Genomic DNA, 57,671 nt, shown 5'->3' with positions numbered 1-57,671 from the left:
TTTTGTCCTCTCCCCTCGCCGCTTTCCTGTACGGCTATCATTTGGCAAATCATGCCCTTAAACATTCACCACATGAATGACAAATCAAAAAAACGCACAAAATGTCAAATTTTTTAACCGATTGATTTTCTTTTATTTTTTAAATGACAGCGGCGAAAAACAGCAATTTTAATTCCATAACGTTATAAAAAATAAAATTTTTAATGTCTTTAAAAAGCAGAAACAATTAGCGTGGTATTAATTAGTTGCGTGATTAGTGTATACTTAATTTTGTGATGAGGGTCACGAAACAAAGACCCCAGTAAAGGAATTCGACGAGGTAAAAATCATGAAAATCAAAACCACTGTTGCAACATTAAGTATTCTGTCCGTTCTCTCTTTTGGCGCTTTCGCCGCAGAACCTATCAGCGCAGAGCAAGCGCAAAATCGTGAAGCAATCGGATCGGTTTCAGTCAGCGCTATCGGCTCATCGCCTATGGATATGAATGCCATGCTGAGCAAAAAAGCGGATGAACAAGGCGCTACGGCCTACCACATTACCGAAGCGCGTAGCGGCAGCAACTGGCACGCCACTGCCGAACTGTACAAATAAAATTCACCTGCCATCGCATATAACGTGTCATTGCTTCGCGGAGATATCGCATAAGAAAAGCCCATTAATCCGCGAGGTTGACCCTATAAAGGAATAAAAGACCATGAAAACGAAATACATTATCGCATCACTCGGCCTGGCCACTCTGCTCTCTTTCGGCGCAAATGCCGCAGTACATCAGGTCAACGCGGAACAGGCGCAGAATCTGCAACCGATGGGCACCATTTCCGTCTCGCAGATTGGCAGTACGCCAATGGATATGCGCCAGGAGATCGTCGCTAAAGCTGAAAAAGCAGGCGCTAATAGCTATCGCATCATCGAATTAAAAGAAGGTGATAACTGGCACGCCACCGCCGAGTTGTATAAGTAAACCCTCGTCGTCTAACCCGACGACTTGCCCCCGCCTGCCGGGGGCTTTTTTATGCTTTTTCAATGCCGGACATTAAACCGTAGCCGCCCCTCCAGCTCTTCTTCCGCTTCATCAAAGAGTAAAATCAGCGCCCCGTAGCGCCTGCGCAGTTTATCAGGCAGGTGAACGAACTCAATCTCTAGCGGTAGGGGTAAGATATCGCTCATTACCGCATCCCATAATGTATCAAGATCGCTTACTTTCTCACTGGCAAGACCAAACGTCTGCGTAAACTCGCGATAAAAATCGCTTTGGTTTTTAATATCATTAAAATCAAAAGTATAGACATTCATAGCCAGCCACCATCCCCGACAGACAATTGTCTGTTTTACTACTAAGCATCATTATGCAGAGGTTTCACTTCCAGAAACGCTTTTAGCCCCGGAGCACTCTTGCGCTGTTTTTGTATCTCAAATAAGTATAGTCATAAAAAAACCGACGCTTTTGGCATCGGTTCTTGTGGGTTAGCTATCGGTAAGCGCGTTCTGGTATTTATGTAACATGCCCGTCAGGCATTTAACCGGTTCCGTCACCTGCGGCGGCGCCTCCCAGATACGTAATTTCTCCTGATAGATATCCAGCTCATCCAGCAACTGACCAAAGTAGCGTCGCCGTTTATCATCGCTTCCGGCGGAAATAACATGGTCTGCGGTACGACGAAGCTGGCGGTGGAACACTGACAGGTCTTCATTAACCGGTATCGGCGCGTCGCGCAGACGTTGATGAGCAATGATCATCGTTAGCGCCAGGCGAAACTTCGGCAAATCGCCTGGGAATTTATTCATCAGCAAAAAGAGTTGCTGATATAACGCAGGCAGACGGTTTTCTTTACGACGTACCACGTTAGTCGTCATTGCCGAGACCGCAGCGGAAACAAACTGATTAAGCAGCACGCGACCGGTTCGATCTTTGGATTTATCACGCACCAGCAGGATGACGATAAACGCCAGCATACAGCCGACTATTTGCCCCAACGCGCTATCGAGGAACTGGCTGAAATGGAACGTCATCGGATTATCCAACACAATAATGTTAATCGTACTGGCCAGCGCCCCCATTGACCCCAGACGCCGTTTCTGGACCTCAATGCCGATAAAGAACCCCAATACCGCCAGGCTCAAACATAACAACAGCATACTTTGCTGCGTATTGGGAATAATCACCAGGAAATAGAGCAATCCCAGCGGCAACGCCGCCAGAGTGCCATAAATAAAATCAATGCAGACCATGCGCGGATTGGGTAAACGCATCGCCAGCGAGGTCACCACGGCAATCATCACCATCGCGCCATTACCCGATGTCCAGCCGGTCCATAGCCAGAATAATGTCCCCAGAATGCAGGAAAGCGTGGTGCGCCAGAAGTTCACCATCGCATGGTGGCGTTCAGCGGATTCCACTTTAACTACGGGCTCGCCTTGCAGGATCTCTTCTTCCGTCGCGCTGATTTTGGTGTTACTGATCACGCCGCGTTTAAGCAATAGATAGCGCGTCGCAGCGCCTACCCAGCTATAAAGCGTGACGGGCGTTTCGCGCTCGCCGGTCCAGACAATGACACGCCGCATCCGTTTTAACTGTCTGTGGACGTCCTGTACCGTTTCAACCGGCGTCTCGAACAGTTCCCGGAATGTATCGGTAATCAGTTCCGGCCGCGTGTTTTGAATAAGATAAGTTTCACAGGATTGCGTAATCAGCGTGAGCGAAAGCGTATTCAACGCTTTCAGGCGGCGGTTAGCGCGTACCCAGCGCGAAGATTCCATATTCAGATTACTTCGCATCCCCTCCAGCGCCGCCGTGCGTCGCACCAGATCGCCCCAGGCGTTGTCGACTTCTTCGCTGTCGCCATGCTTAATACAAAGTTGCATTAGCTGATATTGCGCTACCAGTAAACTGTCCAGTTCGCGATCAACCTCCTGCTTTATCGATCGCGGCGAGAAAAGCAGATCCGCTAAAATAGCGCAGCCAATGCCGATGACGATTTCGCTACAGCGTTCAAGCGCAAATTGCGGCGTGAGCAGCGGCTCCGTCTGAATGGTAATCACAATGATCAGCGCAGTATAACCTGACAGTCCCCACGCATAAGAGTTTTCGATCCGTACTAAAGAGGAGATCCAGGTACAAAAACCGGCCCAGACACAGCACACCAAAATCATCAATAGCGGCGCGCGGATCATAGAGATAATAATGATAAGCGCGGCGATACAGCCAATAAACGTCCCGATAATACGCAACATTCCGCGATAACGGATAGCGCCGGAATAGGGTTCCCCGCCGGCGGCAAATGCCGGGCCTGCCGCCACGATCGCGGCGGTCAGCACCGCCCAACGCGGCGTCTCCAGTTGAAAATGGAAGCCGATAAATAATGCCAGCACAATGGCGCACGCCAGCTTTACCGCAAAACGAATGTGCTGGTTGGCAATGGAGAAAATGCCCATGACGATTAACCGAATTCGCGCAGCCGGTGCGCCAGTTTACGGAAGAAGGAGTCCTGGCTTGCGTCACGATCCTGCTTACCGGTGATCACGACGGTTGCCGTCGTACCGGCAGGCCACAAATTCCCCTGCTGCTCGTCGAGCCGGATACGCACCGGGACACGCTGGGCCAGACGCACCCATTCGAGGTTAGAGTCTATCGTCGCCATCCCTTTCGCATCGCTGGTACTGCTGGCATTCGTTACCCCTGCCGCCACGCTATCGACAGTACCTTTTAATACCCGGTTGCTGCCAAGCGGCGTGATTTCGGCACGATATCCCGGACGCACGCCTTCCAGCTTGGTCTCTTCCATATAGGCTTGCACGTAAAAAGAGTTCTTTTTCACCAGGGCGACGGCCGTGGAACCGCGGGTAATAAATTCACCGGCATAAACATTGAGGTTAGTCACCCAGCCGTCGGCAGGCGCGCGAATGACGGTGCGCTCCAGATCGAGTTTAGCCAGATCGCGCGTCGCCTGGGCTTTAGCCAGTTGATGCAGTACAGTCTGCAAGACATTGTTCGCCTGATCGATCTCTTCCCGGGACATCGCCTGTACGCCGAGGCGATTACGGCGACTGGCTTCCTGGCGTTTTTCCTGCGCCAGGACCTGATAATAGGCTACATCAGCTTCCGCTTCCGCCAGCGCTTTTTGATAGCGTGGCTGATCGATGGTAAACAGGACCTGATCCTTTTTCACCAGTTGGTTATCATGCACGTTTACATGGGTAATCAGGCCCGCGACATCCGGGGCAATAGCGACGACATCGGCGCTAAAACGGGCATCGCGCGTCCAGGGAGATTCGGTGTAATACACCCAGGCGCGGAAAATGGCGATAAAGGCCAGAATAACCAGTACGAGGGTAATGGCCGTACGGGAGAGTTTTCTTGTTAGTGTTTTCACTTCAACCTCAAACGAACAGGCGCGATATTAAATAAAACAGACAACAATACAGCGCGGTATTGAACAAAGCCGGATGCCAGACAAAATCATAGATACCCGTCGGCACAAGCATCCGACGCACCAGCCAAAAAATAGCCAGTGACAAAAGCAATTCGAAAAATATCGGTGGGAAGGAAAGACCAAACACCACGATAACGGGAAACAGACTCATGTTGACCTTGATTTCTGAGAGAGAGCAGGCGATAGATTGTTAAGCTACATCGCCGCAGAGAAGGGCAAGAGACGCCAGGCGAGAGCGACATAGCTCTTATTCGAATAATAGTATATTAACGTAATTGTTATGCTGTTATCTATATTATGTGATCTAAATCACTTTTAAGCCAGAGTGAATAATGGAACGATTAAAACGAATGTCGGTATTCGCCAAAGTTGTCGAGTTTGGCTCTTTTACCGCCGCAGCCAGACAGCTGCAAATGAGCGTATCGTCCATCAGCCAGACTGTGGCGAAACTGGAAGATGAGCTTCAGGTTAAATTGCTCAACCGCAGCACACGCAGCATTGGGCTCACCGAAGCTGGAAAAATCTATTATCAGGGCTGTCGTCGTATGCTGCATGAAGTGCAGGATGTTCACGAGCAGCTTTACGCTTTTAATAACACGCCTATCGGTACATTGCGTATCGGCTGTTCTTCAACCATGGCGCAAAATGTGCTGGCCGGGCTTACCGCAAAATTATTAAAAGAGTATCCCGGTCTGGCGGTCAATCTGGTGACAGGAATTCCGGCCCCGGATTTAATTGCCGACGGGCTGGACGTGGTGATCCGCGTGGGCGCGCTGCAAGACTCCAGCCTGTTTTCCCGTCGACTCGGCGCGATGCCGATGGTTGTGTGCGCCGCCAAGCCGTACCTCGCTCAGTACGGCGTCCCGGAAAAACCCGCCGATCTCAGTAGCCATTCCTGGCTGGAATATAGCGTGCGCCCGGATAATGAGTTTGAACTTATCGCGCCGGAAGGAATTTCTACCCGACTGATTCCACAGGGGCGGTTCGTCACTAACGATCCGATGACGCTGGTACGCTGGCTGACCGCCGGAACCGGAATCGCCTATGTGCCGCTGATGTGGGTGATCGATGAGATCAATCGTGGCGATCTGGAGATCCTGCTGCCTCGCTATCAGTCCGATCCCCGTCCGGTGTACGCGCTGTACACCGAAAAAGATAAGCTGCCGCTTAAAGTGCAGGTAGTGATTAACGCGTTAACTGACTATTTTGTCGATGTCGCACACCTGTTTCAGGGGATGCACGGGCGAGGGAAAGAAAAATAAAAACACCGGGTAATTGCGGAAGACGATTGTAGGCCAGATGCCACCCGACGCAGACATTGCCTGGTGGCGCTGCGCTTATCAGGCCTGGGCGGCACACACCACAGGCCTGATAAGGCGGACAGTTATGCGGTGCCGCCAACCGTCAGGTTATCGACTTTCAGCGTCGGCTGGCCTACGCCTACCGGCAGACTTTGCCCCTCTTTACCGCAGACCCCCACCCCGTTATCCAGCTTAAGGTCATTGCCGACCATGGAGATCTGTTGCATCGTTTCAATGCCTGATCCAATCAACGTCGCGCCCTTCACCGGCGTCGTGACTTTGCCGTTTTCAATCAGATACGCTTCCGAGGTAGAAAACACAAACTTGCCGGAGGTGATATCTACCTGACCGCCGCCAAAGTTAGGCGCATAGATGCCGTACTCAACGGATTCGATAATTTCCTGCGGCGTTGACTGCCCCGCCAACATATAGGTATTCGTCATACGCGGCATCGGCAGATGCGCATAAGATTCGCGACGCCCGTTACCGGTCGGCGCAGCGCCCATCAGGCGCGCGTTCAGCTTGTCCTGCATGTATCCTTTCAGCACGCCATTTTCAATCAATACGTTGTACTGGCCTGGCGTACCTTCATCATCGATAGCAACGGAGCCGCGACGGTTCATCATTGTGCCGTCGTCCACTACGGTGCAAAGCGCGGAGGCAACCTGCTCGCCGATCTGACCGCTAAACACAGACGTCCCACGACGGTTAAAATCACCTTCCAGCCCGTGACCGACCGCTTCGTGCAGCAATACGCCCGGCCACCCGGCGCCCAGAACCACCGGTAACGTCCCCGCTGGCGCAGCGACCGCGGAGAGATTAACCAGCGCCATGCGTACCGCTTCTTTCGCCCACGCGTCGGCGCGAATCTCGCCGTCGAGATCGGCAAGAAAATACTCATAACCAAAGCGACCGCCGCCGCCGCTGGCGCCGCGCTCGCGTTTACCGTCTTCTTCCACCTGCACGCTAACGGACAACCGCACCAATGGACGGACATCCGCCGCCAGCGTCCCGTCGGTCGCCGCCACGAGGATTAATTCATATACGCCGGTCAGGCTGGCGTTAACTTCCTGCACGCGTTTATCGGCTTCTCGCGCCACTTTATCAACGCGTCTGAGGATATCCAGCTTCTCTTCGCGGCTCATACTTTGCAGCGGATCAAGGGTGGTGTAGAGCGGCTGATGCGCTACGGCGGCGAGCGTTTTTACCTTGCCTTCGCCGTTCTCGCGTACAATGGTTCGCGCTGCCTGCGCACTCTGCTCCAGCGCCAGGAGGCTTATCTGGTCAGCATAAGCAAAACCGGTTTTTTCGCCGCTAATGGCGCGAACGCCAACGCCCTGGTCGATATTATATGAACCATCTTTAATGATGCGGTCTTCTAAAACCCAGGATTCGTGATAGCTCGACTGAAAATAGAGGTCGCCATAATCAAGACGGCGTTCGGCCAGTTGGCCCAAAATAGCGAACAGATCCTGATGGTTCAGGCCATTCGCCGCTAGCAATTGTTCACTTACCAGGTTCAGACTCATCGTTTTTGCTACTCGTTGATTTCTGCCGGATGGCGGTTCACGCCTTATCCGGACTACGTTGTTAGATTGTACAAACCGGATAAACGCAGCGCCGTCCGGCATGATTATTTACTGAGAGTGGGGCAATTCCTCGCCCCCGTCAAATCATTGCTGGCTTTCTTTTATCGGTTGGCGCAGAACTTCGTTGATCTGCGGCGCATCGACCGGACCGGTAATGCGATATCGCAAAATGGAGACCTTGCTCCATAGCGGCCCCAACACTTTACTGGCGGCAAATACCGCCGCGCCGACAATCGGGTTAACGGCAAACGCGGCGGCGACGCCCACGGTGGCGGAAATTTCCGGCGCGACAACGGCCTCCATATCAAGACGACGACGCACCAGATCAACAGAACCTTTCATTGCAATATCCGCTTCCAGCCCATCCACCAGCGTATCGTCAGTATGCAGGATGCCATCTTTAATCCACGCGGTACTATGAATAGAGTCGAAATAGAAGCCCTCGCTAAAGGTATCTCTGAAGTCAAACCGCAGCTTACGCAGCAACGCATCAAAACTGAGCAGCCGCAGTAGCTGTCCGGCATGGCCGCTACTGAGATCAGTAAACTCGCCTTTACCCAGACGCGTGCGTAAAATCCCGTTGAGCGTGGCTTCATCAGGTTGCCAGGGCGGGTTTCGCCAGTGCAGATCGTAATCTACGTTAAAAGACGCGTTCTGGATTGGCGTCGAGATACCGAAGAACCCGGCAGCCGTGTCGAGGTTACTACCATGCAGACTACCTTTCAGCGAGGTTCGTTCATTACCCGGCGCATTCACCCACTCGCCGTTCGCTTTCAAACGGGCGAATCCGGTATCGATCAGGCCATTCGCCAGAGTCAGCGTATTGCCTTTGATGGCGAAATCGCCATCAATACGCCCATATTTTTGTCCCCACAGCCAGCACTCTTCGCAGCGAAGCTGTAAGTCCGGCCAGCCGCGGAAGCTAATCGTGTTCGCCGAAGCCAACGGCGATGTCGGCGTTGGTGACGAGGCGTGCGTTTTTGCGACGCCAGGGTTGTAATACAGGTACTTAATGTTCGCCAGCCACGGCGCATGGTTGCGCATGAGCAGCGTGGCGTTCACCTCACGGCCCTGCGCTTCAATTTTTGTTCCGTTCAGCGAGGGGGCTGAAACGACGCTCAAATTGTTCCACTGCTGGCCACCCAGCGATAGCGCGGGAGTACGCAACGTGACGCGTTGAGGAAACTCGGCCGAACTGCTCACGTTATCCGCCGCGCCTTTCTGGAATAACGCCAGCCACTGCGCGCCATCCAGCGCCGGCAGATTGAGCTCAACGCCTTGTTGAGCAGGTAATGGCGGAATCGTCCGGCTGTCCGTCGTCCAGATAGCCCGATCCAACGTCAGCTTCTGATTTAATAACCAGCGGCTGTTAAAGTGATTTTTACTCCCTGCGCTCCCCGTTAGCGCAAAACTTTTCAGGTTGCCGTCAGCCTGAATGTTCACCGGAATGGCTTCGCCTGCGGGTTTATTTAGCGGAGAAGGTAAGTGACTGCTCACATTTCTCAGATCGCCGTTCAGTTCGATGTGATAAGTGGTGTCAGCGTGATACGGAAGATCGATGCCGACTTTACCATTCCACGTCACGCTGCCGCTCAGGGCGTCATTCAGTTGCGGCGGTAAGACGCCCATACGCGTTGGTTGCCAGTTACCGTTCAGGTTGACGGCGACCTGATAGGCTTTTGCCCCTTCCGTCGTACTGAAATCCAGGTTAAGCGGCTGATTAAACCAGTTTGCCGTCAGCGGCCCGCTTTTTAGCGCGCCATTCACAAAGCTGAATTTACCGTTCAGATTTTTGAGCGTGCTGTTTAGCGGCTTAATAAACAGACTGTTATTACGCAACGAGACATCGCCCTCGGCGGTAACCTGTTCGCCATCCAGCGGAATATCAAGATGTAAGCGAGCATTCACATCGCCATCTAATTGGAGCTCCGCCAGCGTCGAGCCAAGCGAGTCTTTTAGCGGCGTCTCGTCAAAATAAGGCCCAACGGCTTTTCCCGGCCCGTTAATATCGGCATCAATGAGCAGTTTCTCTTTGGAATAATCCGGAATCGCCGCCGCGAGTTTGCTGGCCTTCACCCCGCCCAAATCGACGCTATCCGAACGCATCCACAGGCCGTCGTTCAGGAAATCCAGTTCAATGTTGAGATTTTTTAGCGCCGGCCAGTCGGGTTGAAAAGCAAACGTCGCATTGCGTAGCGGCACCAGCACTTCAAACTGACCTTCGTTATGCTTATAGGGAAAGAGGTGCGGGTTACCACCGTAAACCAACGTGGCGTTATCCGCCTCGCCGCCCTGAATCGCGCCGCTAAGGTAATCGACCAGCGCTTTGCCCATCAGGTTTTCCGGAAAATAGCGCCACGCCTGAGATCCATCGTCGGTACTGATTCCGGCCAGAATACCCAGCCACGGTTCGTCGCCCGTCGGTTGCAGATAGCGGAACCCGCCGCGCGCATGTACCGCCTTTGCTTTGACGTCAATGTCGCGGCCATCAAGCTGAAAGCCGTTCTCATTCTTCAACCAGCTAAGCGTCGCGACGCCATTTTCAATTTCCAGCGGCGCGCGAAAAACGGTTTCATAGGGCATCTTAGCCTGCTGCATCGCAACCTTCATCTGCCCGTCTTCTACGCTTCCCGCCAGCGTACCGGAAAAATGTTCCGCGCCGGGCAACAGCTTCCACTGTTTCCAGGCAAGATTTTCCCACGATGCCTGAAAACGCGTTTTTTCGGTCGCCTGTAGCGGAATATCCAGCGCCAGTGTGGCGATCTTTCCGCTCGGCTGCGTAGCCTGCCATATTTCGCCCAGCACAGGCGACAGTTTAGCCGCCAGCGGACGTAATGCTTCCAGCCCCGCCAGTTCAAGATTACTGGCGCGAATGCGTAGCTCATCGCTACGTGTGTGATTCTCGCCGCCGACGTCCTGCTGCGGGAGCCAGGCCACGGTTAAGGCTCCGCTCGGCCAGGGTTTACCATCAAGCGTAATCCGTGTGTCCGGAATATAAAACTGCCAGCCCGGCTGCTCGCGGCTAATCTGCGCCGTCAGATTATCGACAGACAGCGTATGCGTCGTGTTATCGCCCAGCCAGCTTGCGCCGCCCTGTTTCAGCCAGACGTCTCCTCCGGCGATTTCACCTTTACTGAGTGTCATCCAGCCTTCCAGACTGAAACGCGCCGTCTGGAGCGCCACATTATCCTGCATCCATTTGCCCAGCCACGGCTTGACGTCAATATCGTCGGCCTGTAACCAGACTCTGCCGTTATTCAGCAAACCGTCGTCATCGCGTAAATCCATCCGCACCTGCATCACGCCGTGCTGCCCGGTCAGGCTGGAGAGGCTGACCTCGCCTTCGGCGCGGTGCCGCTCTTTGCCGTTTAGCCAGGTAAGCTGTGGGATCGCCAGCTCCGCGCGTTGTCCGGAAAGCGTCAGAAAACTGATTTGGCTATCGCGCAGATCGAAATGATCGAACTGACGCAGGAAAAGATCGCTTAAACGGCTGGTTTCGATGCCTTCGCCGTCGCTGCTTTGAAGAGGCGTGTTGGTGCGGAAATTGAGTTGCCAGAAGGTCAGGTCGCGAAACTGCCAGCGCATATGCAACAGGCTTTGCCAGACGTCCAGCGCCAGCGTAACGCGTTTTATCGACAGTTCGCCGCCATCTTTCAGGGCGGCATGAATATTATGCGCTTCCAGCGTAGGGCCAAAATTTTGCCAGCTTGCGGAGAGTTGGCTGGCGGCCACCGGCACGCCGGTCACAGACTCAATTTTATTCAGGATAGCCGGACGCCAGGCGTCAAGATGAGGCAACGCCAGGCGCAGCCCGCTAACCAGCAGCGCTGCAATGACGATGAGCGCGGCTCCAGTGAGCAATAAAATCCCCGGCAATCGCCTCACGCGTCTCTCCTTGTCTGCCAAAAAATACGACTCACACCCCTTGAAGGTATATTGCCGGATGGCGGCGCTTGCGCCTTATCCGGCCTACATGCGCTGGTGCTACTACTCAATTACATCATTACGACGTCAAACTGCTCCTGGTTATAAAGCGGTTCGACCTGAACTTTAACCTGTTTGCCGACAAAGATTTCGACTTCCGCCAGCGCGTGTGATTCTTCGCCTTTCAGCGCTTCCGCCACCGCAGGAGAAGCATAAACCAGGAAGCGATCGGAGTCATAAGCGTGATGAACACGTACAATTTCACGCATGATCTCATAGCAGACGGTTTCCACCGTTTTTACCGTCCCGCGGCCATGACAGGTTGGACACTCGTTACAAAGCACATGTTCCACGCTTTCACGAGTCCGTTTACGGGTCATTTCCACCAGTCCCAGCGGCGAAAAACCGTTAATACTGGTTTTCACGCGATCCTTACTTAACGCCTGTTCCAGCGAATGCAGCACCCGGCGGCGATGATCTTCATTATTCATGTCGATAAAATCGATAATGATAATGCCGCCCAGATTACGCAGGCGTAGCTGGCGGGCAATGGCCTGAGTCGCTTCAATATTGGTATTAAAAATGGTGTCGTCGAGATTACGGTGTCCGACAAACGCGCCGGTATTGATATCTACCGTCGTCATCGCTTCGGTTTGGTCGATAATCAGATAACCGCCGGACTTGAGTTCAACCTTACGCTCCAGTGCGCGCTGGATCTCATTTTCCACGTCATAAAGATCGAAGATCGGCTGATGGCCACTGTAATGCTCCAGCTTACTGGTCATTTCCGGGATGTATTCTGCGGTAAACTCCAGCAGCGACTCATAGGTCAGACGTGAGTCAACGCGAATTCGGTCCAACTGCGCATCGGCGAAATCGCGCAGCACGCGCTGCGCCAGCGCCAGTTCGCCATACATCTGGTAGCGCGTTTGCGGACGCTTTTTGCGCTCCATGACTTTCGTCCAGACGCGCTTGAGATAGGCGGCGTCAGACGCAAGATCCTCTTCACACACGCCTTCCGCCGCGGTACGGATAATAAACCCGCCCTGTTCGTCGCAGTATTCCGCCACCACCTTTTTTAGGCGCTCGCGTTCACTTTCGCTTTCGATACGCTGGGAAACGCCAACGTGTGACGCGCCGGGCATAAAAACAAGGTAACGGGAGGGCAACGTGATGTCCGTGGTCAAACGCGCGCCTTTCGTGCCGAGCGGATCTTTCACTACCTGCACCATCAGATCCTGTCCCTGACGCACCAGTTCGGAGATATCGCGCACGGTAAACTGTTTTTGCTCGTCGCCTGCCACGCATTCGGTATGCGGCATAATATCGGAAGCGTGAAGAAATGCGGCTTTATCCAGCCCAATATCTACAAAAGCCGCCTGCATACCTGGAAGTACACGACTTACACGACCTTTGTAGATATTGCCTACGATTCCGCGTCGCGCTTCGCGCTCAATATGGATTTCCTGAAGAATACCGCCATCAATGTACGCCACGCGCGTTTCCGATGGCGTTACGTTTACCAACAATTCAGCCGTCATGTTTATCCCTTTTATCACGCAGTGCGTTAAAATGACTCAACAACTCATACGTTTCAACCAGCGGTAAGCCGACCACGGCGTGATAGCTGCCATTTATCTTCCTGACAAAACAGCCACCCCGCCCCTGAATACCGTATGCACCTGCTTTATCTAAAGGCTCGCCGCTGGCGACATAGCCAGTAATATCTTGCGCAGAAAGCGTGCGGAAAGTCACCTCCGTTACCACCAGACAATCCAGCGTCTGCTGCGAGTCCGCAAGCGCAACAGCAGTCATCACCTGATGCGTATTTCCGGAAAGCAAACGCAGCATTTCTGCGGCATGAGCGGCGTCGCGCGGCTTTTCCAGCACCTCGCCGTTTAACACGACTATCGTATCCGCGCCCAACACCGGCAGATCACGGGGAACCAGCGCCACGCCAGCCTGCGCCTTTTCGCGCGCCAGCCGAACAACATACTGCTGCGCGCTTTCCTGAGCACGCCGTTGCTCTTCAATACCAGGCACGACCTGCTCGAATGAAAATCCAAGTTGAGTCAATAATTCCTGGCGACGCGGGGAACCGGAAGCAAGATACAGAGTTGTCATATCGACCTTTATTGCACAGCAAACTGCTGGCGTACTTTACGCATCAGCAAAAAGAGCCAGGGCCACAGCACGCCATTGACTACACTACTCCAGAACACTTCCGGTCTGAAAGAGACGTTGATCACTAAAAACTCGGCCCAGAAAACAATAATGTCCACGGCCAGTGAAAGCAACATTACCACCAGCGCCTGCTGCCAGAGCGCCAGGTTACGGAAGAGCTGGAATTTCAGAGCGACCAGGTAGGCGACAATACTCATCGACAGAGCGCGCACGCCAAGTGTGGAACCGCTGATGAGATCAAGTATGGCACCCATCACAAATCCCGTCCCCACATTTACGCGGTGCGGCAGGGCCAGAATCCAGTACAGTAAGATGAGCAAAACCCAGTTTGGCCGGAAAACAATGATGTCGTCCGGCCAGGGCATGATTTGCAGCAACAGCGCAATAAGAAAAGAGAGCCAGATAACCCAGCGCCCCTGGCTACGATAGCTCGCCACCATTACCCTCCCGGCGCACGCGCAGGCGGCGTGGTCGCGCCCGAAGGCGATGGTTGCGTTGATACCGGCGCAGTCTGGCCCGCAGATGGCTGAGTAATCCCCGTCGCCGGGTCCGGCACTGGCGCCGGCGGCCCCATCGCATCCGGAGAAGGCAACACCTGCGGCATCATCTGCATCAGGCGCTCATTGGCGACGCGGTGAACCTCTTCCGGCGTCATCGGATTGGCGCCGTTACGATCGGCTCCCCACAACAGCAGCAGATAGCGTAAACGCTGCAAACCCGCGGTTGGACGTGCCTGAATGACGGTATAGGCGCGCTGAGTGTCCAGCTTGACGGAGGAGACCACCGCCACCGGATACCCTTCCGGGAAACGCCCACCAAGTCCGGACGTTACCAGCACATCGCCGACGCGAATATCGGTATTGGCGGGCAGATGTTCAAGCTGAAGATCGTCAGTGCAGCCGTTACCGGCGGCAATCACGCGGATGTCATTGCGCAGTACCTGAATCGGCAGCGCATGAGTCGCATCGCAAATCAGCAGTACGCGACTGGTCAGTTTCGCCACGGCGACAACCTGCCCTACGACGCCTTTGTCGCTAATGACCGGTTGACCTTCATATACGCCATTAACGCTGCCTTTATCGATAACGACCTGATCGCTGTAAGGATCGTTAACCGTTGAAATAACCTGAGTCACCATTTTCTGCTCGTCCTGACGCAGCGGAGACCCCAGCAGCTCGCGCAACCGCGCGTTCTCCTGTTTGTACTGCCCCAGCATCAGCAGGTCGCTGTTTTTTAGCAGTAATTCCTGGCGCAGCGCCCGGTTTTCCAGCTCAAGCTGGTCGCGAGAAGCCAGCGTTTGTGACACGCTGTCGAGCAGTTCACGAGGGCCGTTTGAAATAAAATAGAAAGGACTGACGGCAGTGTCCATGTACGTTCGGATTTGACTGAACGTCCCCAGGCGGCTGTCGGCAATGATAACGCCGAGCGCCACCAGCACCGCCAGAATAAGGCGAATCTGTAGCGACGGGCCACGGCTAAAAATTGGCTTCATAGGCTATGCGTATTCTCGCGTCGGAGAGGCAGGACAATCCAGGGATAATCCTGCCCGTATCCAACTACTCTTCGCTGAACAGGTCGCCGCCGTGCATATCGATCATTTCCAGCGCCTTGCCGCCGCCGCGCGCCACACAGGTCAGCGGATCTTCAGCAACCACGACAGGAATGCCCGTCTCTTCCATTAACAGACGGTCAAGGTTACGCAGCAGCGCGCCGCCGCCAGTGAGCACCATACCGCGCTCGGAGATGTCTGACGCCAGCTCCGGCGGACACTGTTCCAGCGCCACCATTACCGCGCTGACGATACCGGTCAACGGTTCCTGCAACGCTTCCAGAATCTCGTTTGAGTTCAGGGTAAAGCCGCGTGGAACGCCTTCCGCCAGGTTACGGCCACGCACTTCGATCTCGCGGACTTCGTCGCCCGGATAAGCGGAACCGATTTCGTGTTTAATACGTTCTGCGGTGGCTTCACCAATCAGAGAACCGTAGTTACGACGAACGTAATTAATGATGGCTTCGTCGAAGCGGTCACCACCAATACGGACAGAAGAAGAGTAAACCACGCCGTTCAGGGAGATCACGGCAACTTCAGTGGTACCACCACCGATATCCACAACCATTGAACCGGTTGCTTCAGAAACTGGCAGACCTGCGCCGATCGCGGCCGCCATCGGCTCTTCGATCAAAAAGACTTCACGGGCGCCTGCGCCCTGAGCGGATTCACGAATCGCGCGGCGTTCTACCTGCGTCGCGCCGACCGGCACGCATACCAGTACGCGCGGGCTTGGGCGCATAAAGCTGTTGCTGTGCACTTGTTTAATAAAGTGCTGGAGCATTTTTTCGGTCACAAAGAAGTCAGCGATAACGCCGTCTTTCATCGGACGGATCGCAGCGATATTGCCCGGCGTACGGCCCAGCATCTGCTTCGCATCATGACCGACTGCAGCCACGCTTTTCGGCGAACCGGCACGATCCTGACGAATGGCCACAACGGAAGGCTCATTCAATACGATGCCTTGTCCTTTTACATAAATGAGGGTATTCGCGGTACCCAGGTCAATGGACAGGTCATTGGAAAACATGCCACGAAATTTTTTCAACATACTAAGGGATAATCCTGAAAGCTGGGGCGGAAAACAAAATCCGCTTACTTTACCAACCACACGCAGCAGCGACAAGGCGCAAAAATCATCTGCTACGGTGAAAATTAGTGCAGTTCGTTTCCTTTGTTACAAATCTCGGCCTGAGTCCCTCAGGGCTGAAAAAATCAGCAGCAATCCTCGCCTTCGTTTGCAACCTGTCAAAGGTCATTCACCTGCATATTTGCTGCAACAATCTGGCGAGCAGACAAGCACACCCCCATGAGGCGCAGCGCGCGTTATTCTACGTGAAAACAAATTAAACGGCAGGTTAAACCGAGTATCTTTGCGAATATTTTTTCACGTTTGTGTCAAGTAGTTGGGAGGAGGCAAAAAAATCACCCTGCCCGCCAGCCACGCCGCGTTTTGTCAGCGTCTGCCACTCGCCGCGCGAACGGACGCCCGTCGCGTAAACCTGCGTAGGCGTGCCCGCGCAGGCCTCTACCAGACTTTGAACCAGAAGCTGGTTTTCCGTTCGCTTCTCAATGTTTCTGACCAGACTCGGATGCAGCTTGAGTAATTCCACATTGAGCGCTTTAATCCAGCTCGTGCTAACCAGCGTCAAACCCGCCTGTGTCACCGCCACCCGAACGCCAAGCGCATTGACTAAGCGAAGGATGGGTTGTAACCGGCTGATGTGTTGACAAACATCTGCCTCCGCAAGTTCAATAATTATGCGATTTCGCTGTGATTTTTCACACTGCATTAACGTATCGCGCAACCAGCGCTGAAAACGCGGACGAATCAGCGACTCAACCGTCAACTGCATTGCCAGATTTTCATCCGGCCAGTAGCCCAGCAACGTAATCAGGCGGCTAATTTGTAATCTGTCATACTCTTCCGATAAACCAAATTGCAACACCATCGGCATATACTCCGCCGAGCTCACCTCTTCTTTACCGTCATAGATGCGACACATCAATTCCCGATGATGTACGCGACCTTCTCGCGTGACCGCCGGTTTTTGATAAAGTCGCGGTCCGCCCCGATTCAGCATCTGCTCAATCAATGTGCGCCAGCGCACATTGCCGCGCCCTTTTTCCGGCAGAGTGTCGTCGTAGATAGCCCAGCTATTTCCCCCCTGCAGGGCGGCATTCCGCGCCGCGGCTTCAGCATGTTCCATCACCTGCTCGGTGGACTGTCCGCTGCGCCAGGCGCAAATGCCGATATGTACCATATCGTCACGATCGAGCATTTTGTTAGCCGGTAGCGCATCGACAGCTTTTAAAAGTTGTCCGGCAATACTTTCCGCTTCTTTCAGCGTTCGATGCGGTAGCAGCACGGCAAAGTCGCTGCGGTGATAACGCGCCAGCAGCGAGCCTGGGTAACGCATAATAAATGTCGATAGCAGATTGATAAGCATAAACATCTGCTCTTCCGCCTGATTGCCTCCCAGGCTGTCGCGCAGAAGATTGAAATCTGGCAAGCGGATCATCATCACCACGCCATGCACTCCCACTTTTTCCTGATCTTCCAGCAGCGTCGCCAGTTGGTTATCAAAAAACAGACGGTTACCGAGCCCGGTTTTGGTGTCCTGCGCGGCGTAGGAGCGAATGAGGGTGTCCAGGCGACTACGCTGTTCGTGAGCAAACTGAATTTCGGAAAGCAATACATCAAGCGCGCTACTGGTGCGCGCTGGCCATTCGTAAACAGAACCGCGGACATTCGCCCCGCGTTCGCCGTTCAGAATGCGCGTGGAGCGAATTTCCAGAAGCTCCTGCCCGGAAAGCTGCCGCTGCAGCCAGCGCACCGATAAAAACAAAATCAGAACGATAAAACCGATCGCCAGCGTCAGCGGCGCCGTGGTGATCAGTGAGTGAAAATAGTTACCCATCGGGTCCTGATAAGCCAGACGTAGCGACATTCCTGGATGTTTTATCAGCGGTACGACCAGCTCGCGATACATGTCGCTGGTGCCGGCTGGCCGATAACCTCTGGCGCGAGAATGGCTGTAGACGCTGCGCTCCCCCTGCAACAGATCGACACGCACAATATCGGAAGCGATCATGAGTTCGTCGATTTGCGGCGTCAGCGAGACAATATCATGGGTCACCAGGTGCGTATCAATGGCTGTCGCCGTCGCCTGCACACGGCTGACATACTTATACTGTACGGCGTTATAAAAGCTTAGCGAGCAACCTATCAGAGTCACGAAGATCGTTAACCCCGTGAGCAGCGTGATAAAAGCTGAGAATTTCGTCGTTAATCGCATCCTTGAGTTAACTCCGACGGTTATAAACAGTATGAAAAAGCGAATCTGAAGGCGGAATTCGCCACGGCGCGCAATGAAGCAGGCATACTACCAAAATGGATCTATCTGGCAATTTATTGCGTTGCATCGGCATCACGTTTTAATTAGCGAGTATAGTCTTCGTAGCTATTTTTCCAATCTACCATGTAAAGTGAGGACAGGTTATGCAGGCGTTGATCTTAGAACAGCAGGACGGTAAAACCCTCGCATCCGTGCAACATCTCGAAGAGAGTCAACTGCCGGCAGGTGATGTGACGGTGGATGTCCACTGGTCCAGCCTGAATTATAAAGATGCTCTGGCTATCACCGGAAAAGGGAAAATTATCCGTCATTTTCCGATGATTCCTGGTATTGATTTCGCCGGCACCGTTCACGCAAGCGAAGATCCTCGCTTTCATGCAGGCCAGGAAGTACTACTGACTGGCTGGGGCGTGGGCGAAAACCACTGGGGCGGCCTGGCCGAACGCGCACGCGTTAAAGGCGACTGGCTGGTCGCGCTGCCTGCGGGACTGAGCAGCCGTAACGCCATGATCATCGGCACCGCCGGTTTTACCGCCATGCTGTGCGTCATGGCGCTTGAAGATGCAGGTATTCGCCCGCAAGACGGTGAGGTTGTCGTCACCGGCGCCAGCGGCGGCGTGGGCAGCACTGCCGTTGCATTACTGCATAAGCTGGGCTATCAGGTTGCAGCAGTATCAGGACGTGAAAGCACCCACGGCTATCTTAAGAGCCTGGGAGCTAACCGTATTCTCAGCCGCGATGAGTTTGCTGAATCTCGCCCGTTGGAAAAACAGCTGTGGGCCGGTGCAATTGATACCGTTGGCGATAAAGTGCTGGCGAAAGTGCTGGCACAGATGAACTATGGCGGTTGCGTGGCCGCCTGCGGCCTGGCGGGCGGCTTCGCGCTGCCGACCACCGTTATGCCATTCATTCTGCGTAATGTGCGTTTGCAAGGGGTGGACTCGGTGATGACCCCACCGGCACGTCGCACAGAAGCCTGGGCGCGTTTGGTTAAGGATCTGCCGGAATCGTTCTATGCTCAGGCCGCCACAGAGATTACGCTGGCGGATGCGCCGAAGTTCGCCGATGCCATCATCAATAATCAGGTTCAGGGCCGTACGCTGGTGAAGATAAAATAACGTCACGTATAAAAAAATTTACACTTAATTAACTATTTATTTTTACACATTGACACACTCCCTGTCATATTCACTACACGCCATGTTGTGGTGGGTAGACCGGGAGTCTGTGATGAAAAAGATACGTCCATTAACAGAAGCCGATGTGACTGCGGAATCGGCTTTTTTTATGCAGCGCCGACAGGTGCTAAAAGCATTAGGCATCAGCGCGGCCGCCTTATCCTTACCCTCAACGGCGCAGGCCGATCTCTTCAGTTGGTTTAAAGGCAACGATCGTCCGAAAGCGCCTGCCGGTAAACCGCTTGAGTTTAGTCAGCCTGCCGCCTGGCGAAGCGATTTAGCGTTAACGCCGGAAGATAAGGTGACGGGCTACAACAATTTCTATGAGTTTGGCCTTGATAAAGCCGACCCGGCGGCCAATGCCGGAAGTCTGAAAACCGAACCGTGGACGTTGAAAATCAGCGGGGAAGTCGCGAAGCCATTTACGCTGGATTACGACGATTTAACACATCGTTTCCCATTAGAAGAGCGTATCTATCGAATGCGCTGCGTCGAAGCGTGGTCCATGGTCGTGCCGTGGATTGGTTTCCCTTTATATAAGCTACTCGCGCAGGCACAGCCCACCAGCCACGCTAAATATGTGGCATTCGAAACGCTATACGCGCCGGATGATATGCCAGGACAGAAAGATCGCTTTATTGGCGGCGGACTGAAATACCCTTATGTCGAAGGGCTACGTCTGGACGAAGCCATGCATCCGCTGACTCTGATGACCGTTGGCGTCTATGGTAAGGCGTTACCCCCGCAAAACGGCGCGCCTATTCGACTCATCGTTCCATGGAAGTATGGTTTTAAAGGTATTAAATCTATTGTCAGCATTAAACTCACCCGCGAACGTCCGCCAACCACCTGGAATTTGTCGGCTCCCAACGAATATGGTTTTTACGCCAATGTGAACCCGCATGTGGATCATCCACGCTGGTCTCAGGCTACCGAACGCTTTATTGGTTCAGGCGGTATCCTCGATGTACAAAGACAGCCGACGCTGCTGTTTAACGGCTACGCCAATGAAGTCGCTTCGCTGTATCGCGGTCTCAATTTGCGGGAGAATTTTTAAGTGCGTCTGACAGCAAAACAGATAACCTGGCTAAAAGTTTGTCTGCATCTTGCGGGTTTTTTGCCGCTTCTGTGGCTCTTTTGGGCGATAAATCACGGTGGACTCAGCGCAGACCCGGTAAAGGATATCCAACACTTTACCGGCAGAACCGCGCTCAAATTTTTGCTCGCCACCTTGCTGGTTTCGCCGCTGGCGCGCTACGCTAAACAGCCATTATTGATACGCACACGCCGCCTGTTAGGGTTATGGTGTTTCGTTTGGGCTACGCTGCATTTAACCAGCTATGCCTTACTGGAACTGGGGATACATAACCTGGCGTTGTTAGGAAGCGAGTTGATTTCACGCCCTTATTTGACGCTTGGGATCATTAGCTGGCTGGTGTTATTGGCGCTGACGTTGACCTCAACGCAATTTGCGCAGCGTAAATTGGGCAAACGCTGGCAAACACTGCATAACGTCGTCTATCTTGTCGCGATCCTGGCTCCCATACATTACCTGTGGTCGGTAAAGATTTTATCACCGCAACCGGTCATCTATTCGGCATTAGCGTTAGCCCTTTTAGCGTTGCGTTACCGGAAGTTTCGCCAGTGGTGGCGCTAGTTTGGTGAACTGTGCGGTCGATTGCAAAACGCAAAACAGGTAATGTCCTTTTTATGTTTCGGGTTGATTATCTTCCCTGATAAGACCAGTATTTAGCTGCCAATTGCGACGAAATAGTTATAATGTGCGACTTTACATTGCCCAACGGCGATTTTCGTTCGCAGAAAGGGTGACAATCGAGCAATGAAGGTATATTTTGTTTTTTGCCCGAAAATGGCAGAAGATAGCCACACAATGACTGGCAAATCATGAATTTCACCTTCGGGTGCTACGGCATAACAGGCAAATCAAAGATGCGCGGTATTTTACCCGCGGCAGTCATTCACATGCTTTACAGACGGCGCTAAAACGCCTGTCACAATCACACTAAACAAAGAGTACGGAACCCACTCATGGATATTCGTAAGATTAAAAAACTGATCGAGCTGGTTGAAGAATCAGGTATCTCCGAACTGGAAATTTCTGAAGGCGAAGAATCTGTTCGCATCAGCCGCACAACGGCAAACGCCGGTTTTCCGGTGATGCAGCAGGCTTATGCGGCGCCGATGATGCAGCAACCCGCTCTGTCTAACGCTGTCGCGCCAGCGGCTACTCCAGCAATGGAAGCGCCTGCCGCAGCGGAAATCAGTGGTCACATCGTACGCTCCCCAATGGTTGGTACTTTCTACCGCACCCCAAGCCCGGACGCGAAAGCGTTCATCGAAGTGGGCCAGAAAGTGAACGTGGGCGATACCCTGTGCATCGTTGAAGCCATGAAAATGATGAACCAGATCGAAGCTGACAAAGCAGGTACTGTGAAAGCGATTCTGGTCGAAAGTGGTCAACCGGTAGAATTTGACGAGCCACTGGTCGTCATCGAGTAACGAGGCGAACATGTTGGATAAAATTGTCATCGCCAACCGCGGCGAGATCGCACTACGTATTCTTCGAGCCTGTAAAGAACTCGGCATCAAGACCGTCGCTGTGCACTCAAGCGCGGATCGCGATTTAAAACACGTATTGCTGGCGGATGAGACGGTCTGTATTGGTCCGGCACCGTCCGTAAAAAGTTATCTGAACATCCCGGCTATCATTAGCGCCGCTGAAATCACCGGCGCGGTGGCAATCCACCCGGGTTACGGCTTCCTTTCTGAGAACGCCAATTTTGCCGAGCAGGTTGAACGCTCCGGCTTTATCTTTATCGGCCCGAAAGCGGACACCATCCGCCTGATGGGCGATAAAGTGTCCGCGATTACCGCGATGAAAAAAGCGGGCGTGCCGACCGTACCAGGATCTGACGGCCCGCTGGGCGACGATATGAATGCGAACCGCGCTCATGCCAAACGTATTGGCTATCCGGTGATCATCAAAGCGTCCGGCGGCGGCGGCGGCCGCGGTATGCGCGTGGTTCGTAGCGATGCTGAACTGGCGCAGTCCATCTCCATGACCAAAGCGGAAGCGAAAGCGGCTTTCAGCAACGACATGGTATACATGGAAAAATACCTGGAAAATCCACGCCACATCGAAATTCAGGTGCTGGCGGACGGCCAGGGCAACGCTATCTATCTGGCGGAACGCGACTGTTCCATGCAGCGTCGCCACCAGAAAGTGGTTGAAGAAGCCCCGGCGCCAGGCATTACGCCGGAACTGCGTCGCTATATCGGCGAACGCTGCGCGAAAGCGTGCGTAGACATCGGCTATCGCGGCGCAGGGACGTTCGAATTCCTGTTCGAAAACGGCGAGTTCTATTTCATCGAAATGAACACCCGTATTCAGGTTGAACACCCGGTGACTGAAATGATTACCGGCGTCGATTTGATCAAAGAGCAGTTGCGCATCGCGGCGGGTCAGCCGCTGTCGATCACACAGGACGAAGTTGTCGTTCGAGGCCATGCGGTAGAATGCCGTATCAATGCCGAAGATCCGAACACTTTCCTGCCAAGCCCTGGCAAAATCACGCGCTTCCATGCGCCTGGCGGCTTTGGCGTTCGCTGGGAATCTCATATCTATGCGGGCTACACGGTGCCGCCGTACTATGATTCCATGATCGGCAAACTCATCTGCTACGGTGAAAACCGCGACGTGGCGATTGCCCGTATGAAAAATGCCCTGCAGGAACTGATTATCGATGGTATCAAAACCAATATCGATCTGCAGACCCGCATCATGAATGACGAGCACTTCCAGCACGGTGGAACCAACATCCACTATCTGGAGAAAAAACTCGGTCTTCAGGAAAAGTAATCGCACGTTAATCTCAAAAGGCCGGTGAATCCGGCCTTTTTTATTTCTGGGGATAGCGATGCCCCATCATGTACAATTCCCGCTTTCTTCACCCATAAGGGACAAAAAATGGACGCTCGTTTTGTTCAGGCCCATAAAGAGGCGCGCTGGGCGCTGTGGCTGACCCTTTGCTATCTGGCGGCATGGTTAGTGGCTGCTTACTTACCTGGAGACTCGCCGGGAATTACCGGTCTGCCGCACTGGTTCGAGATGGCCTGCTTATTGACGCCGCTGGTCTTTATTTTGCTGTGCTGGGCGATGGTGAAATTCATTTATCGCGATATTTCGCTGGAGGATGACGATGCAGCTTGAGGTCATTCTACCGCTGGTAGCCTATCTGGTCGTGGTCTTCGGGGTCTCGATTTACGCTATGCGCAAGCGTACCGCCGGCACCTTTTTAAACGAATATTTTCTTGGCAGCCGTTCGATGGGCGGGATCGTGCTCGCGATGACGCTTACCGCCACCTATATTAGCGCCAGTTCATTTATCGGCGGTCCCGGCGCGGCTTATAAATACGGTCTGGGCTGGGTCTTGCTGGCGATGATCCAGCTTCCCGCCGTCTGGCTTTCACTGGGTATTCTGGGTAAAAAATTCGCTATCCTGGCGCGTCGCTATAATGCCGTCACGCTTAACGATATGTTATTCGCGCGTTACCAAAGCCGCCTGCTGGTGTGGTTGGCAAGCCTGAGTTTATTGGTCGCGTTTATTGGCGCAATGACCGTACAATTTATCGGCGGCGCGCGACTGCTGGAAACTGCGGCGGGAATTCCCTACGAAACCGGCCTGCTGATATTTGGCGTCAGTATCGCACTCTATACGGCGTTTGGCGGCTTTCGCGCCAGCGTACTTAACGATACGCTACAGGGCCTGGTGATGCTGGTCGGCACGATAGTGCTGCTGGTGGGCGTGGTGCATGCGGCGGGCGGTCTAAGTCAGGCCGTTGACACGCTGCACGCTCTCGACCCCAAACTGGTAACGCCGCAGGGCGCCGATGACATACTTTCTCCCGCCTTTATGACCTCTTTTTGGGTACTGGTCTGTTTTGGTGTGATTGGCCTGCCGCATACGGCGGTGCGCTGCATCTCCTATAAAGACAGTAAAGCGGTACACCGGGGCATTATTATCGGTACGATTGTCGTGGCGATTTTAATGTTCGGGATGCACCTTGCCGGCGCGCTGGGTCGCGCGGTGCTTCCGGATCTGACGGTGCCGGATCTGGTGATCCCAACGCTAATGGTGAAAGTTTTGCCGCCGTTTGCCGCCGGGATCTTCCTCGCTGCGCCAATGGCGGCGATCATGTCAACAATTAATGCCCAACTGCTGCAAAGTTCCGCGACGATCATTAAAGATCTCTATCTCAACCTGCGCCCCGATCAGATGCAAAATGAGATCCGGCTGAAGCGTATGTCGGCAGCGATTACATTACTGCTAGGCGCGCTGTTGCTGCTGGCAGCATGGAAACCGCCAGAGATGATCATTTGGCTCAACCTGCTGGCGTTTGGCGGCCTGGAGGCGGTGTTCTTATGGCCGCTGGTACTGGGCCTTTACTGGGAGCGGGCAAACGCGGCAGGCGCATTAAGCGCCATGATCGTGGGCGGCGTGCTATATGCCCTGCTTGCCACATTTAATATTCAGTACCTGGGCTTTCATCCGATTGTGCCCGCGTTACTGTTAAGTTTATTGGCTTTTCTGATCGGAAACCGATTCGGCTCTTCCGCTTCGCAAGCCACCGTATTGTCTGCTGATAAATAAAGAGTTTTGCCATGCCATGGATCCAATTGAAACTGAATACCACCGGCGCGAATGCTGAAGAGCTGAGTGATGCGCTGATGGAAGCGGGCGCCGTTTCCATTACCTTTCAGGATACGCACGATACGCCGGTTTTTGAGCCGTTGCCGGGCGAAACCCGTCTGTGGGGCGATACCGATGTGATCGGTCTGTTCGACGCCGAAACCGACATGAAAGACGTTGTCGCGATTCTGGAGCAACATCCGCTGCTGGGTGCCGGATTTACCCATAAAATCGAACAACTGGAAGATAAAGACTGGGAACGCGAATGGATGGATAATTTCCATCCGATGCGTTTTGGCGAGCGTCTGTGGATTTGTCCCAGCTGGCGTGACATTCCGGACGAGAATGCCGTCAACGTGATGCTCGACCCGGGACTGGCGTTCGGTACGGGTACGCACCCCACCACCTCTTTATGTCTGCAATGGCTGGACGGGCTCGATCTCAACGGCAAAACCGTGATCGACTTTGGCTGCGGTTCAGGCATTCTGGCGATTGCCGCGCTGAAACTGGGAGCAGCAAAGGCGATTGGTATTGATATCGATCCACAAGCTATTCAGGCCAGTCGCGATAATGCCGAACGCAACGGCGTGTCTGACCGGCTGGAGCTGTACCTGCCGAAAGACCAGCCAGAAGCCATGAAAGCCGACGTGGTCGTCGCTAACATCCTGGCAGGCCCATTACGCGAACTGGCCCCGTTAATCAGCGTACTGCCCGTTGAGGGCGGTCTGCTGGGGCTTTCAGGTATTCTCGCCAGCCAGGCGGAAAGCGTCTGTGATGCTTACGCCGAGCTTTTCACTCTCGACCCGGTCGTCGAAAAAGAAGAGTGGTGCCGCATTACTGGCCGTAAGAAATAATTCTTGTCAGCGTGGTCGCCCGGCCACGCTTTTCTCCACACAACTGCCTTAACGCCTTTCAGGCACCGAGACATCATTAAATTCATCAAATGAATGCCTGAAATGACTTCTTTGTCACTATCCGTCTGGATAAACAGCTGCTACCAGCGGACAAAAGGTACTGGCGTTTTAACGGGTCGCAGCCATCGCCCTCGTACTTAGTAATGCTGTCCGGGTTGTTCTGCAGCATCCGCTAACCCTCTCTTCAGCGCAGCTGGAAAAATTTATCCGTGCCATTCATGAACACAAAAGCGCATCTGTGCGCCCCCTTCCGACTGGCAATGGAGAAAAATCACGCGCAGCGGGAAGTGATCTTGTCCTGAAACGAGACGGCGATCCCATTCATTTGGGGTAATTAGCTTATAAAAAAAGCAGATTATTCCGCTTATCTTGTTTCTGGACGAAGAAATAGAGAGAAGTTACGGGAATTTGTAAGCGCGTACAAAACCGCCGACAATAAATAACCCTATGATTTTACTGAATTATAAATTTATTTTGCTGTTTTTAAGCACGATTCATTGATCTACAACAGTGGATTGTTCAAAGTTTGGCCTTTCATCTCGTGCAAAAAATGCGTAATATACGCCGCCTTGCAGTCACAGTATGGTCATTTCTTAACTCATGCGCATCGGACAATATCAGCTCAGAAATCGCCTGATCGCAGCGCCCATGGCTGGCATTACTGACAGACCTTTCCGGACGCTGTGCTATGAGATGGGAGCAGGATTGACAGTATCCGAGATGATGTCTTCTAACCCGCAAGTGTGGGAAAGCGATAAATCTCGTTTACGGATGGTGCACGTTGATGAGCCAGGAATTCGCACGGTGCAAATTGCCGGTAGCGATCCTGTTGAGATGGCCGATGCCGCACGTATTAACGTGGAAAGCGGCGCCCAGATTATTGATATCAATATGGGGTGCCCGGCGAAGAAAGTGAATCGTAAGCTGGCAGGTTCAGCCCTCTTGCAGTACCCGGATTTAGTGAAGTCTATACTCATCGGGGTCGTAAACGCAGTGGACGTTCCTGTGACTCTCAAGATTCGCACCGGCTGGGCGCCGGAACACCGTAACTGCGTAGAGATTGCCCAACTGGCTGAAGATTGTGGTATTCAGGCTCTGACCATCCATGGCCGCACCCGCGCCTGTTTGTTCAACGGAGAAGCTGAATACGACAGTATTCGGGCAGTTAAGCAGAAAGTTTCCATTCCGATTATCGCGAATGGCGACATTACTAACCCGCATAAAGCCAGAGCTGTTCTCGACTATACAGGGGCGGATGCCCTGATGATAGGCCGCGCAGCTCAGGGAAGACCCTGGATCTTTCGGGAAATCCAGCATTATCTGGACACTGGGGAGCTGCTTCCGCCGCTGCCGCTGGCAGAGGTAAAGCGCTTGCTTTGCACGCATGTTCGGGAACTGCATGACTTTTACGGTCAGGCAAAAGGGTACCGAATCGCGCGTAAACACGTCTCCTGGTATCTCCAGGAGCACGCTCCAGACGACCAGTTTCGGCGCACATTCAACGCTATTGAGGACGCCAGCGAACAGCTGGAGGCGTTGGAGGCATACTTCGAAAATTTTGCGTAAACAGAAATAAAGAGCTGACAGAACTATGTTCGAACAACGCGTAAATTCTGACGTACTGACCGTTTCTACCGTTAACTCTCAGGATCAGGTAACCCAAAAACCCCTGCGTGACTCGGTTAAACAGGCACTGAAGAACTATTTTGCTCAACTGAATGGTCAGGACGTTAATGACCTGTATGAGCTGGTACTGGCTGAAGTAGAACAGCCCCTGTTGGACATGGTGATGCAATACACCCGTGGTAACCAGACCCGTGCTGCTCTGATGATGGGCATCAACCGTGGTACGCTGCGTAAAAAATTAAAAAAATACGGCATGAACTAATTTCGATTAGCTAACTGCTTGTTTAAAAAGGCGCTACTCGGCATGGGGAAGCGCCTTTTTTATACGCATCACATGGAATTTGGTCATGAAAGCGGAATGTGAACCTCAGTACTTTGGCGATGAATCGAAGAAGATTATTCACGGTGACGCGCTAACAGAACTTAAAAAACTGCCTTCTGAAAGCATTGACTTAATTTTTGCCGATCCGCCTTACAATATCGGAAAAGATTTCGACGGTATGGTGGAATCCTGGGACGAAGCGTCTTTTCTGGCCTGGCTGTATGAATGCATTGATGAGTGCTACCGCGTACTGAAGAAACACGGCACCATGTACATCATGAATAGCACAGAAAATATGCCGTATATCGATCTCAAATGCCGAACGCTTTTTACCATCAAAAGCCGTATCGTCTGGTCCTATGATAGTTCCGGGGTGCAGGCGAAAAAATACTTTGGTTCTATGTATGAACCGATCCTGATGATGGTAAAAAACCCGAAAAGCTATACCTTTAACCGTGATGCGATTCTGGTCGAAACCACTACGGGCGCTAAGCGCGCGCTAATCGATTATCGAAAAAACCCGCCCCAACCATACAATCAGAAAAAAGTGCCGGGCAACGTCTGGTCATTTCCTCGCGTACGTTATCTGATGGATGAATATGAAAACCATCCTACGCAAAAGCCCAGCGCGCTGTTAAAACGGATCATACTGGCCTCTTCTAACCCGAGCGATACCGTATTGGACCCTTTCGCGGGCAGTTTCACCACAGGCGCTGTCGCAGCGGCGTCAGGTCGTAAGTTTATCGGTATTGAACTCAATAATGAGTACGTAAAAATGGGGCTCAGAAGATTGAGCGTCACTTCGCATTATTCAGAAAATGAACTTGCAAAAGTCAAAAAGCGAAAAACACAAAACCTGTCCAAAAAGCAGCGAAATGTCGGGATAAACGCGCTATCTTCAGAGAAGTAAAAGCATTGTAAGTCCGCTTTTCAGCGTCAAAATTTCATGTATATTCCCAGCACGCATGGGCATGAATACACAGGATTTGACGATGATACGTAAGTATTGGTGGCTGGTTGTTTTTGCCGTCTCCGTTTTTCTTTTTGATGCGCTTTTGATGCAATGGATCGAATTGATGGCGACTGAACAGGATAAGTGCCGAAACATGGATTCGGTTAACCCTCTTAAATTGATCAATTGTACCGATCTGGAGTAGCGAACCGGGCGATTTAACCTATGATTATTTATCACCCGGATTTCTTTTATCCCTTATAAAAACAGGGAATTAAAACACGTTGAGGATAAAAGAAGGGGTGATACTGTCTCGTCCTGTTCTTTTCCTGCATAACCAATGAGCTAATGATACATGCCGGTTAGTGAGTACAACCACATCCTTGTGGCGGTTTCATTTGCTGTCGCTATTTTTGCGTCCTATACCGCATTAAATATGGCCGGACGCGTAGCCGGAAGCGCCCGATCAAACGCCAGAATATGGCTAATGGGCGGCGGCTTCGCGCTGGGCGTCGGTATTTGGGCGATGCATTTTGTCGGGATGCTGGCGATGGATCACGCGATGAACATGCGCTTCGATCCGTTCCTCACCGGCCTCTCCATGCTGATCGCGATCGGCTCCTCCCTGTTTGCGCTATGGCTGGTTAGCGCTGAAAAACTACGCCTGCGCCGTTTACTGCCGGGCGCGCTGGTGATGGGACTGGGCATCAGCGCAATGCATTATACCGGGATGGCGGCGCTGCAATTTGCTTCCATTATCGTCTGGAATAGCGCATGGGTTGCCCTCTCTATCATTATCGCGCTACTGGCGTCCTGCGGCGCGCTGTGGCTCACGTTCCGCCTGCGTCATGAGGGAACAGATGTCGCCCTGAGGCGAGCAGGCGCCGCGGTATTAATGGGGATAGCTATCGCCGGCATGCATTACGCCGGCATGAAGGCCGCACACTTTCCCCAAAACTGGCCGATGGAGCATCGTGGCGTCGATAGCAACTGGCTGGCTGTTCTTGTCAGCGTGGTCGCGCTGACTATCCTGGGTATTACTCTGCTGGTTTCTTTATTTGACGCCCGGCTTCAGGCCCGTACCGCACTACTTGCCTCTTCGCTGGCGCAGGCGAACCAGGAACTGGCGCAGTTGGCGCTGCATGATACGCTCACCCGTTTACCAAACCGGGTACTTCTTGAGGATCGTCTGGAACAGGCCATCAGCAAAGCGAATCGGGAAGGCTCGTCTTTCGCGCTACTGTTTATGGATCTGGATGGCTTTAAAGCCGTTAATGACGCTTATGGTCATGATATCGGCGATAAGCTACTGGTAGCGGTCACGCATCGTCTGAACCAACCGCTGAGCGGGCAGTTTACCCTGGCGCGGATTGGCGGCGACGAATTTGTGCTGCTTGCAGAAGTCAGCGCGCCTGACGAAGCGGCTTCCCTTGCCAGCGCGCTGGTACATTCGATAGATGCGCCCTTTACGATAGATCCGTACGAACTGGTCGTCACCCTTAGCGTGGGAATAGCGCTCTATCCGCTGGACGGAAAAAACGAACGGGAACTGATGTTCAACGCCGATGCCGCAATGTACCACACGAAACATACGGGGCGTAACGGATACCATTTCTTTCAGCCATCAATGAATATGCTGGCGCAAACCCAACTTCAGCTAATGAATGACCTGTGGCTGGCGCTGGAAAGACAAGAACTCAAGCTAGTGTACCAGCCTAAGTTTCAGGCTCCTGCCGGCCCCATTGTAGGATTTGAGGCCCTGTTGCGCTGGTATCATCCAAAACAAGGCGTACTGAATCCTGACCAGTTTTTACCGCTGGCGGAAAAAACGGGTCTTATCGTCACTATCGGTAGCTGGGTGATAGACGAGGCGTGTCGACAGCTCCGCGAGTGGCACTTACAGGGATACGCCTTATGGTCAGTGGCGGTAAATCTGTCCGCCTTACAATTTGAGCAGCCCGGGCTTGTGGACACCATTACGCGGAGCCTGGCCCGACACAGTATCCGTCCCGATTTATTGATTCTGGAAATCACCGAAACCACGGCGATGAACAAGCCAGAGCAAAGCGTCGCTATACTCACCAGATTAACGGAAATGGGGGTTAAGGCCTCTATTGACGACTTTGGCACCGGCTATTCCAGCCTTCTCTATCTGAAACGTCTTCCGGCGTGCGAACTAAAAATTGATCGCGCTTTCGTACATGAACTCAGCGAGGCAAGCGACGGCGCGACCATTGTTGCGGCTATTGTCGCGCTGGCGAAAGCGTTAAATCTGCAAATTGTGGCAGAAGGGGTAGAAAATGAAACGCAGCAACAATTTTTGACCCAGTTAGGATGCCATACGCTTCAGGGGTTCCTGCTTGGCAAGCCGCGTACGGCAGAGGAAATTGCTCGCGATATTCGGGACCCTGCCAATATATTCACAAGGTAAATATATAATATCAACTCAAAATAATCTCAGGCTTCTTCCGCCTGTTGTTCATTTGGCATTAATTGCCTCACACTGCCATCCGGGCTTAGCATTTTTAATACATTATCGACTAATGCAGGCGCCTGCTTATAAAGATCATAACTTGTGGGATTCATTAACCAGTTCTTTACTATTCCGCTAAAACTACCATGCAGAATAATTAATATGACATCCAGATCAAGACTGCCTGAGATCAGCTTTTTATCCATACATCGCTGTAATACTTCAAGCAGCGACTGATGATGGAAACCAATCTTCTCCCGAATGGCCTGTTCCGATATCATACCATTATGGAATTCACATTTATGATATAAAATCTGCATTAATGCCTGCTGACGAGGCACTGCCGCAATATATTGTAAGGCTGCAATAAATTTCTCTCGTAGATCCTGTAAAGGATTATCATTCCAGCATCCCGTAAGCCTATCCTGAATAAGTTCGCGTAAAGGTGGTTGCTGTAACCAAACCTCATTAAACAACTGCGTTTTATTCTCAAAGTGCCAGTAGATGGCGCCCCGCGTGACATCAGCGGCATCAGCGATATCATTCAACGTCGTGTTGGCAACGCCGCGCAAAGCGAACTGCGCAATAGCGGTTTCAATCAAATGTTGCCGCGTTTTAAGCGCATCCGCCTTCGTTTTCTTCGCCATAATTAAGATATCCTGGACCATAAAAACGATAAATACGCTGATAAAATACTCAGCACAAAAAACAACTTTACCATGTCCTTTTTAGTCAGACGAGAGACAGCCATTTTTATTTCGCACAATATCGCCAAATCAATAATAAAAACAAATAAAATTAATAAAACATATTCATATAAAATATATATTTCTAATTATGTTATTCAACATCATGATTTTACTAATCGGGACATTATGAAACGACAGGGAATAGTTCTTTTTTTTGCTTTTATGTGCCGTGAACCCCATCCCAAAATAAGTATTGCTTACATCACAAGCTAATAATTTGTAGGATACCCCACTGCTATTCTATTTTTCGCGCGTTAACGCCTTACCGTTATCCGGTGAATAACGAGCTTTCGGTTTTTTAAGGAACAGTAATGACGAAACATGCCAGGTTTTCACTCCTGCCCTCATTCATCATATTCTCTGCTGCGCTGCTGGCCGGTTGTAATGACCAGGGAGATACCCAGGCTCATGCCGGCGAGCCGCAAGTCACCGTCCATGTGGTCGAAACAGCGCCGCTAGCCGTAACGACCGAACTTCCCGGACGTACGTCCGCATTTCGCATTGCGGAGGTTCGCCCCCAGGTGAGCGGGATCGTGCTTAAAAGAAACTTCACCGAAGGTAGCGATGTAGAGGCCGGGCAGTCGCTTTATCAGATCGATCCTGCCACTTATCAGGCCGATTATGACAGCGCTAAAGGCGAACTTGCTAAAAGCGAAGCGGCTGCGGCTATCGCGCACCTGACGGTCAAACGCTATGTTCCACTGGTCGGCACAAAATATATCAGCCAACAGGAATATGATCAGGCGATTGCCGACGCCCGCCAGGCCGATGCCGCCGTTGTGGCGGCAAAAGCCGCTGTTGAAAGCGCGCGTATTAACCTTGCGTATACCAAAGTCACCTCACCCATCAGCGGGCGTATAGGAAAATCTAATGTGACTGAAGGCGCGCTGGTGACTAATGGTCAGTCAACTGAACTGGCTACCGTGCAACAACTCGACCCGATTTATGTCGACGTGACGCAATCAAGCAACGACTTTATGCGACTCAAGCAATCCGTCGAACAAGGTAACCTGCATAAAGACAGCGCCAGTAGCACGGTTCAACTGGTAATGGAAAATGGTCAGGTCTACCCGATTAAAGGCACGCTGCAATTTTCCGACGTTACCGTAGATGAAAGCACCGGCTCTATCACGCTCAGGGCAGTTTTCCCTAACCCGCAACACAGTCTGCTTCCCGGTATGTTTGTTCGCGCCCGCATTGATGAAGGCGTCCAGCCCAATGCCATCCTTGTCCCCCAGCAGGGCGTAACCCGCACGCCGCGCGGCGACGCAATGGTGATGGTGGTTAACGATAAAAGCCAGGTCGAAGCCCGCAATGTCGTGGCGGCGCAGGCTATTGGCGATAAATGGCTCATCAGCGAAGGGTTAAAACCAGGCGATAAGGTCATCGTCAGCGGCTTACAAAAAGCGCGACCGGGCGTCCAGGTGAAAGCCACTACCGATGCTCCTGCAGCGAAAACGGCGCAATAAGGTAACCGTACATGGCAAACTTTTTTATTAGACGTCCTATTTTCGCCTGGGTTCTGGCCATTATCCTGATGATGGCTGGCGCACTGGCAATAATGCAACTTCCCGTTGCGCAGTATCCAACCATTGCGCCGCCAGCGGTTTCTATTTCTGCAACCTATCCTGGCGCGGATGCGCAGACGGTACAGGATACGGTTACTCAGGTTATCGAACAAAATATGAACGGTATCGATAACCTGATGTATATGTCCTCTACCAGCGACTCTGCTGGTAGCGTGACCATCACCCTGACCTTCCAGTCCGGCACCGATCCGGATATCGCGCAGGTTCAGGTGCAAAATAAATTGCAACTCGCCACGCCTTTACTGCCGCAAGAAGTCCAGCAGCAGGGGATTAGCGTTGAAAAGTCCAGCAGCAGCTTTTTGATGGTCGCCGGGTTCGTCTCGGATAATCCGAACACTACCCAGGACGACATCTCTGACTATGTCGCCTCTAACATTAAGGATTCTATCAGCCGTCTGAATGGTGTGGGCGACGTTCAGCTCTTTGGCGCACAGTACGCCATGCGTATCTGGCTGGATGCGAATCTGCTAAATAAATACCAGCTCACGCCAGTTGACGTCATCAACCAGTTAAAAGTACAGAACGACCAGATTGCGGCAGGCCAACTGGGCGGTACGCCAGCATTACCGGGCCAGCAGCTTAACGCCTCAATCATCGCCCAAACGCGTCTGAAAGATCCGGAAGAGTTCGGCAAAGTTACGTTGCGTGTCAATACCGACGGCTCTGTCGTCCATCTCAAAGATGTCGCGCGTATTGAGCTTGGCGGTGAAAACTATAACGTTGTAGCGCGCATTAACGGTAAACCGGCCTCCGGTCTCGGTATTAAACTGGCGACCGGCGCTAACGCGCTGGATACCGCAACCGCAATCAAAGCGAAACTGGCGGAACTGCAGCCTTTCTTCCCTCAGGGAATGAAGGTGGTTTATCCTTATGACACAACGCCCTTCGTAAAAATATCTATCCACGAAGTGGTAAAAACGCTGTTTGAAGCGATTATTCTGGTGTTCCTGGTAATGTATCTGTTCTTACAGAATATCCGGGCAACCCTGATTCCTACCATCGCTGTTCCTGTCGTGTTGCTAGGCACTTTTGCGGTACTCGCCGCCTTTGGCTATTCCATCAATACTCTGACGATGTTTGGTATGGTACTGGCGATAGGGCTGTTGGTTGACGATGCGATAGTGGTCGTAGAAAACGTTGAACGTGTAATGATGGAGGATAACCTTTCTCCCCGAGAGGCGACAGAAAAATCCATGTCGCAGATTCAGGGAGCGCTGGTTGGTATCGCGATGGTACTGTCTGCGGTATTTATCCCGATGGCCTTTTTTGGCGGCTCGACCGGGGCAATTTATCGCCAGTTCTCTATTACTATTGTTTCAGCAATGGCGCTATCCGTTCTGGTTGCGTTGATTCTGACGCCAGCACTGTGCGCTACGCTGCTTAAACCCGTATCTGCTGAACATCACGAGAAAAAAAGCGGCTTCTTTGGCTGGTTCAATACCAGGTTTGACCACAGCGTTAACCACTATACTAACAGCGTAAGCGGCATCGTGCGTAATACGGGTCGCTATCTCATTATCTATCTACTTATTGTAGTCGGAATGGCGGTTCTGTTTTTACGCCTCCCGACCTCCTTCCTGCCGGAAGAAGATCAGGGAGTATTCCTGACCATGATTCAGCTCCCCTCTGGCGCTACGCAAGAACGTACGCAGAAAGTGCTGGATCAAGTCACTCATTACTACCTGAATAATGAAAAAGCGAACGTCGAAAGCGTGTTTACCGTAAACGGCTTTAGCTTTAGCGGTCAGGGACAAAACTCAGGGATGGCATTTGTTAGCCTTAAACCCTGGGAAGAGCGTAACGGTGAAGAAAATAGCGTCGAAGCCGTTATCGCCAGAGCGACACGCGCCTTCAGCCAGATTCGCGACGGGTTGGTGTTCCCCTTCAACATGCCGGCAATTGTCGAGTTAGGTACCGCGACAGGTTTCGACTTTGAACTGATTGATCAGGGAGGGCTCGGTCACGATGCGTTAACGAAAGCGCGTAATCAACTCCTGGGTATGGTCGCGAAGCATCCTGATCTATTAGTGCGCGTACGCCCGAACGGGCTGGAAGACACGCCACAGTTCAAGCTGGATGTCGATCAAGAAAAAGCGCAGGCGCTCGGTGTTTCGCTGTCTGATATCAACGAAACCATCTCCGCGGCGTTGGGCGGCTATTACGTTAACGACTTTATCGATCGCGGACGAGTGAAAAAAGTATACGTTCAGGCTGACGCTCAGTTCCGTATGCTGCCGGGAGATATCAACAATCTTTATGTACGCAGCGCCAATGGCGAGATGGTGCCCTTCTCTACCTTTAGCTCAGCACGGTGGATTTATGGTTCGCCACGCCTGGAACGCTATAACGGGATGCCGTCAATGGAACTGCTCGGTGAAGCAGCGCCCGGACGAAGTACCGGTGAAGCCATGTCGTTAATGGAAAACCTGGCTTCACAGCTGCCAAACGGTATTGGCTATGACTGGACAGGTATGTCGTATCAGGAACGGTTGTCAGGTAACCAGGCGCCGGCGCTGTACGCAATCTCACTCATTGTCGTTTTCCTCTGCCTTGCCGCTCTGTATGAAAGCTGGTCAATTCCGTTCTCGGTAATGCTGGTCGTACCGCTCGGCGTGGTTGGCGCTCTGCTTGCAGCGTCATTGCGCGGTCTGAACAATGACGTTTACTTCCAGGTTGGCTTGTTAACCACTATTGGCCTTTCTGCTAAAAACGCCATCCTGATTGTCGAGTTCGCCAAAGATCTCATGGAGAAAGAAGGACGTGGATTGATTGAAGCGACGCTGGAAGCATCCCGTATGCGTTTACGTCCTATTCTAATGACCTCGCTGGCCTTTATTCTCGGGGTAATGCCGTTAGTTATCAGTCGTGGCGCAGGTAGTGGGGCACAGAACGCAGTAGGCACAGGGGTTATGGGGGGAATGTTAACCGCAACCTTATTAGCTATCTTCTTCGTGCCAGTATTCTTCGTTGTTGTAAAACGCCGATTTAATCGCCATCATGATTAACCGGTAAACAGAGGCGTCTTCGGACGCCTTTTTAAACGGTACGTCTTTATCTCCGCTATTCCTCCCTCTCCGCTTACTTTTGCATTCTCCATAGTTTTTACAATTCACATGAATTGAGATGATTCCTCATGTCGGCCATTTTTTCTGTGGTGGTAAAATAACTCTCGTTTTCGCAGCGGTTAGAGCCAGCATTTACGTTGTTGTACTTCGCGAAACGCTGATTAATGAGGTAACACCATGAAAAGACTAATTCCAGTTGCATTGCTTACCACCTTATTGGCAGGTTGTGCACATGATTCTCCCTGCGTACCGGTTTATGACGATCAAGGGCGGCTGGTTCATACCAATACATGTATGAAAGGTACAACGCAGGATAACTGGGAGACAGCAGGCGCTATTGCTGGCGGCGCTGCGGCGGTAGCAGGGTTGACGATGGGTATCATTGCGCTTTCTAAATGATTCATGCAGGCGCGGCAATGCCGCGCTTTCAGTAATAATATAAAGGTCGTAAGGATACTCAGCGACGTAATCTGTTCAGTCTATCCCCCGAAAGTTAACACGATAAAACGCTCCCTTTTCTTACTCGCCCATCCCGATGGTATTTATTCTATTCCTTGTCCGATGCAGACAAAATTGTAGCTTGATAGCATCGTAAGCCGCATTACAAACAGGCTTTATACAGTAAGACTTAGAGCGTGATCATTAGGCGTAATTATTACAGACAGTCTGGATATAAACCGGAACATACACGTAATACATGAGGATTTTGAGCACTGTCCCAGGGCCAAACTGGCAAATAAAATAGCCTAATGGGCCAGATTCTTAGTCCTCAGCGAATATCTCTATTGCTTATTAGAGGCGTAAGTAAAAGCCGTTTGTACATCTACTTCAGCACGGTTCACATTCGATGGTTCAGGCGGATATATGGCGGGAAATCACGTTTACTAAAACGGTTTTTATCCACTCTACGAAGATGTTTAAAACGCGTCGGCGTCATTACCCGATAACTTTTTCCATAGAAAGATAAATGCAAAAAGGCCCAGTCTTTCGACTGAGCCTTTTGTTTTATTTGATGTCTGGCAGTTTATGGCGGGCGTCCTGCCCGCCACCCTCCGGGCCGTTGCTGCGCAACGTTCAAATCCGCTCCCGGCGGATTTGTCCTCCTCAGGAGAGTACTCACCGACAAACAACAGACAAAACAAAAGGCCCAGTCTTTCGACTGAGCCTTTTGTTTTATTTGATGTCTGGCAGTTCCCTACTCTCGCATGGGGAGACCCCACACTACCATCGGCGCTACGGCGTTTCACTTCTGAGTTCGGCATGGGGTCAGGTGGGACCACCGCGCTACTGCCGCCAGACAAATTCTTTTTCAAATGCCGAACTTTAACCGTATTAAGTGGTGCTGATACCCAGAGTCGAACTGGGGACCTCACCCTTACCAAGGGTGCGCTCTACCAACTGAGCCATATCAGCACACTAAATTTGATGCCTGGCAGTTCCCTACTCTCGCATGGGGAGACCCCACACTACCATCGGCGCTACGGCGTTTCACTTCTGAGTTCGGCATGGGGTCAGGTGGGACCACCGCGCTAGTGCCGCCAGGCAAATTCTGTTATCAGACCGTTTTTACGTTCTGATGTAATCTGAATCTGAGCTGAAAATCATCTCTCATCCGCCAAAACATCTTCGGCGTTGTAAGGTTAAGCCTCACGGTTCATTAGTACCGGTTAGCTCAACGCATCGCTGCGCTTACACACCCGGCCTATCAACGTCGTCGTCTTCAACGTTCCTTCAGGAGACTCTAAGTCTCAGGGAGAACTCATCTCGGGGCAAGTTTCGTGCTTAGATGCTTTCAGCACTTATCTCTTCCGCATTTAGCTACCGGGCAGTGCCATTGGCATGACAACCCGAACACCAGTGATGCGTCCACTCCGGTCCTCTCGTACTAGGAGCAGCCCCCCTCAGTTCTCCAGCGCCCACGGCAGATAGGGACCGAACTGTCTCACGACGTTCTAAACCCAGCTCGCGTACCACTTTAAATGGCGAACAGCCATACCCTTGGGACCTACTTCAGCCCCAGGATGTGATGAGCCGACATCGAGGTGCCAAACACCGCCGTCGATATGAACTCTTGGGCGGTATCAGCCTGTTATCCCCGGAGTACCTTTTATCCGTTGAGCGATGGCCCTTCCATTCAGAACCACCGGATCACTATGACCTGCTTTCGCACCTGCTCGCGCCGTCACGCTCGCAGTCAAGCTGGCTTATGCCATTGCACTAACCTCCTGATGTCCGACCAGGATTAGCCAACCTTCGTGCTCCTCCGTTACTCTTTAGGAGGAGACCGCCCCAGTCAAACTACCCACCAGACACTGTCCGCAACCCGGATTACGGGTCCACGTTAGAACATCAAACATTAAAGGGTGGTATTTCAAGGTCGGCTCCACGCAGACTGGCGTCCACGCTTCAAAGCCTCCCACCTATCCTACACATCAAGGCTCAATGTTCAGTGTCAAGCTATAGTAAAGGTTCACGGGGTCTTTCCGTCTTGCCGCGGGTACACTGCATCTTCACAGCGAGTTCAATTTCACTGAGTCTCGGGTGGAGACAGCCTGGCCATCATTACGCCATTCGTGCAGGTCGGAACTTACCCGACAAGGAATTTCGCTACCTTAGGACCGTTATAGTTACGGCCGCCGTTTACCGGGGCTTCGATCAGGAGCTTCGCTTGCGCTGACCCCATCAATTAACCTTCCGGCACCGGGCAGGCGTCACACCGTATACGTCCACTTTCGTGTTTGCACAGTGCTGTGTTTTTAATAAACAGTTGCAGCCAGCTGGTATCTTCGACTGACTTCAGCTCCGTGAGTAAATCACTTCACCTACGTGTCAGCGTGCCTTCTCCCGAAGTTACGGCACCATTTTGCCTAGTTCCTTCACCCGAGTTCTCTCAAGCGCCTTGGTATTCTCTACCTGACCACCTGTGTCGGTTTGGGGTACGATTTGATGTTACCTGATGCTTAGAGGCTTTTCCTGGAAGCAGGGCATTTGTTGCTTCAGCACCGTAGTGCCTCGTCGTCACGCCTCAGTGTTAAAGTGAACCGGATTTACCTGGAACACACACCTACACGCTTAAACCGGGACAACCGTCGCCCGGCCAACATAGCCTTCTCCGTCCCCCCTTCGCAGTAACACCAAGTACGGGAATATTAACCCGTTTCCCATCGACTACGCCTTTCGGCCTCGCCTTAGGGGTCGACTCACCCTGCCCCGATTAACGTTGGACAGGAACCCTTGGTCTTCCGGCGAGCGGGCTTTTCACCCGCTTTATCGTTACTTATGTCAGCATTCGCACTTCTGATACCTCCAGCAACCCTCACAGGCCACCTTCACAGGCTTACAGAACGCTCCCCTACCCAACAACACACAGTGTCGCTGCCGCAGCTTCGGTGCATGGTTTAGCCCCGTTACATCTTCCGCGCAGGCCGACTCGACCAGTGAGCTATTACGCTTTCTTTAAATGATGGCTGCTTCTAAGCCAACATCCTGGCTGTCTGGGCCTTCCCACATCGTTTCCCACTTAACCATGACTTTGGGACCTTAGCTGGCGGTCTGGGTTGTTTCCCTCTTCACGACGGACGTTAGCACCCGCCGTGTGTCTCCCGTGATAACATTCTCCGGTATTCGCAGTTTGCATCGGGTTGGTAAGCCGGGATGGCCCCCTAGCCGAAACAGTGCTCTACCCCCGGAGATGAGTTCACGAGGCGCTACCTAAATAGCTTTCGGGGAGAACCAGCTATCTCCCGGTTTGATTGGCCTTTCACCCCCAGCCACAGGTCATCCGCTAATTTTTCAACATTAGTCGGTTCGGTCCTCCAGTTAGTGTTACCCAACCTTCAACCTGCCCATGGCTAGATCACCGGGTTTCGGGTCTATACCCTGCAACTTAACGCCCAATTAAGACTCGGTTTCCCTACGGCTCCCCTATTCGGTTAACCTTGCTACAGAATATAAGTCGCTGACCCATTATACAAAAGGTACGCAGTCACACCCCAAAGGGTGCTCCCACTGCTTGTACGTACACGGTTTCAGGTTCTTTTTCACTCCCCTCGCCGGGGTTCTTTTCGCCTTTCCCTCACGGTACTGGTTCACTATCGGTCAGTCAGGAGTATTTAGCCTTGGAGGATGGTCCCCCCATATTCAGACAGGATACCACGTGTCCCGCCCTACTCATCGAGCTCACAGCACATGCGCTTTTGTGTACGGGGCTGTCACCCTGTATCGCGCGCCTTTCCAGACGCTTCCACTAACACACATGCTGATTCAGGCTCTGGGCTACTCCCCGTTCGCTCGCCGCTACTGGGGGAATCTCGGTTGATTTCTTTTCCTCGGGGTACTTAGATGTTTCAGTTCCCCCGGTTCGCCTCATTAACCTATGGATTCAGTTAATGATAGTGTGACGAGTCACACTGGGTTTCCCCATTCGGGTATCGCCGGTTATAACGGTTCATATCACCTTACCGGCGCTTATCGCAGATTAGCACGCCCTTCATCGCCTCTGACTGCCAGGGCATCCACCGTGTACGCTTAGTCGCTTAACCTCACAACCCGAAGATGTTTCACTTCTGATTGCGAAAATTTGAGAGACTCACGAACAACTTTCGTTGTTCTGTGTTTCAATTTTCAGCTTGATCCAGATTTTTAAAGAGCAAATATCTCAAACGTGACTCGTAAGTCAGTTTTGAGATATTAAGGCAGGTGACTTTCACTCACAAACCAGCAAGTGGCGTCCCCTGGAGGTTTGACCTCATCAGTTTGAACGCTGGCGTCCCCTAGGGGATTCGAACCCCTGTTACCGCCGTGAAAGGGCGGTGTCCTGGGCCTCTAGACGAAGGGGACGTATCAGTCTGCTTCGCAAGACGCCTTGCTATTCACTTTTCATCAGACAATCTGTGTGAGCACTGCAAAGTACGCTTCTTTCAGGTAAGGAGGTGATCCAACCGCAGGTTCCCCTACGGTTACCTTGTTACGACTTCACCCCAGTCATGAATCACAAAGTGGTAAGCGCCCTCCCGAAGGTTAAGCTACCTACTTCTTTTGCAACCCACTCCCATGGTGTGACGGGCGGTGTGTACAAGGCCCGGGAACGTATTCACCGTGGCATTCTGATCCACGATTACTAGCGATTCCGACTTCATGGAGTCGAGTTGCAGACTCCAATCCGGACTACGACGCACTTTATGAGGTCCGCTTGCTCTCGCGAGGTCGCTTCTCTTTGTATGCGCCATTGTAGCACGTGTGTAGCCCTGGTCGTAAGGGCCATGATGACTTGACGTCATCCCCACCTTCCTCCAGTTTATCACTGGCAGTCTCCTTTGAGTTCCCGGCCTAACCGCTGGCAACAAAGGATAAGGGTTGCGCTCGTTGCGGGACTTAACCCAACATTTCACAACACGAGCTGACGACAGCCATGCAGCACCTGTCTCACGGTTCCCGAAGGCACATTCTCATCTCTGAAAACTTCCGTGGATGTCAAGACCAGGTAAGGTTCTTCGCGTTGCATCGAATTAAACCACATGCTCCACCGCTTGTGCGGGCCCCCGTCAATTCATTTGAGTTTTAACCTTGCGGCCGTACTCCCCAGGCGGTCTACTTAACGCGTTAGCTCCGGAAGCCACGCCTCAAGGGCACAACCTCCAAGTAGACATCGTTTACGGCGTGGACTACCAGGGTATCTAATCCTGTTTGCTCCCCACGCTTTCGCACCTGAGCGTCAGTCTTTGTCCAGGGGGCCGCCTTCGCCACCGGTATTCCTCCAGATCTCTACGCATTTCACCGCTACACCTGGAATTCTACCCCCCTCTACAAGACTCAAGCCTGCCAGTTTCGAATGCAGTTCCCAGGTTGAGCCCGGGGATTTCACATCCGACTTGACAGACCGCCTGCGTGCGCTTTACGCCCAGTAATTCCGATTAACGCTTGCACCCTCCGTATTACCGCGGCTGCTGGCACGGAGTTAGCCGGTGCTTCTTCTGCGGGTAACGTCAATTGCTGCGGTTATTAACCGCAACACCTTCCTCCCCGCTGAAAGTACTTTACAACCCGAAGGCCTTCTTCATACACGCGGCATGGCTGCATCAGGCTTGCGCCCATTGTGCAATATTCCCCACTGCTGCCTCCCGTAGGAGTCTGGACCGTGTCTCAGTTCCAGTGTGGCTGGTCATCCTCTCAGACCAGCTAGGGATCGTCGCCTTGGTGAGCCGTTACCTCACCAACTAGCTAATCCCATCTGGGCACATCTGATGGCAAGAGGCCCGAAGGTCCCCCTCTTTGGTCTTGCGACGTTATGCGGTATTAGCCACCGTTTCCAGTAGTTATCCCCCTCCATCAGGCAGTTTCCCAGACATTACTCACCCGTCCGCCACTCGTCAGCAAAGCAGCAAGCTGCTTCCTGTTACCGTTCGACTTGCATGTGTTAGGCCTGCCGCCAGCGTTCAATCTGAGCCATGATCAAACTCTTCAATTTAAAAGTTTGATGCTCAAAGAATTAAACTTCGTAATGAATTACGTGTTCACTCTTGAGACTTGGTATTCATTTTTCGTCCGAGGACGTTAAGAATCCGTATCTTCGAGTGCCCACACAGATTGTCTGATAAATTGTTAAAGAGCAGTGCAACGCGGCTTTCGCTCACCGTTGCGAGGTGGCGTATATTACGCTTTCCTCTTTCAGAGTCAACCCTGAATTTCAGGATTTTTCTCTTCAACCGACCGGCTGTTTGTGTGAAGTGATTCACATCCGCCGTGTCGATGGAGGCGCATTATAGGGATCCCATTTTTTTGCACAAGCGTTTTTTGGATCTTTTTTTCTGTTTGTTGATTTTTCATCCCTTTCGCTCCATTCCTGCGCAAAGTGGCGATTTTTTGATGCTATCTCCCCTTGCACAACGCCGTTAAAGCAACCAAAGTCTTCATGACTATTCATTTATGATGAGGTAGACATGTCTGACACATTACGTCCTTATAAGGATCTTTTTCCTGAAATCGGTCAGCGCGTGATGATCGATACCAGCAGCGTGGTTATTGGCGATGTCCGTCTGGCGGATGATGTCGGGATCTGGCCGCTTGTGGTGATTCGCGGCGATGTGAATTACGTTGCGATAGGGGCTCGTACGAACATTCAGGATGGCAGCGTTCTTCACGTAACCCACAAGTCTCCATCCAATCCACACGGCAACCCATTAATCATTGGCGAAGATGTTACCGTTGGCCATAAAGTTATGCTGCACGGCTGTACCATCGGTAACCGCGTACTGGTCGGTATGGGCTCCATTGTGCTGGATGGCGCGATAATAGAAGATGACGTAATGATTGGTGCGGGAAGCCTGGTGCCGCAGCACAAACGGCTGGAAAGCGGCTATTTATATCTTGGCAGTCCGGTAAAACGGATCCGCCCCCTGAGCGATGCTGAGAGATCGGGCCTGCAGTACTCCGCCAATAACTATGTAAAATGGAAAGACGACTATCTTTCTCAGGATAACCATATCCAACCGTGATCGTCTTCCTGCTGGGCCAGGATTAATGCTTCAGCCTCTTCTTCCAGGTCCCAGCGATACTCACGAAAAATGGTCAGCCATTGCTCCGCTGTTTCTCCACCAAAGCGATACGCCAGTACATCTTTTTTTATTGCACACGTGAGTTGCATCCCATTAACCAGGGCGGGAAAGATGACAGCGCTGGCGGCAGTATCCCATTCTTCGCGGTCAGGGAATTGTATGGACTGGTTCACGCTAATAATTCCTGCTGTAACAGCTTAATCACTGGCTCGACCTGCGGTAATACACCGTGCCAAAGCAAAACGGCATGTGCAGCCTGCCCCACCAGCATTCCCAGCCCATCTGCGTAGCGTTTTGCGCCCTGTTGTACACACCAGGAGAGAAATGGCGTATTCCCTTTTTGATAGAACATGTCATAGCAACAGAGGGAAGGGTGAATAAGTGACGCTGGTATCGCCGGGATTTCGCCCCGTATGCCGCTGGAGGTCGCATTAATAATTAGGTCAAACTCACAACCATCCAGCTTGTCCATATCCGTGGCATGAACGCTGCCGGTATGAGCAAAGATTTTCGCCAACGCTTCGGCACGTGAAGCTGTACGGTTGGTGATAGTGACCGCGCAATCCAAAGAAAGCAGAGGTAACAGCACGCCCCGGGATGCGCCGCCCGCGCCAATCAGCAAAATACGCCATCCTGGGCGGATAAAATTTAAACGTTTGAGATCGCTTAATAAACCGATACCGTCAGTATTGTCGCCAAGCAAACGACCATCTTCCAGCCGTTTTAATGTGTTGACGGCTCCCGCCAGCGATGCTCGTTCCGTTAACTCATCCGATCGCGCAAACGCCTCCTCTTTAAAAGGTACTGTGATGTTTGCGCCTTTTCCCCCTGCCGCGAAAAAGGCATCAAGCGTATTAATGAAATTATTAATAGGGGCCAGCACGCGACCATAGGGGTGAACAATATCTAGCTGCTGAGCAAATTGCTGATGAATAAATGGCGATTTGCTGTGCGCAATCGGATTTCCAAAAACAGCATAGGTTTCCATCATATTACCCCTGTCGAAACAGTTCGCCCGTCAGAGCATCGCGAATTTCTGAAGGATTTAAACGCCCACCCGTTGCGCCTTCAACCACCGGAAAATCATCACCAAATTGCGCACGCACCTCTTCAACGGTACGGCATGGCGGTAATCCGCTCAGATTGGCGCTGGTGGAAACCAGCGGTTTGCCATACGCATTGCATAGCGCGACCACCAGCGGGTGATTGGTAACACGAACGGCCAGGGAATCAAAACGTCCCGTGAGCCACCGCGGCGTTGTCGCGGGCGCAGGAAAAACAAACGTTACCGGCCCGGGCCAGCAATCAAATACCGCTTTACGCTGTGCGGCGGTAAGTATGCTGTCATCAATATAAGGTTTTAACTGCTCAAAGCTGGCGGCAATCAAAATGAGTCCCTTATCGACGGGCCGTTGTTTTAACGCCAGCAGGCGCGTAACGGCTGTTTCACTATCGGGATCGCAGCCGACGCCGAAAACGGCTTCTGTTGGATAAGCGATGACATTTTCTTTATTCAGGAGATCTACCGCTGCGGCGATAGATCCTGTTGGCAGGTTATTATTCACTTGTTTATTCCACCGGAACCGGCTTTCCACATTGTTTACTGGCGCAAAAGCGCTTCACGCCCTGCGCGGTTTTCTTTTCGATGAGTAGCGGATAATGGCACTCGGGGCATTCCCCCGCAACTGGTGTGAAGTTAATGACGAACTGACATTCCGGGTAGCGATCGCAGGAATGAAAGATTTTTCCGTAACGAGAACGGCGCTGGACCAAATGTCCTTGCTGGCAGGCTGGACAGGCAATCGCCGTTTCATCCGGTTTATCAATAACCACTGTATGTTCACATTGCGGATACTGACTGCATCCGATGAACATGCCAAAGCGCCCCTGACGCAGCACCAGCACGGCGCCACACTCAGGGCACGGTTGCCCCTCCAGAATTTTAACGATATGTCCGTCCGCCTGACTTTTCAGCGGACGAACGTAATCGCATTCCGGATAGCGAGAACAGCCGAGAAACGGACCATGTTTCCCGGAGCGAATTACCAGTTCGGCCCCGCACTGCGGGCAGGGCTCATTTTTACGCACCGAAAACAGTGCTGATTTAGCCATATTCACTCATGCAGCATTAACACCTATCAATGCAGCATACCTTCATTTACCTCAAAGAGTAATTCTTCCATTTGCTGATAGGTGTTTTCACAGCCCGGAATGTTGAATAACACCATCAAAATAACCCATTTCAAGTCTTCCAGGTCAAACTCTGCGGTATCCAGCGCCAGCACACGCTCAATCACCATTTCTCGTGTTTCGAGGTTTAGCACCTGAATCTGCTCAAGGAATAACAGGAACCCCCGGCAACTGGCATCAAGCCTTTCACACTCTTCAACCGTATAAATGCGCATTGAAAGAGGGTCGGAAGCAAGTTGCATGGGTTCCGCGAGGCCATCCTGATAGTCAGCGAGTTTTTCCAGCCACAGCAGCGCATTGTAGATGTCTTCGCGATCAAACCCAGCGTCGGTGAGATCACGCTCCAGTCTGTCCTGATCCACGCGCAGCTCGGCTTCGTTATGGATGTATGTTTCAAACAAATACATTAGTACGTCGAACATGGCTTGCCCTCCTTAATCGGACATAGCCGCCGGGTACAGCTGCGATCCATCCTGCTAACTCCAGTTCGAGTAGCTGAGCCACTACCGCTGGCACAGGTTGGCCGGCACGTTCAGCGACGACGTCAACAGGTGTTACCTCATCTCCTACGTTAGCCAGGAGCTCAGGAAATGGCAATGCCGCCTCATCCTGATTTAGTGAATAAAGTGAATTTTCCGCCGTAGTTGGCAACCAGTGTAAGCCGTATTGCAAATTTTCCAGAATATCCTCCGGCGTCGTCACAAGCGTGGCCCCTTGTTTAATTAACCAGTGCGTGCCTTCGCTTCCCGGACTACCGATAGGACCTGGTAATGCAAAAACGTCCCGCCCCTGTTCAAGCGCGCAGCGCGCCGTCACCAACGAACCGCTGCGCAACGCCGCCTCAATCACCAGCACGCCTTTGCTCAGTCCGCTGATGATACGGTTTCTGCGAGGAAAATTTTGCGGTAGCGGAGGCGTTGAAAGCGGAAATTCTGAGACCACTGCGCCGCCGGCGGCAATCAAGTTTTCAGCCAGCATGGCATGTCGGCGAGGATAAATCTTTGCCAAGCCATTCCCTAACACCGCTACACTTTTTCCCCCCATACTCACCGCGGCGTTGTGTGCTACGCCATCAATTCCCCGGGCAAGGCCGCTGGTGATCGTCAAACCGCTTTTCGCAAGGCTTTCGCAAAGCAGACGTCCCCAGCGTTCTCCATACCAGGAGTGGCTCCGGCTCCCTACGACGGCAAGTTGGCAGGTATGCAGACAGGCAGGATCGCCGTCAATAAAAATAGCGCCAGGATAATCGTCAATAGCACGCAGTTGGGGAGGATAAATCTCACTATCCGCACACAGAAAATGGTGCTGCGGTAGTTCAAGCCAGCGTAATGTCTCATCAAGCACACCTGCTGGAAGCTGTAAAAAACGTTCAGCTTGCCGCGCGGTAAGACCAGCCTCCTGAAGGTGCGTGCGATTTATCTGAGGCTGGCGAATAAGCGAGTTCGCCATGTTCAACATCGCCTCGCCATAAAGGTCGCCGACGTACATTAAACGTAACCAAATTTCGGTACGGGCCATCCTTTCCCTCCCCTGCCACAAGCAGTCTGAACAATCTTTGCGATTGGTCACTGATGCTGTCAATCAGGTGGGGATTTGTCTAGAATAGAGGTAATACTCCTGAACACAACTCTGGATAATTATGTCAGTTTTGCAAGTGTTACATATTCCGGACGAGCGCCTTCGCAAAGTCGCAAAGCCGGTTGAAGAAGTGAATGCAGAAATTCAGCGTATCGTCGATGATATGTTCGAAACGATGTACGCGGAAGAAGGTATCGGTCTGGCCGCAACGCAGGTCGATATCCACCAGCGGATCATCGTGATTGACGTTTCGGAAAACCGCGACGAGCGCCTGGTACTCATTAACCCGGAATTGCTGGAGAAAAGTGGCGAAACGGGTATAGAAGAAGGCTGTCTGTCGATTCCGGAACAGCGCGCTTTAGTGCCGCGCGCCGAGAAAGTGAAAATCCGCGCGCTGGATCGCGACGGCAACCCGTTTGAGCTTGAAGCGGATGGTTTGCTGGCAATCTGCATTCAGCATGAGATGGATCACCTGGTCGGTAAACTGTTTATCGATTATTTGTCGCCGCTGAAGCAACAACGTATTCGTCAGAAAGTAGAAAAACTCGACCGCCTGAACGCCCGGGCTTAAAGGACAAGAACCAACGTGTCAGATTCACTACGTATTATTTTTGCGGGTACACCTGACTTTGCAGCGCGTCATCTCGACGCGCTGTTAACTTCTGGACATAACGTTGTCGGCGTATTTACCCAACCCGATCGTCCAGCAGGTCGCGGCAAAAAGTTGATGCCCAGCCCGGTAAAAGTGTTGGCGGAAGAAAAAGGCTTGCCCGTTTTCCAGCCCGTGTCGCTTCGTCCTCAGGAAAACCAGCAACTGGTTGCTGACTTACATGCCGACGTCATGGTTGTCGTAGCATATGGTCTGATTCTCCCAAAGGCAGTGCTGGATATGCCCCGTCTCGGATGTATCAACGTTCACGGTTCGCTGCTTCCACGCTGGCGCGGCGCGGCGCCTATTCAGCGCTCACTTTGGGCAGGCGATGCGGAAACCGGCGTCACAATTATGCAGATGGATGTAGGGCTGGATACCGGCGACATGCTGTATAAACTTGCGTGCCCGATTACCGCAGAAGATACCAGTGGCTCACTGTATAATAAGTTGGCTGAACTTGGCCCGCAGGGGTTAATTACCACACTAAAACAACTGGCGGACGGCACAGCGACGCCTGAAGCGCAGAATGAAGCGCTGGTCACTCATGCGGAAAAGCTCAGTAAAGAAGAAGCGCGTATCGACTGGTCTCTCTCCGCAGCACAGCTGGAGCGTTGCATTCGCGCCTTTAATCCGTGGCCAATGAGCTGGCTGGAAATCGACGGCCAGCCGGTAAAAGTCTGGCAGGCGTCCGTCATTGGGGACGCCACGCAGTCGCTGCCGGGAACCATTCTGGCCGCGACGAAACAGGGCATTCAGGTTGCAACAGGCAAGGGGATATTAAATTTGCTTTCGCTTCAGCCTGCCGGCAAAAAAGCGATGAGCGCCCAGGATCTGTTAAATTCACGCAAGGAATGGTTTATTCCTGGTAACCGTCTTGCCTGACGGTCACGTCTTTATACGCCCGGTGTTACCGGGCATTTTTATTTTATACATATGAAAAAACAAAACAATTTACGTAGTCTGGCAGCACAGGCCGTTGAACAGGTCGTCGAACAGGGACAATCATTAAGTAATGTGCTCCCGCCGCTGCAACAAAAAGTCGCCGATAAAGACAAAGCGCTACTTCAGGAGCTGTGCTTTGGCGTCCTGCGCACCCTTTCACAGCTGGAATGGCTGATCAATAAGCTGATGTCTCGTCCAATGACCGGCAAGCAGCGTACAGTGCATTACTTAATTATGGTCGGCTTTTATCAGTTGCTGTACACCCGCGTTCCTCCCCATGCGGCGCTGGCTGAAACCGTTGAAGGCGCGGTCTCCATCAAACGTCCGCAGTTGAAAGGGTTAATTAACGGCGTCCTGCGCCAGTTCCAGCGCCAGCAGGAAACGTTGCTTAATGAGTTTGCGACCAGCGATGCGCGCTTTTTACATCCAGGTTGGCTGGTAAAGCGTTTGCAAAATGCTTACCCCACACAGTGGCAACGCATTATTGAAGCGAATAACCAGCGTCCACCGATGTGGCTACGTGTAAATCGTACACACCACACCCGCGACGGTTGGCTTGGCTTACTTGAAGACGCAGGCATGAAGGGATATCCCCATCCCGATTATCCCGACGCTGTACGTCTGGAAACGCCAGCTCCGGTACATGCTTTACCCGGTTTTGCTGAGGGTTGGGTAACTGTCCAGGATGCCTCTGCGCAGGGATGTGCGGTTTTTCTCGCTCCTCAGAACGGTGAGCACATTTTAGACTTGTGCGCCGCGCCCGGCGGTAAAACCACGCATATTCTCGAAGTGGCCCCCGAAGCAGACGTGTTGGCGGTTGATATTGATGAACAACGACTCTCCCGCGTTTACGACAACCTAAAGCGTCTTGGGATGAAAGCGACAGTTAAACAAGGGGATGGACGTTATCCCTCCCAATGGTGCGGCGAGCAGCAGTTTGACCGTATTCTGCTGGATGCGCCCTGCTCCGCAACCGGCGTCATTCGCCGTCATCCAGATATCAAATGGCTGCGTCGCGATCGCGATATCGCGGAACTGGCGCAATTACAGGCGGAAATTCTTGATGCCGTCTGGCCGCGCCTGAAGCCCGGCGGGACGCTGGTTTACGCCACCTGTTCCGTACTGCCGGAAGAAAACCGCGATCAGATCAAAACCTTTTTACAACGCACTCCCGATGCCGCGCTCAGCGAAACGGGAACACCTGATCAGCCAGGACAACAGAATCTGCCGGGCGGCGAAGAAGGTGATGGGTTCTTTTACGCTAAGCTAATCAAGAAGTGATGAGATAACGGGCCACGACTGATGAAAATTATCATACTGGGCGCAGGGCAAGTTGGCGGAACACTGGCGGAAAACCTGGTCGGCGAAAACAACGACATCACGGTGGTTGATACCAACGGCGAACGGTTACGCAGTTTGCAAGATAAGTTCGATCTACGCGTAGTTCAGGGGCATGGTTCGCATCCCCGCGTGTTGCGCGAAGCGGGCGCTGACGATGCGGATATGCTGGTCGCTGTCACCAGTTCAGATGAAACTAATATGGTTGCCTGCCAGGTAGCCTATTCACTCTTCAACACTCCAAACCGTATCGCCCGCATTCGCTCCCCGGACTATGTTCGCGATGCGGATAAACTCTTTCATTCTGAAGCGGTTCCGATTGATCATCTGATCGCGCCGGAGCAGTTGGTTATCGATAATATTTATCGCCTGATCGAGTATCCGGGAGCATTACAGGTTGTAAACTTTGCTGAAGGGAAAGTCAGTCTGGCAGTAGTAAAAGCCTACTATGGCGGTCCACTAATAGGTAACGCGCTCTCGACAATGCGAGAGCATATGCCGCATATCGATACCCGCGTTGCCGCAATTTTCCGCCATGACAGACCAATCCGTCCTCAGGGCTCGACTATCGTGGAAGCAGGGGATGAAGTCTTCTTTATTGCGGCTTCACAGCATATCCGTGCAGTAATGAGCGAATTACAGCGTCTGGAAAAACCCTACAAGCGCATCATGCTGGTGGGCGGCGGCAATATCGGCGCCGGGCTGGCAAGGCGTCTGGAAAAAGACTATAGCGTTAAATTGATCGAACGCGATCAACAACGCGCCGCAGAACTGGCTGAGAAACTGCAAAACACGATCGTCTTTTTTGGCGACGCTTCCGATCAGGAATTGCTGGCGGAGGAGCATATTGATCAGGTCGATCTCTTTATCGCGGTCACTAACGATGATGAAGCCAATATCATGTCCGCGATGTTGGCCAAGCGGATGGGCGCCAAAAAAGTGATGGTGCTGATTCAGCGCCGCGCTTATGTCGATCTTGTGCAGGGTAGCGTTATAGATATTGCGATTTCTCCGCAGCAGGCCACCATCTCTGCATTACTGAGCCATGTGCGTAAAGCGGATATCGTCGGCGTTTCCTCACTACGTCGCGGGGTTGCCGAAGCCATCGAAGCCGTCGCGCACGGCGATGAAAGCACTTCCCGCGTGGTTGGCCGCGTCATTGACGAAATTAAACTGCCGCCAGGCACCATTATTGGCGCGGTGGTGCGTGGAAATGATGTCATGATCGCTAATGACAATTTGCGCATTGAACAAGGCGATCACGTCATTATGTTTTTGACCGATAAAAAGTTTATTACCGACGTCGAACGTCTGTTCCAGCCAAGTCCTTTCTTCCTCTAATTTAAGGGGCGCTCATTCAGTGCCCTTTTTAATTCCCTTTATTTATCAAGGTTTAATTTATTTCGCTAAACAGAAGCCGTAAATGGAAAATGCCTTAGCATTTGTTAAACTTATAACGTCAGCTGCATAGGGAGAATAAAAATGAGTTTTATTAAAGAATTTCGCGAATTCGCGATGCGCGGGAATGTTGTGGATTTGGCAGTGGGTGTCATTATTGGCGCGGCATTCGGTAAGATTGTTTCTTCACTGGTTGCCGATATCATTATGCCGCCGTTGGGATTGTTAATCGGCGGGATCGACTTTAAACAATTTGCTTTTACGTTACGCGAAGCGCAGGGAGATATTCCGGCGGTCGTCATGCATTACGGCGTGTTTATCCAGAACGTATTTGATTTTGTGATTGTGGCCTTTGCTATCTTTGTTGCCATTAAGCTTATCAACAGACTCAACCGTAAAAAAGCAGAAGAGCCGGCAGCTCCGCCAGCGCCTTCTAAAGAGGAAGTGTTATTGGGCGAAATCCGCGATCTGCTGAAAGAACAAAATAACCGTTCTTAATAAGCAGAAGGCCAGTGGTAAAAAAGTTACTTACTTTCTTGCCACTGGCCTCCCAGTTCCCCCGGTTACCGTGTTTACCTTTGCGCAGATAGCTTCCTTTGCCTTTCTTATTTTTTTCAACGCGTTGCCTGAAAAGGGGATCGTGTAACAATGCCTCAATGGCATTGTCCTTTATCTGCCCTTTCTTATGTTGATAACGACTCATAATGTCTCCCGATTGTATAAATTAACGGCGCGAGTGTAGCCCCGCCGCTTCAATAAATCAACATCCTGATTTCGCCCCACTGGCCCCCTGTTCCAGGGCTTCCAGAATGGAACAATAGACGCTACTGTGGGCCGTTCCGCAACAAGCATCATTAAGCCTTTGTAACGAACGCTGCATCGTTTGCAGTTCCGCAATCCTGGCTTCAACCTCCTGCAATCGCTCTTGCACAATACTTTTTGACTCCTGACAGGTATGGTGCTCAGGATCAATTCGGATCGATAAAAGCTCGCGGATCGAGTCGAGCGTGAAACCCAACTGTCGCGCATAACGAATAAACTTGAGACGCTGCAGATCGTTTTCGGTATACAGACGAAACCCGCCTTCAGTACGTACCTCATGATCCATCATCTGCTGTTTTTCATAGTAGCGAATGGTATCAGGCGTTACGTCTGCCAGCTTTGCCAGCTCACCAATGCGATACATACAAGCTCCGTTAATTATCGTTGATTTTATGCAGCAGTTTTTCTGCATACTCACCGTGTAAAAAGTCGGTACTCAACCCAGCCTGCCGAAGTTTTAGTTCAAGCAGCGAGAGCTGGCGACTAACCTGATGGTATCGAGGGTCATCTTCCCGGATACTGTTGAGGATATCAAGTAACTGAATAGCATCTCTGCGCTGCTCCAGTTCAGGGGGAAGACAGCCCGCATTCTTGAGTAAGCGATAACCCGCACGAAGTTCCGCCGGCACATGAGAATCATCATCCAGAATAAGCGGCTCACCGCGGCCAGGCAGATTATCAAACTCGCCTTTACGCTGTGCCTCGATAATATGACGCTCTGCCCACTGGTCAAGTAACCACATGTGTCGCTCCAGGGATTGAACGAAAAGAATACAATTATTGTAGATATGTGGGGTTCAGGAGGATATAAAAAAACCCGCCGAAGCGGGTTTTTTTACGTTACTACAGATTACTCTGCAGCAGCTTCTGTTTTCTCTGAACGATCAACCAGCTCGATGTATGCCATCGGCGCGTTGTCGCCTGCACGGAAGCCACACTTCAGAATGCGAGTGTAACCACCGGCGCGGCTCGCGAAACGCGGGCCCAGCTCGTTAAACAGTTTTGCCACGATCTCGTTATCACGAGTACGGGCGAATGCCAGACGACGATTAGCAACGCTATCAGTCTTGGCAAGAGTAATCAGCGGCTCAACTACGCGACGCAGCTCTTTCGCTTTAGGCAGGGTCGTCTTGATGATTTCATGACGAACCAGTGAACCTGCCATGTTGCGGAACATAGCCTGGCGATGGCTGCTGTTGCGGTTCAGTTGACGACCACTCTTACGATGGCGCATGACCTTATCCTTCTCAGTAAAACCTTAACCTGTGATCCGGTTACTCGTCAGCGATGCTTGCCGGTGGCCAGTTTTCCAGGCGCATACCCAGAGACAGTCCACGGGAAGCCAGCACGTCTTTAATCTCGGTAAGAGATTTTTTACCCAGGTTAGGCGTCTTAAGAAGCTCAACCTCGGTACGCTGTACCAGATCACCGATATAGTGGATAGCTTCTGCCTTGAGGCAGTTAGCAGAGCGGACAGTCAATTCCAGATCGTCAACAGGGCGCAGCAGGATCGGATCGAATTCTGGTTTCTCTTCTTTCACTTCTGGTTGACGTACATCACGTAAATCAACGAAAGCTTCCAGTTGTTCAGCCAGGATGGTTGCCGCACGACGAATCGCCTCTTCAGGATCGATTGTGCCGTTGGTTTCCATTTCGATGACCAGCTTGTCCAGGTCGGTACGCTGTTCTACACGCGCTGCTTCAACATTGTAGGCAATACGCTCTACAGGGCTGTAGCAGGCGTCGACCAGCAGACGGCCGATTGGGCGCTCATCTTCTTCCGAATGAATTCGGGTAGAAGCCGGCACATAACCACGACCGCGCTGAACTTTGATACGCATACTAATAGACGCGTTTTCATCGGTCAGGTGGCAGATCACGTGCTGCGGCTTGACGATTTCGACATCCCCATCATGGGTGATATCGGCTGCAGTCACAGGGCCAATGCCAGATTTATTCAAGGTAAGAATAACTTCATCTTTACCCTGAACTCTCACCGCCAGCCCTTTCAGGTTGAGCAGGATTTCCAGGATGTCTTCCTGAACGCCTTCTTTGGTGCTGTACTCATGTAGTACACCATCAATCTCAACCTCGGTCACCGCGCAACCCGGCATCGATGAGAGCAGAATACGGCGCAGTGCGTTACCCAGAGTATGGCCGAAGCCACGCTCTAAAGGCTCAAGGGTCACCTTGGCGTGCGTCGAACTCACTTGCTCGATATCTACCAGGCGCGGTTTTAGAAACTCTGTCACAGAACCCTGCATTGTGTCCTCTCTTTGGTACTAAGCTTTACTTGGAGTAAAGCTCGACGATCAGGTGTTCGTTAATGTCCGCAGACAGATCAGAACGCTCAGGCTTACGCTTGTACGTACCTTCCATCTTGCCAGCATCAACTTCCAGCCAGGTTGGCTTTTCACGCTGCTCAGCCAGCTCCAGAGCGGCTTTCACGCGAGACTGCTTCTTCGCTTTCTCACGAATGCTAACAACGTCATTCGGACTAACCTGATAAGAAGCGATGTTAACAACACGACCGTTTACCATAATTGCTTTATGGCTAACCAGCTGACGTGCTTCTGCACGAGTGGCGCCGAAGCCCATACGGTATACAACGTTGTCCAGACGACCTTCCAGCAGAGCCAACAGGTTTTCACCGGTGTTGCCTTTCAGACGTGCTGCTTCTTTGTAGTAGTTACGGAACTGACGCTCCAGCACACCGTAAATGCGGCGAACTTTTTGCTTTTCACGCAACTGCACACCATAGTCAGACAGACGCGGCTTACGCGCACCGTGCTGGCCAGGAGCTTGTTCAATTTTACACTTGGTATCGATCGCGCGAACGCCAGACTTAAGGAATAAGTCGGTGCCCTCACGACGGCTCAGCTTGAGCTTAGGACCCAAATATCTTGCCATTTTCTTTCTCCAACTAACCTGGAAAACGAAGCGTTATACGCGACGTTTTTTCGGCGGACGACAACCGTTATGAGGGATCGGAGTCACATCAGTAATATTAGTGATGCGGAAACCAGCGGCGTTCAGAGCACGAATAGTAGATTCGCGGCCTGGACCCGGACCTTTAACCATAACTTCCAGATTCTTGATACCGTATTCTTTCACGGCGTCAGCGCAACGCTCTGCTGCAACCTGAGCTGCAAACGGAGTGGATTTGCGAGAACCACGGAAACCGGAACCACCGGCTGTTGCCCAACCCAGCGCATTACCCTGACGATCGGTAATAGTCACGATGGTGTTGTTGAAAGAAGCATGGATATGAGCCACGCCGTCAGAGACTTGTTTTCTTACACGTTTACGTGCGCGAACTGGTGCCTTTGCCATTATTCAATCACCCCGATTATTTCTTGATCGGTTTGCGCGGACCCTTACGGGTACGAGCGTTGGTCTTGGTACGCTGACCGCGAACCGGGAGACCACGACGATGACGCAAACCGCGATAGCAACCAAGATCCATCAGGCGCTTGATGCTCATGCTGATTTCACGGCGCAGATCACCTTCAACGACAAATTTGGCAACTTCGTCACGCAGCGTGTCGATTTGTTCTTCAGACAGCTCACTGATCTTAACATTTTCAGCGATACCCGCTGCAGCCAGGATGGCTTTAGAACGGGTCTTGCCGACACCGTAGATCGAAGTTAACGCGATCACGGCGTGTTTCTGATCAGGAATGTTAATGCCTGCTATACGGGCCACTATGCACTCCTACTATTTAATATGTACGTACCATGCTGAAAAGCCCGTTTTCAGGATACTCAAATGGAAACGTACAGACATACAAAAGATTGGCTGGCTAATCTAGCCAGCTCAACCCAACTTTGCAAGAAAAATATGCGAAAAAATCAGCCTTGGCGCTGTTTATGCTTCGGCTCGGCACTGCAAATCACACGGATGACACCATCACGCTTAACGATTTTGCAGTTACGGCATAATTTCTTGACGGAAGCACGAACTTTCATTTTTACTCTCCGTAACTTCTCAGGCGACCAATTAACGGCCGTAGCCTTTCAGGTTCGCCTTCTTCAATGCAGACTCATACTGACTGGACATCATCAGAGTTTGCACTTGAGCCATAAAGTCCATAATCACGACAACAACGATAAGCAGTGAGGTCCCACCGAAGTAGAACGGCACTTTCATTGCATCACGCATGAACTCCGGGATCAGGCAGATAAAGGTAATATACAGCGCACCAACCAGGGTCAGGCGGGTCATTACTTTATCGATATACTTCGCCGTTTGCTCTCCCGGACGAATTCCTGGTACAAATGC

Annotated in this window: 54 protein-coding genes, 2 tRNA genes, 4 rRNA genes and 1 pseudogene (1 of these 61 running past the window's edge); 25 read left to right on the top strand and 36 right to left on the bottom strand. The window is 52.0% G+C overall.

Annotated elements, in window-relative coordinates:
• Nucleotides 1–328 precede the first annotated feature (328 nt).
• Nucleotides 329–592, top strand: a complete 264-nt coding sequence (yhcN, locus tag EOS98_RS02480; RefSeq protein WP_000695693.1) for a peroxide/acid stress response protein YhcN — start codon at nucleotides 329–331, stop codon at nucleotides 590–592.
• Nucleotides 593–695: 103 nt separating this feature from the next.
• Nucleotides 696–962: a DUF1471 family stress response protein YhcN-B gene (gene yhcN-B / locus EOS98_RS02475; protein WP_000853277.1), complete on the top strand. Its 267-nt coding sequence runs from the start codon at nucleotides 696–698 to the stop codon at nucleotides 960–962.
• Nucleotides 963–1,021: 59 nt separating this feature from the next.
• Here yhcN-B and EOS98_RS02470 read toward each other — a convergent pair whose 3' ends face one another.
• From EOS98_RS02470 to aaeX, 4 genes are all read right to left on the bottom strand, one after another.
• The gene (locus tag EOS98_RS02470; RefSeq protein ID WP_001103887.1) at nucleotides 1,022–1,294 is read right to left on the bottom strand and encodes a hypothetical protein; all 273 of its coding nucleotides are present in this window, start codon (nucleotides 1,292–1,294) and stop codon (nucleotides 1,022–1,024) included.
• A 171-nt stretch (nucleotides 1,295–1,465) separates the two neighbouring features.
• Nucleotides 1,466–3,433: a p-hydroxybenzoic acid efflux pump subunit AaeB gene (gene aaeB / locus EOS98_RS02465; protein ID WP_127821137.1), complete on the bottom strand. Its 1,968-nt coding sequence runs from the start codon at nucleotides 3,431–3,433 to the stop codon at nucleotides 1,466–1,468.
• A gap of 5 nt (nucleotides 3,434–3,438) precedes the next feature.
• Entirely contained in the window at nucleotides 3,439–4,371 is a 933-nt protein-coding gene (aaeA, locus tag EOS98_RS02460) for a p-hydroxybenzoic acid efflux pump subunit AaeA (protein ID WP_000855138.1), read from the bottom strand.
• 7 nt (nucleotides 4,372–4,378) lie between these two features.
• Nucleotides 4,379–4,582 carry a p-hydroxybenzoic acid efflux pump operon protein AaeX gene (gene aaeX, locus EOS98_RS02455; RefSeq protein ID WP_000051840.1) on the bottom strand — a complete coding sequence of 68 codons (204 nt, stop codon included), beginning with the start codon at nucleotides 4,580–4,582 and terminating at the stop codon, nucleotides 4,379–4,381.
• Nucleotides 4,583–4,763: 181 nt separating this feature from the next.
• Here aaeX and aaeR point away from each other — a divergent pair, with 181 nt between their 5' ends.
• A complete protein-coding gene (gene aaeR, locus EOS98_RS02450) occupies nucleotides 4,764–5,693 on the top strand; it encodes an HTH-type transcriptional activator AaeR (protein WP_000440300.1) in 930 nt (309 codons plus the stop codon).
• 122 nt (nucleotides 5,694–5,815) lie between these two features.
• Here the strand turns inward: aaeR and tldD are convergent, their stop codons facing one another.
• From tldD to csrD, 8 genes are all read right to left on the bottom strand, one after another.
• Nucleotides 5,816–7,261: a metalloprotease TldD gene (gene tldD, locus EOS98_RS02445; RefSeq protein WP_061383766.1), complete on the bottom strand. Its 1,446-nt coding sequence runs from the start codon at nucleotides 7,259–7,261 to the stop codon at nucleotides 5,816–5,818.
• Nucleotides 7,262–7,405: 144 nt separating this feature from the next.
• Nucleotides 7,406–11,206 carry an AsmA2 domain-containing protein YhdP gene (gene yhdP, locus EOS98_RS02440; protein WP_126523803.1) on the bottom strand — a complete coding sequence of 1,267 codons (3,801 nt, stop codon included), beginning with the start codon at nucleotides 11,204–11,206 and terminating at the stop codon, nucleotides 7,406–7,408.
• A gap of 110 nt (nucleotides 11,207–11,316) precedes the next feature.
• Entirely contained in the window at nucleotides 11,317–12,786 is a 1,470-nt protein-coding gene (gene rng / locus EOS98_RS02435) for a ribonuclease G (protein ID WP_000123188.1), read from the bottom strand.
• Nucleotides 12,776–13,369, bottom strand: a complete 594-nt coding sequence (locus tag EOS98_RS02430; RefSeq protein WP_000210306.1) for a Maf family protein — start codon at nucleotides 13,367–13,369, stop codon at nucleotides 12,776–12,778. The genes rng and EOS98_RS02430 overlap by 11 nt, the downstream gene beginning before the upstream one ends.
• Before the next feature lie 8 nt (nucleotides 13,370–13,377).
• Nucleotides 13,378–13,866 (bottom strand): rod shape-determining protein MreD, encoded by a 489-nt coding sequence (gene mreD / locus EOS98_RS02425; protein ID WP_000179403.1) that lies wholly within the window; start codon nucleotides 13,864–13,866, stop codon nucleotides 13,378–13,380.
• Nucleotides 13,867–13,868: 2 nt separating this feature from the next.
• On the bottom strand, nucleotides 13,869–14,921 hold the full coding sequence (mreC, locus tag EOS98_RS02420) for a rod shape-determining protein MreC (protein ID WP_000802538.1): 1,053 nt from the start codon (nucleotides 14,919–14,921) through the stop codon (nucleotides 13,869–13,871).
• Between the two features lie 64 nt (nucleotides 14,922–14,985).
• On the bottom strand, nucleotides 14,986–16,029 hold the full coding sequence (gene mreB, locus EOS98_RS02415; RefSeq protein WP_000913396.1) for a rod shape-determining protein MreB: 1,044 nt from the start codon (nucleotides 16,027–16,029) through the stop codon (nucleotides 14,986–14,988).
• 307 nt (nucleotides 16,030–16,336) lie between these two features.
• The gene (csrD, locus tag EOS98_RS02405) at nucleotides 16,337–18,277 is read right to left on the bottom strand and encodes an RNase E specificity factor CsrD (protein ID WP_001241377.1); all 1,941 of its coding nucleotides are present in this window, start codon (nucleotides 18,275–18,277) and stop codon (nucleotides 16,337–16,339) included.
• A gap of 203 nt (nucleotides 18,278–18,480) precedes the next feature.
• Here csrD and EOS98_RS02400 point away from each other — a divergent pair, with 203 nt between their 5' ends.
• The 13 genes from EOS98_RS02400 to EOS98_RS02340 all read left to right on the top strand — a co-directional run bounded on the left by EOS98_RS02400 (nucleotide 18,481) and on the right by EOS98_RS02340 (nucleotide 31,471).
• Complete coding sequence (locus EOS98_RS02400) at nucleotides 18,481–19,455, top strand: MDR family oxidoreductase (RefSeq protein ID WP_126523802.1); 975 nt, start codon at nucleotides 18,481–18,483, stop codon at nucleotides 19,453–19,455.
• A gap of 112 nt (nucleotides 19,456–19,567) precedes the next feature.
• Nucleotides 19,568–20,572 (top strand): protein-methionine-sulfoxide reductase catalytic subunit MsrP, encoded by a 1,005-nt coding sequence (gene msrP, locus EOS98_RS02395; protein ID WP_000723876.1) that lies wholly within the window; start codon nucleotides 19,568–19,570, stop codon nucleotides 20,570–20,572.
• On the top strand, nucleotides 20,573–21,172 hold the full coding sequence (gene msrQ / locus EOS98_RS02390) for a protein-methionine-sulfoxide reductase heme-binding subunit MsrQ (RefSeq protein ID WP_020899304.1): 600 nt from the start codon (nucleotides 20,573–20,575) through the stop codon (nucleotides 21,170–21,172).
• A 392-nt stretch (nucleotides 21,173–21,564) separates the two neighbouring features.
• Nucleotides 21,565–22,035, top strand: coding sequence for an acetyl-CoA carboxylase biotin carboxyl carrier protein (gene accB / locus EOS98_RS02385; RefSeq protein ID WP_000354626.1), 471 nt, complete (start codon nucleotides 21,565–21,567; stop codon nucleotides 22,033–22,035).
• Between the two features lie 10 nt (nucleotides 22,036–22,045).
• On the top strand, nucleotides 22,046–23,395 hold the full coding sequence (accC, locus tag EOS98_RS02380) for an acetyl-CoA carboxylase biotin carboxylase subunit (protein WP_000884627.1): 1,350 nt from the start codon (nucleotides 22,046–22,048) through the stop codon (nucleotides 23,393–23,395).
• A gap of 108 nt (nucleotides 23,396–23,503) precedes the next feature.
• Nucleotides 23,504–23,746, top strand: coding sequence for a YhdT family protein (locus EOS98_RS02375; protein WP_000340018.1), 243 nt, complete (start codon nucleotides 23,504–23,506; stop codon nucleotides 23,744–23,746).
• A complete protein-coding gene (gene panF, locus EOS98_RS02370) occupies nucleotides 23,736–25,187 on the top strand; it encodes a sodium/pantothenate symporter (RefSeq protein WP_126523801.1) in 1,452 nt (483 codons plus the stop codon). Before EOS98_RS02375 ends, panF begins: the two co-directional genes overlap by 11 nt.
• A gap of 11 nt (nucleotides 25,188–25,198) precedes the next feature.
• A complete protein-coding gene (prmA, locus tag EOS98_RS02365; RefSeq protein WP_001145851.1) occupies nucleotides 25,199–26,080 on the top strand; it encodes a 50S ribosomal protein L11 methyltransferase in 882 nt (293 codons plus the stop codon).
• A gap of 660 nt (nucleotides 26,081–26,740) precedes the next feature.
• Entirely contained in the window at nucleotides 26,741–27,706 is a 966-nt protein-coding gene (gene dusB, locus EOS98_RS02360; RefSeq protein WP_001219664.1) for a tRNA dihydrouridine synthase DusB, read from the top strand.
• Between the two features lie 25 nt (nucleotides 27,707–27,731).
• A complete protein-coding gene (gene fis, locus EOS98_RS02355) occupies nucleotides 27,732–28,028 on the top strand; it encodes a DNA-binding transcriptional regulator Fis (protein ID WP_000462905.1) in 297 nt (98 codons plus the stop codon).
• 85 nt (nucleotides 28,029–28,113) lie between these two features.
• On the top strand, nucleotides 28,114–28,998 hold the full coding sequence (gene yhdJ, locus EOS98_RS02350; protein WP_126523800.1) for an adenine-specific DNA-methyltransferase: 885 nt from the start codon (nucleotides 28,114–28,116) through the stop codon (nucleotides 28,996–28,998).
• 82 nt (nucleotides 28,999–29,080) lie between these two features.
• Nucleotides 29,081–29,245 (top strand): DUF2556 family protein, encoded by a 165-nt coding sequence (locus tag EOS98_RS02345; RefSeq protein ID WP_000620015.1) that lies wholly within the window; start codon nucleotides 29,081–29,083, stop codon nucleotides 29,243–29,245.
• A 150-nt stretch (nucleotides 29,246–29,395) separates the two neighbouring features.
• Complete coding sequence (locus EOS98_RS02340; protein ID WP_127821136.1) at nucleotides 29,396–31,471, top strand: putative bifunctional diguanylate cyclase/phosphodiesterase; 2,076 nt, start codon at nucleotides 29,396–29,398, stop codon at nucleotides 31,469–31,471.
• A 26-nt stretch (nucleotides 31,472–31,497) separates the two neighbouring features.
• Here the strand turns inward: EOS98_RS02340 and envR are convergent, their stop codons facing one another.
• Nucleotides 31,498–32,160 carry an acrEF/envCD operon transcriptional regulator gene (gene envR, locus EOS98_RS02335; RefSeq protein WP_001085721.1) on the bottom strand — a complete coding sequence of 221 codons (663 nt, stop codon included), beginning with the start codon at nucleotides 32,158–32,160 and terminating at the stop codon, nucleotides 31,498–31,500.
• Between the two features lie 413 nt (nucleotides 32,161–32,573).
• On the opposite strand from envR, the gene EOS98_RS02330 reads away from it, so the two are divergent.
• The 3 genes from EOS98_RS02330 (at nucleotide 32,574) to EOS98_RS02320 (ending at nucleotide 37,315) form a co-directional block, all read left to right on the top strand.
• Nucleotides 32,574–33,731, top strand: a complete 1,158-nt coding sequence (locus EOS98_RS02330; protein ID WP_000160383.1) for an efflux RND transporter periplasmic adaptor subunit — start codon at nucleotides 32,574–32,576, stop codon at nucleotides 33,729–33,731.
• Between the two features lie 11 nt (nucleotides 33,732–33,742).
• Nucleotides 33,743–36,856 (top strand): efflux RND transporter permease subunit, encoded by a 3,114-nt coding sequence (locus EOS98_RS02325; protein WP_001273283.1) that lies wholly within the window; start codon nucleotides 33,743–33,745, stop codon nucleotides 36,854–36,856.
• Between the two features lie 237 nt (nucleotides 36,857–37,093).
• Entirely contained in the window at nucleotides 37,094–37,315 is a 222-nt protein-coding gene (locus tag EOS98_RS02320) for a membrane protein (protein ID WP_000825645.1), read from the top strand.
• 783 nt (nucleotides 37,316–38,098) lie between these two features.
• Here EOS98_RS02320 and rrf (EOS98_RS02310) read toward each other — a convergent pair.
• The 7 genes from rrf (EOS98_RS02310) to EOS98_RS24580 all read right to left on the bottom strand — a co-directional run bounded on the left by rrf (EOS98_RS02310) (nucleotide 38,099) and on the right by EOS98_RS24580 (nucleotide 43,741).
• Nucleotides 38,099–38,214 (bottom strand): 5S ribosomal RNA (gene rrf, locus EOS98_RS02310).
• Between the two features lie 39 nt (nucleotides 38,215–38,253).
• Nucleotides 38,254–38,329 (bottom strand) — tRNA-Thr (locus EOS98_RS02305).
• 14 nt (nucleotides 38,330–38,343) lie between these two features.
• Nucleotides 38,344–38,459 (bottom strand): 5S ribosomal RNA (gene rrf, locus EOS98_RS02300).
• Nucleotides 38,460–38,552: 93 nt separating this feature from the next.
• Nucleotides 38,553–41,457 (bottom strand): 23S ribosomal RNA (locus tag EOS98_RS02295).
• Between the two features lie 222 nt (nucleotides 41,458–41,679).
• Nucleotides 41,680–41,755, bottom strand: a tRNA-Glu gene (locus tag EOS98_RS02290).
• Between the two features lie 85 nt (nucleotides 41,756–41,840).
• A 16S ribosomal RNA gene (locus EOS98_RS02285) occupies nucleotides 41,841–43,382 on the bottom strand.
• The 16S, 23S and 5S rRNA genes sit together here with 2 tRNA genes alongside, the layout of an rRNA operon.
• 206 nt (nucleotides 43,383–43,588) lie before the next feature.
• Nucleotides 43,589–43,741 carry a hypothetical protein gene (locus EOS98_RS24580; protein ID WP_000795911.1) on the bottom strand — a complete coding sequence of 51 codons (153 nt, stop codon included), beginning with the start codon at nucleotides 43,739–43,741 and terminating at the stop codon, nucleotides 43,589–43,591.
• Between the two features lie 113 nt (nucleotides 43,742–43,854).
• Here EOS98_RS24580 and EOS98_RS02280 point away from each other — a divergent pair, with 113 nt between their 5' ends.
• The gene (locus EOS98_RS02280; RefSeq protein ID WP_126523799.1) at nucleotides 43,855–44,409 is read left to right on the top strand and encodes a gamma carbonic anhydrase family protein; all 555 of its coding nucleotides are present in this window, start codon (nucleotides 43,855–43,857) and stop codon (nucleotides 44,407–44,409) included.
• Here EOS98_RS02280 and EOS98_RS02275 read toward each other — a convergent pair.
• Genes EOS98_RS02275 through dprA form a run of 6 tightly spaced genes read right to left on the bottom strand, consistent with a single transcriptional unit; the run spans nucleotide 44,385 to nucleotide 48,177 of the window.
• A complete protein-coding gene (locus tag EOS98_RS02275; RefSeq protein ID WP_001076449.1) occupies nucleotides 44,385–44,642 on the bottom strand; it encodes a DUF1488 domain-containing protein in 258 nt (85 codons plus the stop codon). The genes EOS98_RS02280 and EOS98_RS02275 overlap by 25 nt on opposite strands.
• Nucleotides 44,639–45,457: a shikimate dehydrogenase gene (gene aroE, locus EOS98_RS02270; RefSeq protein WP_000451206.1), complete on the bottom strand. Its 819-nt coding sequence runs from the start codon at nucleotides 45,455–45,457 to the stop codon at nucleotides 44,639–44,641. Before aroE ends, EOS98_RS02275 begins: the two co-directional genes overlap by 4 nt.
• A gap of 4 nt (nucleotides 45,458–45,461) precedes the next feature.
• A complete protein-coding gene (gene tsaC, locus EOS98_RS02265; protein WP_001063613.1) occupies nucleotides 45,462–46,034 on the bottom strand; it encodes an L-threonylcarbamoyladenylate synthase type 1 TsaC in 573 nt (190 codons plus the stop codon).
• 4 nt (nucleotides 46,035–46,038) lie between these two features.
• Nucleotides 46,039–46,581: a type I DNA topoisomerase gene (locus tag EOS98_RS02260; RefSeq protein ID WP_001129712.1), complete on the bottom strand. Its 543-nt coding sequence runs from the start codon at nucleotides 46,579–46,581 to the stop codon at nucleotides 46,039–46,041.
• Nucleotides 46,582–46,607: 26 nt separating this feature from the next.
• Entirely contained in the window at nucleotides 46,608–47,081 is a 474-nt protein-coding gene (smg, locus tag EOS98_RS02255; protein WP_127821135.1) for a DUF494 family protein Smg, read from the bottom strand.
• Nucleotides 47,053–48,177: a DNA-protecting protein DprA gene (gene dprA, locus EOS98_RS02250; protein WP_000124527.1), complete on the bottom strand. Its 1,125-nt coding sequence runs from the start codon at nucleotides 48,175–48,177 to the stop codon at nucleotides 47,053–47,055. Before dprA ends, smg begins: the two co-directional genes overlap by 29 nt.
• 121 nt (nucleotides 48,178–48,298) lie before the next feature.
• On the opposite strand from dprA, the gene def reads away from it, so the two are divergent.
• From def to mscL, 5 genes are all read left to right on the top strand, one after another.
• On the top strand, nucleotides 48,299–48,808 hold the full coding sequence (gene def, locus EOS98_RS02245) for a peptide deformylase (protein ID WP_000114987.1): 510 nt from the start codon (nucleotides 48,299–48,301) through the stop codon (nucleotides 48,806–48,808).
• A gap of 15 nt (nucleotides 48,809–48,823) precedes the next feature.
• A complete protein-coding gene (gene fmt, locus EOS98_RS02240) occupies nucleotides 48,824–49,771 on the top strand; it encodes a methionyl-tRNA formyltransferase (protein WP_126523798.1) in 948 nt (315 codons plus the stop codon).
• Between the two features lie 51 nt (nucleotides 49,772–49,822).
• Entirely contained in the window at nucleotides 49,823–51,112 is a 1,290-nt protein-coding gene (gene rsmB / locus EOS98_RS02235) for a 16S rRNA (cytosine(967)-C(5))-methyltransferase RsmB (RefSeq protein WP_126523797.1), read from the top strand.
• Between the two features lie 21 nt (nucleotides 51,113–51,133).
• Nucleotides 51,134–52,510 (top strand): Trk system potassium transporter TrkA, encoded by a 1,377-nt coding sequence (gene trkA, locus EOS98_RS02230; protein WP_000691374.1) that lies wholly within the window; start codon nucleotides 51,134–51,136, stop codon nucleotides 52,508–52,510.
• Between the two features lie 141 nt (nucleotides 52,511–52,651).
• Nucleotides 52,652–53,065 carry a large-conductance mechanosensitive channel protein MscL gene (gene mscL, locus EOS98_RS02225; protein ID WP_000008119.1) on the top strand — a complete coding sequence of 138 codons (414 nt, stop codon included), beginning with the start codon at nucleotides 52,652–52,654 and terminating at the stop codon, nucleotides 53,063–53,065.
• 1 nt (nucleotide 53,066) lies between these two features.
• On the opposite strand, the pseudogene EOS98_RS02220 reads toward mscL, so the two are convergent.
• The 10 genes and pseudogenes from EOS98_RS02220 to secY form a co-directional block, all read right to left on the bottom strand.
• Nucleotides 53,067–53,270, bottom strand: a pseudogene (locus tag EOS98_RS02220) (alternative ribosome-rescue factor A); the annotation flags it as partial.
• A 57-nt stretch (nucleotides 53,271–53,327) separates the two neighbouring features.
• On the bottom strand, nucleotides 53,328–53,753 hold the full coding sequence (gene zntR, locus EOS98_RS02215; RefSeq protein ID WP_000285585.1) for a Zn(2+)-responsive transcriptional regulator: 426 nt from the start codon (nucleotides 53,751–53,753) through the stop codon (nucleotides 53,328–53,330).
• Nucleotides 53,754–53,763: 10 nt separating this feature from the next.
• A complete protein-coding gene (locus EOS98_RS02210; protein ID WP_000266515.1) occupies nucleotides 53,764–54,132 on the bottom strand; it encodes a DUF1992 domain-containing protein in 369 nt (122 codons plus the stop codon).
• A gap of 107 nt (nucleotides 54,133–54,239) precedes the next feature.
• Nucleotides 54,240–54,623, bottom strand: a complete 384-nt coding sequence (gene rplQ / locus EOS98_RS02205) for a 50S ribosomal protein L17 (protein WP_001216370.1) — start codon at nucleotides 54,621–54,623, stop codon at nucleotides 54,240–54,242.
• Between the two features lie 40 nt (nucleotides 54,624–54,663).
• Complete coding sequence (locus EOS98_RS02200; RefSeq protein ID WP_001162094.1) at nucleotides 54,664–55,653, bottom strand: DNA-directed RNA polymerase subunit alpha; 990 nt, start codon at nucleotides 55,651–55,653, stop codon at nucleotides 54,664–54,666.
• Nucleotides 55,654–55,678: 25 nt separating this feature from the next.
• Nucleotides 55,679–56,299: a 30S ribosomal protein S4 gene (gene rpsD / locus EOS98_RS02195; RefSeq protein WP_000135226.1), complete on the bottom strand. Its 621-nt coding sequence runs from the start codon at nucleotides 56,297–56,299 to the stop codon at nucleotides 55,679–55,681.
• A 33-nt stretch (nucleotides 56,300–56,332) separates the two neighbouring features.
• The gene (gene rpsK, locus EOS98_RS02190) at nucleotides 56,333–56,722 is read right to left on the bottom strand and encodes a 30S ribosomal protein S11 (protein WP_001029758.1); all 390 of its coding nucleotides are present in this window, start codon (nucleotides 56,720–56,722) and stop codon (nucleotides 56,333–56,335) included.
• 16 nt (nucleotides 56,723–56,738) lie between these two features.
• Nucleotides 56,739–57,095 (bottom strand): 30S ribosomal protein S13, encoded by a 357-nt coding sequence (gene rpsM / locus EOS98_RS02185; RefSeq protein ID WP_000090780.1) that lies wholly within the window; start codon nucleotides 57,093–57,095, stop codon nucleotides 56,739–56,741.
• A gap of 146 nt (nucleotides 57,096–57,241) precedes the next feature.
• Nucleotides 57,242–57,358: a 50S ribosomal protein L36 gene (gene rpmJ / locus EOS98_RS02180; RefSeq protein ID WP_000868187.1), complete on the bottom strand. Its 117-nt coding sequence runs from the start codon at nucleotides 57,356–57,358 to the stop codon at nucleotides 57,242–57,244.
• Between the two features lie 31 nt (nucleotides 57,359–57,389).
• Nucleotides 57,390–57,671: the 3' end of a preprotein translocase subunit SecY gene (gene secY, locus EOS98_RS02175; protein WP_001118864.1), read on the bottom strand. The gene runs 1,050 nt beyond the window's last position; the window shows 282 of its 1,332 coding nt (coding positions 1,051–1,332); the start codon falls outside the window, past its right edge; it ends in the stop codon at nucleotides 57,390–57,392.

The organism is Salmonella sp. SSDFZ69 (assembly GCF_004010755.1).
Taxonomy (GTDB): Bacteria; Pseudomonadota; Gammaproteobacteria; order Enterobacterales; family Enterobacteriaceae; genus Salmonella; species Salmonella enterica.
This window is presented reverse-complemented; position numbering and strand designations above follow the sequence as displayed.

Bases quoted from the DNA above. Each gene is read 5' to 3' on its own strand.
- prmA (WP_001145851.1), top strand. From the start codon at position 25,199: ATGCCATGGATCCAATTGAAACTGAATACCACCGGCGCGAATGCTGAA.
- rsmB (WP_126523797.1), top strand. From the start codon at position 49,823: ATGAAAAAACAAAACAATTTACGTAGTCTGGCAGCACAGGCCGTTGAA.
- smg (WP_127821135.1), bottom strand. From the start codon at position 47,081: ATGTTCGACGTACTAATGTATTTGTTTGAAACATACATCCATAACGAA.
- dusB (WP_001219664.1), top strand. From the start codon at position 26,741: ATGCGCATCGGACAATATCAGCTCAGAAATCGCCTGATCGCAGCGCCC.
- fis (WP_000462905.1), top strand. From the start codon at position 27,732: ATGTTCGAACAACGCGTAAATTCTGACGTACTGACCGTTTCTACCGTT.
- rpsK (WP_001029758.1), bottom strand. From the start codon at position 56,722: ATGGCAAAGGCACCAGTTCGCGCACGTAAACGTGTAAGAAAACAAGTC.
- accB (WP_000354626.1), top strand. From the start codon at position 21,565: ATGGATATTCGTAAGATTAAAAAACTGATCGAGCTGGTTGAAGAATCA.
- EOS98_RS02340 (WP_127821136.1), top strand. From the start codon at position 29,396: ATGCCGGTTAGTGAGTACAACCACATCCTTGTGGCGGTTTCATTTGCT.
- EOS98_RS02280 (WP_126523799.1), top strand. From the start codon at position 43,855: ATGTCTGACACATTACGTCCTTATAAGGATCTTTTTCCTGAAATCGGT.
- mreC (WP_000802538.1), bottom strand. From the start codon at position 14,921: ATGAAGCCAATTTTTAGCCGTGGCCCGTCGCTACAGATTCGCCTTATT.
- EOS98_RS02330 (WP_000160383.1), top strand. From the start codon at position 32,574: ATGACGAAACATGCCAGGTTTTCACTCCTGCCCTCATTCATCATATTC.
- zntR (WP_000285585.1), bottom strand. From the start codon at position 53,753: ATGTATCGCATTGGTGAGCTGGCAAAGCTGGCAGACGTAACGCCTGAT.
- msrP (WP_000723876.1), top strand. From the start codon at position 19,568: ATGAAAAAGATACGTCCATTAACAGAAGCCGATGTGACTGCGGAATCG.
- rplQ (WP_001216370.1), bottom strand. From the start codon at position 54,623: ATGCGCCATCGTAAGAGTGGTCGTCAACTGAACCGCAACAGCAGCCAT.
- csrD (WP_001241377.1), bottom strand. From the start codon at position 18,277: ATGCGATTAACGACGAAATTCTCAGCTTTTATCACGCTGCTCACGGGG.
- tldD (WP_061383766.1), bottom strand. From the start codon at position 7,261: ATGAGTCTGAACCTGGTAAGTGAACAATTGCTAGCGGCGAATGGCCTG.
- EOS98_RS02260 (WP_001129712.1), bottom strand. From the start codon at position 46,581: ATGGCTAAATCAGCACTGTTTTCGGTGCGTAAAAATGAGCCCTGCCCG.
- dprA (WP_000124527.1), bottom strand. From the start codon at position 48,177: ATGGCCCGTACCGAAATTTGGTTACGTTTAATGTACGTCGGCGACCTT.
- trkA (WP_000691374.1), top strand. From the start codon at position 51,134: ATGAAAATTATCATACTGGGCGCAGGGCAAGTTGGCGGAACACTGGCG.
- panF (WP_126523801.1), top strand. From the start codon at position 23,736: ATGCAGCTTGAGGTCATTCTACCGCTGGTAGCCTATCTGGTCGTGGTC.
- EOS98_RS02470 (WP_001103887.1), bottom strand. From the start codon at position 1,294: ATGAATGTCTATACTTTTGATTTTAATGATATTAAAAACCAAAGCGAT.
- rng (WP_000123188.1), bottom strand. From the start codon at position 12,786: ATGACGGCTGAATTGTTGGTAAACGTAACGCCATCGGAAACGCGCGTG.
- EOS98_RS24580 (WP_000795911.1), bottom strand. From the start codon at position 43,741: ATGAAAAATCAACAAACAGAAAAAAAGATCCAAAAAACGCTTGTGCAA.
- aaeR (WP_000440300.1), top strand. From the start codon at position 4,764: ATGGAACGATTAAAACGAATGTCGGTATTCGCCAAAGTTGTCGAGTTT.
- aaeB (WP_127821137.1), bottom strand. From the start codon at position 3,433: ATGGGCATTTTCTCCATTGCCAACCAGCACATTCGTTTTGCGGTAAAG.
- envR (WP_001085721.1), bottom strand. From the start codon at position 32,160: ATGGCGAAGAAAACGAAGGCGGATGCGCTTAAAACGCGGCAACATTTG.
- rpmJ (WP_000868187.1), bottom strand. From the start codon at position 57,358: ATGAAAGTTCGTGCTTCCGTCAAGAAATTATGCCGTAACTGCAAAATC.
- mreB (WP_000913396.1), bottom strand. From the start codon at position 16,029: ATGTTGAAAAAATTTCGTGGCATGTTTTCCAATGACCTGTCCATTGAC.
- aroE (WP_000451206.1), bottom strand. From the start codon at position 45,457: ATGGAAACCTATGCTGTTTTTGGAAATCCGATTGCGCACAGCAAATCG.
- EOS98_RS02375 (WP_000340018.1), top strand. From the start codon at position 23,504: ATGGACGCTCGTTTTGTTCAGGCCCATAAAGAGGCGCGCTGGGCGCTG.
- rpsD (WP_000135226.1), bottom strand. From the start codon at position 56,299: ATGGCAAGATATTTGGGTCCTAAGCTCAAGCTGAGCCGTCGTGAGGGC.
- EOS98_RS02210 (WP_000266515.1), bottom strand. From the start codon at position 54,132: ATGTGGTTACTTGACCAGTGGGCAGAGCGTCATATTATCGAGGCACAG.
- EOS98_RS02400 (WP_126523802.1), top strand. From the start codon at position 18,481: ATGCAGGCGTTGATCTTAGAACAGCAGGACGGTAAAACCCTCGCATCC.
- EOS98_RS02345 (WP_000620015.1), top strand. From the start codon at position 29,081: ATGATACGTAAGTATTGGTGGCTGGTTGTTTTTGCCGTCTCCGTTTTT.
- accC (WP_000884627.1), top strand. From the start codon at position 22,046: ATGTTGGATAAAATTGTCATCGCCAACCGCGGCGAGATCGCACTACGT.
- aaeX (WP_000051840.1), bottom strand. From the start codon at position 4,582: ATGAGTCTGTTTCCCGTTATCGTGGTGTTTGGTCTTTCCTTCCCACCG.
- EOS98_RS02200 (WP_001162094.1), bottom strand. From the start codon at position 55,653: ATGCAGGGTTCTGTGACAGAGTTTCTAAAACCGCGCCTGGTAGATATC.
- EOS98_RS02430 (WP_000210306.1), bottom strand. From the start codon at position 13,369: ATGACAACTCTGTATCTTGCTTCCGGTTCCCCGCGTCGCCAGGAATTA.
- yhcN (WP_000695693.1), top strand. From the start codon at position 329: ATGAAAATCAAAACCACTGTTGCAACATTAAGTATTCTGTCCGTTCTC.
- mscL (WP_000008119.1), top strand. From the start codon at position 52,652: ATGAGTTTTATTAAAGAATTTCGCGAATTCGCGATGCGCGGGAATGTT.
- EOS98_RS02320 (WP_000825645.1), top strand. From the start codon at position 37,094: ATGAAAAGACTAATTCCAGTTGCATTGCTTACCACCTTATTGGCAGGT.
- def (WP_000114987.1), top strand. From the start codon at position 48,299: ATGTCAGTTTTGCAAGTGTTACATATTCCGGACGAGCGCCTTCGCAAA.
- yhdJ (WP_126523800.1), top strand. From the start codon at position 28,114: ATGAAAGCGGAATGTGAACCTCAGTACTTTGGCGATGAATCGAAGAAG.
- EOS98_RS02325 (WP_001273283.1), top strand. From the start codon at position 33,743: ATGGCAAACTTTTTTATTAGACGTCCTATTTTCGCCTGGGTTCTGGCC.
- yhcN-B (WP_000853277.1), top strand. From the start codon at position 696: ATGAAAACGAAATACATTATCGCATCACTCGGCCTGGCCACTCTGCTC.